Here is a 57,671-nt window from a genome sequence, read left to right as displayed (position 1 = left end):
TCAGCCTCGGCGGTGTCCGTGGGGACGAGCGCGAAGACCGCGTCGCTGATCCGGGGATCGTCGAAGTGCCGCCTCACCGAGGCGAACGCACTGCTGTGCCGTGGATACATCAGGAAATGTCCTCTCTTCGAACTGTGGAAACCTGAGTCCGGAGGTGCTGGAGATACCGAGATGCTGGACGAGGTGGGTCCTGGGTGGGACGCATCGCCTCATATCCGCTTCAAGCGGAGACGAGTCCCACCAGCCTCACTTTGATGCGTGAGCATGCGGTAGTGGTCTTCTCGACCAGGTAACGCCGCCTTTGACCACGAGCGTGTAACAAGTGCGGCGGCCAGGACGCGAGTTCGCCGGTGACGAAGTTCGCGAGGCTGGTGGGTGCCCGTACGGAACGGGCACCCACGAATTGTTGCGCTCAGGTGGTCTCGGAGGACGAGGTGTCCGGCGTCTCGTTGGGCGGGGTCGCCGGGGTGGTGTCCTCGGTCCGGACGGCCGCCCGCCTGCGGCGGCTCGGCGGCCAGTCGGGGGACTGGCGCAGACGGGCTGCCCGGCGGTTGCGCTGACGGCTATTCATCGGATTTGCGTTTCCTCACTGATGAGTCGATGGATGGCTAAGCCGCCGTTTCGTGCTTCTGCGAGCGGCTGGTGCCATCGTGCCTGGGGGTGAAGCAGGGCCGCAGAGCCAAAACTGAGGGATAACTGAGTCCTCGGGGGGCGTGAAGAAGCAAGCGCGTGTGAAGCGGCACAGCGCGGCGCACAGATGAAGGAGCGCCAGCGAGGGGCCGGATCACTGGCTGCGGCGCGGTGAAGGGGAGGGCGATGGACGGGTACGTGCTGGGCCCGGTGCGAGTGGAAGGGGACGGCGGCAGAAGGGTGGTCGAAGGATCGAAGGTGGCAGCCCTGTTCGCCCTCCTGGTCACCTCACCAGGCTGCCGGTGTACCAGGAAGGAGATAGGCAAGGTCCTCTGGGAGGGCGACGAGGATGTCGGCGGCCGGGTGGACCGTGCCGTCTCCGACCTGCGAAGGCAATTGGGCCGGGAGGTCGTGCCCCACGGCGGCAGGTCGGGATACTGCACCCTTCGGGTCCCTGAGAGCGGCGTTGATCTGCTCCGGTTTCGCGACAGGGTGGCGAAGGCGGAGGGGCTGAACCCTCGGGAGCGGTTCGAGCGGCTGGGTGCGGCCCTGGAGGAGTGGGACGGCGACGAGCCTCTGCGCGGGCTGACCGAGAGCGGCTTCCTTCTGCGTCGGGAGGAACTGCGGGCCGAGCTGATGCTCGCCGTGTACTCCCGGCTGGACGCCGCCTGGAAGTCCAGGGAGGAGAAATGGCTCCGCGAGGAGTCGGAGAAATGGTTCGAGCGCGCACCGGAACTGCCCCAGATCTTCCGGTTCTACCTGCTCGCCCACGGCGACCTGCCGGAGCGCCGGCTTGATCGGCTCATCAAGGAGTGGACGAAGCACAACGGAGAGCCGGACGCCGACTTGCAGAGCGCCATCGATCAGGTCCGGGGAGTCGCCCACCGGCCGGGCGGGACGCTCCTGCCTCCCGTACCCAACCAGTTACCCGGCAGCAGCCGCAGGCCGGTCGGGCAGGACGAACTGATCCGCAGCCTCGTCGAGGCCGTGTGCGAGGAACAGAACGCCGGCAACCTGGCGCTGGTCCTCATCAGCGGCATGGCAGGTGTCGGGAAGAGCATGGTGGCCCGCCACCTCGCCCGTCGGCTGCGAGAGCGGTTCCCCGACGGGCTGCTCTACGCCAAACTGAACGGGTTCGCCGACGGAGACGTGAGGCTGGCTGAACCGGACGAGGTCCTGGACGGGTTCCTGGCCGCGCTGCCGCCCTACACCACGGTGACCGGATCGGAGAGCAAGAGCAATGCGTTGCGGTCGGCACTGGCGCACCGCTCGGCACTCATCGTCCTCGACGACGCGCTCAACGCCGAGCAGGTGCTGCCGCTGCTCCCCGGAGACGGAACTTGCGCCGTGATCGTCACCAGCCGCAACGACCTTTTGCGACTGCAGTCCGAGAGAAAGGTGCTGTTCCGCAAGTTGGAACCGCTGCAAGAGGCGGATGCCCTGGAAGTGCTCCAGGAGAAGGTGTCGGCCGAAGACCGAGCGAAGCACGCCCAGGCCTTCAGCGATCTGGTCCGACTCTGCGGCCGACTGCCCCTGGCCCTCACCGTGGTGGCCCAGCTCCTGGGAGTCGGTGCGCGTCCGCTGCGTACTCTGCCCGCCTTGGTGCAAGCGATGGAGGAGGAGCGGGCGAGGCTGGACACCCTGCACCTGCCGGAGAACGAACTGTCAGTCCGTGCAGCGCTGAACTGCTCCGTACGCGTGCTCGGTGAGGAGGCCAGGCTGCTGCTGTGGCAGCTTGCCGTCCACCCTGGGCCCACCGCCTCCTGGGAGGCGGTGATGGACCTAGGGAGGGTGGCAGGCGAAGGGGCACGCACCGACCGGGCTTTGGTGGAGCTCGTGGCGGCGAACCTGGTGGAGCTTCACGGCGAGCGCTACGGGCTGCACGACCTCGTGCGGGCCTTCTCCCGCCAACACCTGCAGCCGGAGATGAATGGAGAGGCGGCGGACATCGAGCGAGTGACCGTACGGCAGGTGCTGGAGCACCAGCTGCACAACGTTCGCGCCTGCGACCGGGTGCTTGACCATGAGCGCACCTTGCCCATAGGCGAGCCCGACGGGGTCACGGTTACCGACCCCGCGGAACCGGGGCAGGCGATGGCGTTACTGGACGAGGAGTATGCCACCGTGCAGCGAGGCATTCGATTAGCTGTCGGGCAGGGCATCGAACGGTACGAATGGCTGCTTCCCATGGCCCTGGTCACCTATCAGTGGCGCCGCCAACTCCTCGACGACGCGCTGAAGAACCTCGGGCACGCCGTCGAGGCAGCGGAATCCGCCGCCTCCCCGGTCGATTGCGCCATGGTCCACCGGATGCTGGCAGGGACAAAGTGGCGGCTCGGCCAGTACGACGCGACCGTGGGGCACCTTCGCCGAGCCGTCCGGCTCAGCAAGGAGGACCCCCGCGAGGAAGGTCGGCTGAGTCTGGCCCGGTCGCTGCACCGGCTGGGGATCACCCTGCGCAAGCAGGGCGACCTCACAGAGGCGGAAGAAATGCTGCTCCAGGCAGTGGAGTTGTGCCGGGAGGTGTCCGACCGGGTCGGGGAGGCGGCCGCCCTGAACGCCCTGGGCGCACTCCACTACGACCGGGGCGATCACGAGCAGGCCCTGCGCCGGTGCGCAGACGCCCTAGGTGTGGTGGAGCGCACGGGGGAGCGCAGCGGCCTGGCCGACGTGCTGTTCACCTTGGCCAAGGTGCACTTGGCCCGCTCCGAGCGGGAAGAGGCCATCTCCCTGTACCGGCAGGCCTGCGACATCTACCGCGAACAGGAGAACTGGCCCAACGAGGACAAGGCGCGGCTGCTCTTCGCAGACGTCCTAGTGTCCGCCGGTAAGACCGACACAGCGGTACGGGAACTGGAGAGAGTCATCGTGCTGCGTGAGCTGATGGGCGGTGAGGGGGTGCGGGAGGTCCGAGAGCGGCTGGAAGGGCTGAGGTGACCCGCCCGGTCGGCGGCCGTCGGCCCACACTCAAAGGCGGGGCGGATGCGTGCGGTAGTACTCGGTCGGGTCCGGGCGCAAGCGTTTCGGTGGCCGTCGCGAGCCGAGCCGGGGCAGATACGGCCGGAGCCGGTCGAACACCTCACGGACGTCCGCCGGGCGCTCCGCCGCCTCCCACCGGACCATCCACAGTGCCAGGGAGGCGAACTCCGGGGGCAGTGCGGCGAGCCGGTCGGCTGGCAGCACCGGGGTACCCGCTTCCGCCAGCTCTTCGAGCCCGCCGTAGGGCAGCCGCATCACGGTCATCTCCAGCAGGATGCAGCCGAGTCCGAAGATGTCGGCCCGTCGTGTCAGCCGCCCTGCCAGGCAGGCGTCGGACTGCTCGGGAGAGGCCCAACCGCGGGTGCCACGTGCCCAATCAGTCTCTTCACCCGCCACGACCGCGAGGCCCATGTCAATGAGCCGGAGGCGACCGTCCGGTTGCACGATGACGTTCTCGGGTTTGAGGTCGCAGTGCACCAGATTCCGGTCGTGGACTTCCGCCAGGATTTCGCACAACTGGCCGATGACGGACGCGATGATCCCTGGATGCTTAACAGGCCGGGCCGCCCACAAGACGTTGTGCAGTTGGCGACCCTCGACGAATTCCATGATCAGGCATCGGCGTCGTCGGTGTGTCCCCATGGCGATGATTTCGGGGATCGCCTGGATTCCCGACAGCATCATCATGTGTGCTCCCTCCTTGACGAGATGCATGCCGGCCGAGCGGAAGGCGCTTTCGGGTCCGAGGTCCCGGGCCTTCTGAAGCTTCAACGCCACCTTCTGCCCGCTGTTGCGATCACGCCCGAGGAAAAGGTCGCCCTGGCCGCCGTCACCGACCATGTCCAGCACTTCGTAGCGCTTCTCCACATCCCCGATCTCCCTCATGGGCATCCACCTTTCATCCGTAAGGAAATGGAGCATGAAATGTCGCAGCCATGGCTGCCCCCCGACGGGGTGACCCGCACCTCCGACGTCATCACGGTATCCGCCGGAATGTTCAAGGGGGGAGAATTCCGATGCCCCGCCGCTGACGCTCTCAAGACCCGCGGTTACCACACCACCGACCCCGTACCGCGCCGCCGTGAGCGGCTGGAGCACTTCACCCTGGGTCCCTTCATGGCTGCCTGCGACATCCGTTCGGGGCCTGCCGGCCGCCCGCCCCGGACACGTACCGGGCCTCTGCACGACGGTCTGCGGACCTGGTCGGAGCACGGCGTGAAGATGTACGAGGCGGCCTTCCCTCTCGACCCGGAACGCCCGCTGCACGAGGTGCCCGAGCCGTGGACGTACCGCTACCGGCCGTCCGGTCCCGACCCGCGCGACGCCCAGGAGTACCGCCTCACCGTGTGGGGCCGCTGCTTGGCCTCCCCCGACGGTGCCTACCGCGAACTTCGTCTGCCCGTTCACCGCCTCCGGGACCTGCCGCCCGACGGGTTCACCGCGGCCGTCGCCCTGGTGCTCGCCGAGGGCGCCCCCGGACCACTGCCGGAGCACGTACGGATCGTGGAGTTCGCGCTCTTCGATGGCCGTACGCGGGAACTCTTCGCGGGAAGCCGGGAAGAGGCGCGCTCCCGGTACCGCGAACACGGCCCCGCTGCCCTGGCCGGCGTGTTGGACGGACGGGAATACCGCCCGGGGTCCGCCTGTGGCGGATGCCCCTACCTGTCGGTGTGCCCGGCCCTGCGCACAGCGTCCGGACTGCTGGGCATCGAGGCGCACGACCGGCCCCGCCGCACCTGGTCGGTCACCAACGGGCGGGCCTTCCGAGCCTGCCCGGCGCGTGACCATATGCGCCGGCTGCACCTGCCCACGGCGGATTCCGTCGAACGCGAGGTGACGGCCGAGCGCGGCCGAGCGCTGCACGCCTACCTCGCCGAACGGCACTCCCACGGATCGCCTCGGCCCTGCACGGTCGAGGTCCCCGAGGAGTGGGTACCAGAGGGATTCGACCTGCCCGCACACGAACGCGCACTCGGCGCCCTGCTGTTGCGGCGGCACGCCGCGGTCTGTCCGCTGCGGTACGTCGGGGACGGTACGGATGTGCGGACCGAGCCCCGGGTGGTGCGGCACGACACCGCCGCCGACGTGGTGGTCCTGGCCGCACCCGACCTGCTCTACCGGGATGCCGGGTCATGGGTGTGGCGCGAGACCAAGACCTCCGTCACCGATCGGCGGTCCGACCGCCCTCTGCTGGAGCGTTATCCGCAGTTGGCCCTGGCTGTCGTGCTGATCGCCCGCGGTGACCTGGGCGGTGATCCGTTCCGCGCCCGGGTCGAGCTGGAGGTGCTGCGCCCCGGCGGCGCCGACCTGGAGATCATCGATCCCTTCGCCCCGGCCAATCGGGTCACCGCCGAGAAGGTACTGCGGGCGATGGTGGCCGACTGGCACGGGGACGACCAGTACGCGGCCCGGCCCGGACGCTCCTGCGAGCGGTGCGAAGTGGCCCGCTGGTGCACGGCGTCGTCCGTCAGCGAGGCCGCGGCATGAGGGCGGGGTCGGCCGGCCGTGCCGATCGGCCGGACGCCGGCGAGGCGCCCGAGGGCGTGGGTAGCGACCTCTTCGGCGAACTCGCCCGCATGGTGGCGGCTCTCTCCGAGGTCCAAGGGCTCCGCTCCTTCACCCTGCCCTATCCCGGCCTCGCCCAGCGGGCGCTGGATCACACGGTGATGCGCTGCCTCGATGCGGGGGAGGCGCCGCCGAGGAGTCTTCCGGAGCTGTGGGAGTGGTGCCGGACCAGGCCGTCCGGCGACCCACTCTTCGCGGTCCCCTCCTCCCTGGTCTCGCCGGGCACCACGCTGGTGCACCGGGTCGGCCGGATGCCGACCCGGTCGTGTCTCGAGGTGGCCTCGCACGGATCGGACGGAGGCGTGGCGGGCCACGCCCGCGCGCTTCTCGGGGACCTGCACGCGCGGAGTGGAACGGAGGAGCGCTACCGGCAGTGCCGGGCGTTCCTGGCGCGTCACCCGGTCATCCACCAGCAGGACCGCTTCGCGCCGGGTTGGAACAGGGCGGTCTGGAGCCGGGTCAAGAGCCTCTATGGTCCGTTGCCCGAGTTCCTGCTCGTCGACGGAGACTTCCTGTATTGCCCCTCGTGCAGGCTCCCCGCGCTGCCCCGGGACAGTGCCGTGCCCGTACCCGGACCGTCCGGCTCCGGCGCGGAAGTCTGGTGCGAGGGGGAGGACTGCCCGCGCGACGCCCCTCCGCGGCTCATCCGTGAGCCGGACCAGGCGTGGATCCTGCAGCGCTCGCTGCGGTGGTACCTCGTACTGCCGCACCGCACCGACGAAGCCGCCCGGGAGGCACTGGAGCGCGCCGGAGTCGCGTACGAACCCCTGCCCGGTCTTCTGTCCGCCTACCGGCTCAGGGACACCGGCCCCCGCATCGTGGACATCCAGGTGTACGACCGCCTGCAGCCGGCGCTCCTCGCAGCCCATCTCACCGACAACACACCCCTCGCGGACCGCACCCTCGTCGTGGTCCCCGACGCGCTCGCCGGACGGGACGGCTACCGGCAGGCCTTCACCGACGCCCTTCCCGCGCTCCTGCGGGACCGGTTGGTGCTCACCACCCCCATGGACCTCGTGCCTGACCTGGGACGGGCCCGGCGAGAGGAGAAGGACGATGCGTAGTATCACCCCGCCCTTGACCGACGTGTTCAACGCGCTTGAAGCATTTCTGGGGTCCTCCGTGCCCCAGCCCGCGCTGGAAGCCCTCTGCCAGGTCGAACTCGGCCTGTACCTCCAGCAGAAGATGATGCCGGGCAGCCCCGCGGGCAGCGCCTGGGTGCTGTTCAGCGGGTACGGGTTCGCCGAGGCGCACCGGGCACCGCTGCCATCCGATGCGGCGAAGACCCTGCGTATCGCCAGGTACTCGCTGTGGACGCTGCGCCGGAGCCGTACCTGGCTCGAGGCGCTGGACACCTACCAGAGGTTCGACCCCAGGGTGCGCGCCTACGACGTACCGGACGCCGAGACACCCGCTGCCCGCCGCGACCTCTCCGTCGCCGGCGACCGCTGCTCCGTCTACGAACAACTGCTGCGTGCCGCACCGCCGCTGGCGGGCAAGCGGCTGCCTGTCGCGGGTCAGGGCCCGCACGCCTTCCCCGTCAGTCGCACCATGGCCGTCGTCGACCTGCCGCCGGTCCCCCACATCCCCCTCGTCGCCCACGACATGGACCTGGAACCGGCCGGTGGAGGCAAGCCCTTGATCTTCACCAGGGAGGACCTGGAACGCACGGCGGCGGAGATGGACGCCCAGCACGCTCGCTCCGGCAAGGGCCGGGCACCACGGTGGCTGGAGCGGCTACGGTCGTTCGACCTGTCCACCAAGGAGAACGGAATCTTCCACAAGGCGAGGAAGGACGAGGACTTCGCCTTCACGGTCGATGGCATCCAGCACCTGCTCGGCATCGTCGGCGCCGGCAAGAGCACACTGCGCGACATCACCGCCGTCCATCTCGCCAAGCTGGGCAAGCGCACCACCATCGTCGTCACCGATGTCGCGGAGGTGCTGAAGCTCGTACGGCTCTACGACCTCTACACCGACGGCGCCGCCGCACCCGTGCTCGGCTCCTCGGGCCGTGAGCGGCACGCCCAGCGGTTGCACCGTCGGCTGGCGGGCCGGGGCGAGCACCGACTGCTCGCCCACGACGACCCCGCCTTCGCCTACCTCGGCACGTCCTGCCTGCTCAACGTCAGACGGCAGGGCGCCACGTCGACGACCGAACCACTCGCCTACGGTGAGGCACCCTGCTCCCGGCTCCGGCCCCCCTCGGTCCTGCGGCGTGACCCGAGCGACGGACGGCACTCCGCGTGGCAGAAGAGGGTGACGAGCTGCCCGTACTGGTCCGCCTGTCCCCGTCACCACGGAGCTCGGACCCTGGTCGACGCCCTGATCTGGGTGGCCACGCCGGCCGGGCTGATCGACGCTTCGCCGCCCCGCGCTCAGAACGGCGAGCGCATCCGCTTCCTCGAACTCGCCTGCCGCCGTAGTGACCTCGTGATCATCGACGAGGCCGACCGTGTCCAGATGCAGCTCGACCGGACTTTCGCACCCGCCGTGGTCCTCGCCAGCGACGAGGACAAGGGCCTCATCGACCATCTGAGCCGGCACAAGATCCGGGAACTCGCGGCCGGCGGACGCACCCAGCTCTCCGAACGGGACGTCGAAACCTTCGCCGCCGCCCTCAACACCGCAGGCGCGGCCACCGACCGGCTGTACGCGATGCTCGTCGCCGGGTACGAGCTGCGCAAGTGGGTGCGGACGGGCTACTTCAGTGCCTGGACGCTCCAACTAGGGCTCCTCGACGAACGCTACGAACTCCCCGACGACAGCGGTCCGGACCACCCTCATCACGCCCCCCGGGAGGCTCTCGGGAAACTGCTCGACGCGTTCCGGGACAACCCCTTCGGTGACCGTCACCGCAGGACGGAGGAGGACTTCAGCCGGCTGACCGCCCTGCTCAACGAACTGCTCCACACCGGAAACCCGGAGAACACCCGGCGCCGCCTCACCGAGGTCATGGACAAGGTCTTCGCCATCGACCCGAAGTACATGGCTGCCCGGCAGCGGAAGTACCAAGAGGCGTACGACAAGTGGCGGCGCGAGGAGGAGGAGCAGGAGAAGAAGCGCGGGCGCCGCAGGAAGCCCAAGCCTCCGCCCCAGACTCCCGAGGAATGGCGGAAGCAACTCGCGGAGCGCTTCGAGTTCACACTGTTGCTCAGCGCCCTGGAACCACGGCTCGCCATGATCAACGCCATGTGGCCCCGCGTCGAGGCCGCCCTCAGCCTGGGATTCAACACGATGTACCGCCGGCCGCTCGACTACGGACCGATGGTGCCCGAGGCCCCGATGGGCAACGTGCTCGGCTTCCAGTTCCGGGTCCCGGGTGAGGACAAGGGCGGAGTCCGCAGTGGCGAACTGACCTTCTTCCGGTGCAGCGGCGTCGGACGTGAGCTGCTGCGCGCCATCCCCGATCTCACCTCCGTCGACGGCAGGCCCGGTGCCCACTTGCTGCTCATGTCGGGCAGCAGCTGGGCGGGCGCGTCCAGCCGCTACCACGTCTGCGTCCCGGTCGGTGTGGTCATCGAACCGCCGGCCGAGGTGACCGAACGCATCGCCAACGAGAGCTCCATGCGCTTCGAGTTCATCGACGACGACGACGAGAAACTGCGCATGTCGGGAACCCATCCGGACGACCGCCCGGAGAAGCTGCGCCGCATCGCGTGCCATCTAGGTGAGGGCGGAGACGAGTACGAGGTCACTGAAGGTGGTCCGCTCCAGCAGGAGTTGCTCTCACTTCCTCCAGGGCGCGACCAGATCCTTCTGCTGGTCGGCAGCTATGCCGAGGCGCGTGTGGTGGCCGACACACTGCACAACCTCAACGTCCGCTGGCGCAACAAGGTGCTGTGCCTGGTGTCGGACGACGAGGAAATCACCGCGGAGGACGAGGCGCCGTCCGCCTACCACGCCCGATCACTGCGCCGGGGCGACGTCGAGCACCTGAAGGACCTCGATGCGGACATCCTGGTGGCGCCCCTGCTCGCGCTGGAACGCGGCCACAACATCCTCAACGAGGACGACGAGGCAGCCATCGGCACGGTCTACTTCCTGGCACGGCCCCATCCGCACCCAGAGGACCTCCACCTGGCCGTCAATGCCATCAATGACTGGGTCGTCCGCGCCGTCACCGGCGGTGACTTCGCCACCCTGGTCCAGGGAAAACCCACCATCGAGGAAGGAGCGGAGGAGTTCCGCCGCCTCGCCCGTTCGTACTGGTACCAGGTACTCGCCCGTTCGATGGCGTGGAGCCGTCTCGACGACGACGTACGGGAACAGGTCACCTGGGACATGCTGGTCCTGTTGTGGCAGGTGATCGGGCGACTGGTACGCGGTGGCGTACCGGCCCGGGTGGTCTTCGTCGACGCCGCGTTCGCCCCCAACCGCGGCGCCGTACCGGCGCGGCCCGACACCCCCGAATCCAGTCTGCTGCACAGCGTCCTCGCCGTCCTGGACCCGTATTTCGACGGCGGCACGACGACCGCGGAGGAGCAGTTCATCGTCCGCGCCCTGTACGCGCCACTGCGCAGCATGCTCACCCGCCTGCTTGCCGCCGTACCCGCCCACCCATAAGTACCGAGCCCCTGTCCCAGGAGGTAATTCCGTGTACCACCACATTCGCGTCGCGGCCTACGAACCCGACCCGCTCCACGGACCCTGGCGGGAGGAGATGAAAGTGCTGCGGCTCGGCGAGGACCTGCACGCCGAGCTCACCGGGATGCATGCCGAGGCGGACAAGAACTCCGTCCACCCCCACCGGCTCCCCGTGCGCAGGCTCAACTCCCTGCTCCAGGCCATGGCGCCAGGCGTCATCGCGACCGGCCGCAACGCCGGGACGGACGGCCGTCTGCCGTGGCTCTACGCGCGGGAAGCCGTCCCGCCGGACGTGCTGGCCCCGGTGGTAGGAGCTTGGGCGGCGGGCATGTACCGGGAGGACGACGACTCGGAGGGCGCCGATCTCGAAGAGAGGCTCCGCTCCGGTGACCCGGCCGAGACGGCACGTCTGCCCCACTGGGAGACGGAACCGGTCGACCTCGCCGAGAGCGTGCTCTCGGCGGGCGGAACCGCCGAACCCGCCGCGCGGCTCTACAGCTTGCTGCCCGAGTGGATCGCCTTCCGGCTGGCCACCCGGACGTTCCGCACGGGCGGCACCCCGCTCCACTTCCGCGTCGAGAGCTCGGGTGACGGCGCGCGACTCGTCTCCTGGCCGCCTCAGCGATACGAGCGCCGTCGGCAGACCTGGTACTACTCGGCCTGCCTCACCATCACCGTCCACACCGTGCCGTTCGCCCCGCGGTTCCGCGTCCATGTGTCCACCCAGGTACGCCGGTGGGCCACCCGACTGGACGTACGCCCCCACCAGCTCGGCGGTACGACCGTCCTGCTCGACGCTCCACTGCCGTGGCCGGAAGGGCCGGACCGGGGCCACCGGCTGATGGTGAACACGCTGGGCTACGACCGGCGGTCGAAGGAACTGGCCTGGCGCCGGCACAGCCCCGCACCGCTCGTGCCCGAGCTGGACATCGTGCGCAACTATCCCCGGCCCGAAGCGCTTTTCTCCGACCCCGAACGCTGGATCAACGGTTCCGGGGACGTGGCCGCCGGCATCGTCTACCACCCGTCGATCGGCCCGCACGAGGTCGGACCCGGGCTGATGCCACGGGAGCGGGCGGATCTGGACGCCTGGGTCGAGGAAGGGCTGCGCCCCCTGCTGACCCGGGTCCCCGACCTCACGCGCGTCTCCCGGAGCAACACACCCTCCCTGCTGCCCCGTTCCGGCGCCGGACGCGGCCCGGGCGTCCGCGACGCCCAGCTGGCTCTGCAACGGCGGGTGGCGCTGACACGCGCACTGAACGGCCGCCCCCTGGAGATCGACGTCTTCTGGCAGTCCCCGGAAACCCGTGCGGCGCTGCTCGCCGAGCTGCCCAAGCTCATTGGTCTTCCCGCCGGGCAGCAAGTGCCGTCGGCCGACGGGGAGACCTGGCAGTGGCAGTGCGAGGGGGTCGACATCCGCGTCCGGGCCCGGCCCGCGGGACCCTTGGCCGACGCCCTGCCGACCACCCGAGCCCGCGGGCGCCTCAGGGCCGTTCGGTTGGCCGAGGCCATCGAAGGGCGCTGCGGGCTCGTGGCGGACCGGGCGGACCCGCTCCTCGGCGGGGCCGGAGTCGTGATCACGGAGATCGCCGGCAAGGCGCGCTTCGCCGCCGTCCCGGACTCCGACCCCAAGCACGCGCTGCGCATCGCCTGGGCACGGCAGGGACGGCTGACCCAGTTCGTGAACTCGCCCGACGACACCGACAGCGCTCTGGAACACCGGGCCAGGTGGACCTGGCTGGACGCCTTCCGGCAGCTGGGCGCGATCAGCCCGCCCGCCCATCGGGTGGGAGCCGGCATTCCGGGCGACCTTCAGTACGCGGCGCTCTGGCTCGTACGCCACACCAGGAAGGGGCCCACGCGATGCCCCGTCCACCGGTTGGTGGCGGTGCGGGTGCGCCCCGGGGACGGATCGGGAGTCATCGAGGGGTGGGACGCAGAACGAGCCGAATGGGTGCCGTATCCGAAGCTGTTGCTGCTGCTCTCCCAGGCACGGGAACCGGCGGCGAGCGGAGGGATGGAGATCGGCACGGGGAAGCTCGTCGATGACTCGGCAGTCCCGGGAGGATCCCGGCCCGCTGCCCGCCCGGGCGTGGAGCAGGACAGGCAGCGGGAGACCGAGCGGCAGATCCGAGCACTGCTCTTCCAGCTCCGCGACCGTCCGACGCTGCTGCTGGCGGACGCCGGCAATCTGCGCCAGTGCTGGCCTGGCCTGCGCAACGGGGCACTGGACCGCGACACGCTCGGCTTCGGGGCCGGACCCGCCCAGCGGCACACGCTCTACGGCCACGACCTGCGGGTGCTGCTCGTACGGGACGCCAACGCCCGGGGTGAAGTGGCGGAGTGGTACGCCCACGACACCGAGGACGGGGTCGGCTTCGCCGAGGGTGTGTGGGGGACGGCGGATACGGAGGGCCGTGTCTTCGCGAGTACGGCCTCGAAGCCGCACACGGTGGCGAAACTGCCGAAGGGGCTCATGAAGCTGGTGCCCACGGCACAGGGCCGGACAGCGCCCGGGAAGACCGCGTGGAACCCCGGGCAACTGGAGATCACTGTGCTCGGCTGTCTGTCGGAGAAGGCGCTGACGGACTCCGGGCGGGCGGGTGACCCGCCCGACCGGCCGGCGGAGTGGGCGACGCTCGCGCACCAGCTGCGTTACCACGACGACTACCCGCCGCTCGCCCGGCCTCTCCCGCTGCACCTGGCGCGTCTCGCCGGTGAGTACGTACTTCCGGTGGCCGGAACGAAGTAAGCGGGGAGTACGTCATCCGCTTCCTGAGCAAGGTGCCGCCTGCATGGGGCGTCCCAAACGATCGACGCTGATGAGGATCAATGCTTCCCTCGTGTGAGGGCCGAAGCCTGAACCTGACCACGGGGACGGCGTCTGGTGCACTCCTTGCTGGGATCACTGGGCGTCCGCCGTGACGCTCGTTTGACGCTCTCAGCGCCTGGTGGCCCCAAGACGGAGACGAGAGACGGACCTGACCTGCGTTTCTTCCATGGCGGCTTCCCGCCGGATGCGCTTCTGACGCGCTGCCTCGATCTCGTCGAGACGTCTGCGTTCGGCGGCTCCCCCCCCCCCGAAGCGTGACCTCCTGCGCGATCTCGGCGAGCTGGTCTTCGAGGGGGCGTCCGGGGGTGTCGGCCCGTTCGCTCGCCCGGTGCGGCAGGCCGCCGCTGCGGACGAAGCGGAGGCGTTCGGACGGGGTGCCGGCTGGAGGTGTGTGCGGTCTGCCCCTTGTGAGCGGTCGCTCGCGCGGCGGCTTGCCGTTCGCCGAACGGCGCCGGGGCCGCTTCATCTGCTCCTGAACGACTGCCAGGCGCTCGGTGACCGGAGTCGGTGACCTTCAGGCTGTCGGAGGCGGTCGCCGTCGGTCCGGGACCTACCGCACGGCGGCGAGGAGTTCTTCCACGTCGTCGAAGTCCAGCGGTACGATGGGCAGTTTGGCGAGCTGGCTGAGCCTCATGTCGGCGATCATCCGGTAGCGGGGGCTGCCTTCCTCCGGGTACGCGTCGCCCATCGTTTCCCGTACCCGCTCCAGGAGACGGTCGACGGCCGGGCCGCCGACCGGGTGCGCACGCCATTCGCTGACGGTCGAATCCGCGTCCGGGGTGTCGGCGTACGGGTCTCCCTCGATCGTGACCGTCGTGGTCAGCCTGATGTCCCGGCTGGAGGCGCCGACGTCGACGCGGTAGGTGAGCCCTTCGACGAGCCAGGCGTCGGCGCCGATGTCGAAGTGGGCGAGGTCCTCGCGGGCGATGCGCAGGGTGATGTCGCGGGTCTCGGCCGGGGCGAGTGGTACTGCGGCGAACGCCCGCAACTCCCTTACTGGGCGGCATACTTGAGATTCGATTGCGCCCACGTATACCTGCACGACCTCGTGTCCGGCACGCGGGCCCGTGTTCGTGACCGCCACGGAGACGTCGAATCCGGCGCCGTCCTGAGTCACCCGCAGGTCCGCGTACGCGAAGGTGGTGTAGGACAGCCCGTGCCCGAAGGGGTAGGAGACCGCCATGTCGCGTGCGTCGTAGTGGCGGTAGCCGACGAAGAGCCCCTCCCCATAGCGCGCGTGCCCCCGCTCCCCGGGCCAGTCGACGTGCGCGGGAGTGTCGGCGAGGCGCAGCGGTACCGTTTCGGTCAGTCGGCCCGACGGGTTGGCGTGGCCAAGGAGCAGGTCGGCGGTGGCGGAGCCACCCGCCTGGCCGAGCAGCCAGCCCTCCAGGACTGCCGGGACTTCGTCGATCCAGCCGGACAGGCGGACGACACTGCCGTTGGCGAGGACCACGACCGTGTTCGGGTTGACGGCCGTCACGGCGGCGAGCAGTTCGGTTTGCTCCACCGGGAGTTCGATGTGATCGCGGTCGTATCCCTCGGATTCGAAGCTCGGCGGGAGGCCGAGGAAGAGGACGGCCACGTCGGCCTCGCGTGCGACCCGTACGGCCTCATCGCGCAGAGCGGCCACATCACCGTCCGGGTCGTCGACAGGGAAGCCGGGCGCGAAGTCGATGCGTGCGTCGGGCGCGGCGGTGGTGAGGGCGGTGAGCGCGTCGTCCAGCCGGGTCGGCGTGACGTGTGAGCTGCCCGCGCCCTGGTAACGGGGCGTACGGGCGAACTCGCCGAGCACCGCGATCCGGCTGCCCGCGGCGGGGTTCAGCGGGAGCAACTCGGACTCGTTCTTGAGGAGTACGGCGCCTCGCACGGCGGCCTCGCGGGCCAGCGCGTGGTGCTCGTCGACGTCGAATCCGGCATCGGCGCTCGCCTGCGCGGTGGCCTTGCGGGCGAGGGCCACGACGCGTGCGACACTGCGGTCCAGTACCTTCTCGTCAAGTTCGCCGGAGTCGACCGCCGCGACGAGCCGGGCAGGGCCCTGGCCCGAAGAGGACGGCATTTCCAGGTCGAGCCCGGCGGCCAGCGCGCGGGCCCGGTCGATGACGGCACCCCAGTCGGAGACGACCACGCCTTCGTAGCCCCACTCGCCGCGCAGTACGTCAGTGAGCAGCCAGTGGTTCTCCGAGGAGTGTGCCCCGTTGATGCGGTTGTAGGCGCACATGACGCTCCAGGGCTTCGCCTCGGTCACCACCCGGCGGAAGGCCGGGAGGTAGAGCTCGCGCAGGGTGCGGGCGTCGATGTCGGCACTGATGGACATCCGGCCGCTCTCCTGGTTGTTCGCGGCGAAGTGCTTGAGGGAGGTGCCGACTCCCTGAGACTGGACGCCGTTCACCCAGGCGGTGCCCAGGATGCCGCTGAGCAGCGGGTCCTCCGAGAAGTACTCGAAGTTGCGTCCACACAGGGGGCTGCGCTTGATGTTGATGCCGGGGCCCAGCAGCACGTGCACGCCGTGCGCGAGTGACTCACGGCCCAGCGCCCGGCCGACGCGTTCGGCGAGCTCGGTGTCCCAACTGCTGGCCAGGGTGACGGCGGGCGGGAAACAGGTTGCCGGGGTGCTGCCGTTGATGCCGAGGTGGTCGGCGCGTTCCTCGCTCTGCAGGCGCAGTCCGTGCGGTCCGTCGGACATCCGGAAGGCGGGGACGCCGGCGTGTGGGAAGGCTTCGGTGGTCCACCAGGTCGCGCCGGTGGCCAGGGTGGCCTTCTCTTCGAGACTGAGCCGGGCCACCCTCTCCTCGGGGGTTCCGGTGGCGGTCGTCGGGTCGGTCACTGTGGGCTCCTTGTGGGTGCGTACCGAAGTTGCGGAACGGAAGTTGCCAATGGGGGGTGAGGGAGAGGGCCTGCCCACCGTCAGTGCTCAACGGACGCCTCGGGCACGCAGGGCCGCGACCGCCCCGAGCACCCCGAAGGCCGCACACGGTGTGGACCTGCACGAACAGCGCGAGGCGCAGGGTGGGCGGGGCGGGGAAGCCCATCAACAGGTCCCTGCGCGGGCGGGGCCTTCTCTCAGCCGGTCACGACGGTGTGCGAGGCCGTGGGCGGTACGGATCATGTGGATGCTGAGAAACAGTACGGCGTACTGTTTTTGTGGGCAAGGGGCGGTAGAGGTCGAAAACGTGCGGCAGATAGGCTGACCCCGTGACAGCGAAGAACTCGTACGTCAAAGGCGTGGCCAAACGGGAGGAGATCCTCCGGACCACCCTGGAGATCTTCGGCCGCGAGGGCGCGCGCAAGACCACACTGCGTACGGTTGCCAAGGAGAGCGGCATCAGCCTCACCGGCCTGATGCACTACTTCGACTCGAAGGACCACCTCCTCGTGGAGGTGCTGCGCGCGAGCGACCGGCGGGCTGAGGTCCGCTTCTACGCGCCGGACACCGTCCGCGACCCGGGCGAGCTGCTCGCCGCAGCACTGACCGCGAACAGTGAGAACGCCTCCCGCGCCCGGCTGTACGTCACCCTCGTCGCCGAGGCCACCGACCCGGTCCACCCGGCGCACGCCTATTTCCAGGAACGCTTTGCCCGCCTGCGCACCGCCATCGCCGACCACCTGGCGGCCGAGGAGCGCGCGGGCCGCGTCCGCCCCGGCGTCGACCCGGACTTCACCGCGTCGGCGATCGTCGCCGTCTCCGACGGGATCATGCACCAGTGGCTGAGCGAGCCCGGCATCGACATGGCCGGGCATGTGCGCCGCGTGTGGCGGATGCTCACGGCCTGACCTCGGGGGGGTCCGCCCCGCCGTCCCGGTCTTCACCGCTCGACCGTCCTGAATCCGCAGTTCCCGCTGCTGGAAGCGGGGGTGTTGGCCGAGCGGGCGGCCACCCGGTAGCGGTGGCAGTAGGAGTGGTGGCACAGGTAGGACCCACCGCGCATCACCCGCCGGTCGCCCTCTTGCGGCCCTTGGGGATCGTCCGTGGGTGATTGCGCGTAGTAGTCGGACGAGAACCGGTCGGCGCACCATTCCCACACGTTCCCGGCGACTTCGTACAGGCCGAAGCCGTTGGGCGGGTAGGTCCGCACGGGCGCAGTCGCGAGGTGCCCGTCGGCGCCGGTGTTCTCGTACGGGAAGCGGCCCTGCCAGATGTTGCACACCCACCGGCCGCCGGGATTCAGCTCGTCGCCCCACGCGAAGCGGCGCCCGTCGAGGCCGCCGCGCGCCGCGTACTCCCACTCGGCCTCGGTCGGCAGCCGCCGGCCCGCCCATGCGCAGTACGCCACCGTGTCGTCCCAGGCCACGTGCGCCACGGGATGGTCGGGCTCGGCCTCGGACAGCGGGCCGTGCGGGTGGCGCCAGTCGGCTCCCCGTACGTCGAGCCACCACGGAACGAGGGGGTCGGCCGCGGCGATGTCGGCCCGTTCGGCGGCGACCGTGAGGTGGAAGACCGCCGAACTTCCCTCCCGCTCGGCCACGGTCGCGTACCCGCTCTCCTCGACGAAGGCCCGGAACATCGCGACGGTCACGGCCGTGACGTCGATGGCGAACGGAGCGAGGCGCACCGTGTGCACAGGTTGTTCACCGTCTGCCGGATAGCCCTCGCCGAAGGCATCACCCATCGCGAATTCACCGCCTTCCAGAGCCACTTGGTTGTGCGTGGGCGCTTGTGTGGCCGGCGCGGGAAGCGGGCGCGAGGCAGCGGCCCGGGCAGTCGATGTGCAGCAATCCGTTGACGTCTCCATGAAACCGAGTATATGAATTCGCACATAGGTGAAGATGCACATAGGGAGTCGACCGCGTGAAGTTCGAGCACGTCCTGCTGGGTCTGCTGGCGCGCCGCCCGTACAGCGGCTACGACCTGCGCAAGTGGTTGGAGACGGAAGGCCGGTTCGTGTGGGCGAAGGCCCACCACAGCCAGATCTACCGAAAGCTCGCCCAGATGGAGGCCGACGGCTGGGTATGGCACGAGGTCGACTCCCGCGAGGGCCGCCCCGACGCCAAGGTGTACCGGCTCACCGAGCGTGGACGCGACGTCTTGCTGGAGTGGGTGCGTGCGCCGTACGAGCCGCTGACCCGTTTCCAGGACACGGACTTCACGGCCCGCCTCGGTGTGGCGGCACCCCTCGACAGGAACGCGGCGATCGAACTCGTCAGGACGGAACTCGCACACCGCCGCGCCCAGATCACCAAGAACCGCAACCGGGACCGCTCCCTGCACTACGAGGACCCGCTGCCGGGTCTCGACCGGGAAATCGACGCGTACGTCCACGATTCGCTCCACCTGCTCGGAGCGCGCGCGATGGACCAATGGGTCGCCTGGCTGGAGCAGACCCTGCTCCGCCTGACGGCCGGGAGCGACAGAAAAGACTGACGCGCAGAAACTACTGACGCACAGAATCGAGACGGCACCACACCATGACCGAGCTCAGTAAAAGACCTCCGACGCCCTCAACGGACCTCCCCGCGACAGCTGTTCAGGTCAAGGGCCGCAATCGGCAGCTCGCCCTGCTCGGCGGCACCATGCTGGTCGACAACACCGAGGCCAGCCTAGTCAGCAGCCTGTTCCCGCTCATCAAGCAGTCCCTTGGCGTCTCGCTCGGCGCCCTGGGCATCCTCACGGCGGCCAGCAAACTCGTGGGTGTGTTCGCCGGTCCCTTCTGGGTGTGGGCGGCCCAGCGCTACTCACGCAAGAACGTCCTGGTCGTGGCCACCGGCCTGTGGGGCGTCTGGGGCGTGTCCGCCGGATTCTCCCAGAACTTCACCCAACTCCTGATCCTCTACACGATATTGGCCGCGGGTTACGCCGCCGCGGGCCCCCTCATCACCGAGGTCATCGGCGACCTCTTCGGCGGCTCGTCCCGAGGCCGTGCCGTCGGCATCGTGTACGGGACGGTATCGCTGGTCAGTGCGGTGATCGGGCCGCTCAAGGGGCAGCTCGCGGGGGTGGACGAGGGCTGGCGCTGGGGGCTGTGGGGCATCGGCGGGTTCAACGTCCTGCTCGGTCTCGCCCTGCTGATCTGGTTCCGCGACCCGGGTCGGGGTGCCGCCGAGAAGCAGCTCGCCGACCTCGACAGGGCCACCCGTGAAGCCCAATCGACGCTCACCTGGGCCAAGGCGTTCTCGCTCCTCAAGATCCGCAGCCTGCTCATCCTGATCGTCTCGCGGCTGCTGTCCGGACACCTGCTGGTGATCACGTTCGGCGTGGTGTTCCTGGTGGACGTGCACGGCTTCAGCACCCAGAAGGCCGCGTTCGTCACCCTGCCCTTCGGCGTCGGCTACTTCCTCGGAACCCTCCTGGGCGGCGCCGCCAACGACTGGTCGTCCCGGCGCAGCCCCCGCTACGGGCCGGTCGCGGTTCTCCAGGCGGCACAGGTCGCCTTCGCCGTCTTCGCCTTCTTCGGCAGCCAGTTCCACTTCGACAGCATCCTCGTGTACGGCGTCTTCTTCGCCCTGCTCGGCGCGTCACAGGGGATCAATCCGAGCGTCAACCGGCCGATGATCATGGCCATCACTCCGCCCGAACTGCGTGGCGCCGCCTTCGCGTTGTACCTCTCCATCGCCGAGGCCATCGCCTGGGCGGGCTACAGCCTCGGCGCCGGCTTCCTCGCCGACGCCTTCGGACTCCAGGTCGTCTTCCCGTGGGTCCTGGTGATCCTGATGCTGGTGAACGGCCTCTTCCTCACCCTGCTCTACCGCCCGTACGCCGCCGACGCGGCCCGTGTCCAGCAAGACCTGGACTCTCGCCGCAGGGACGCCCTGGCTTCTCCCGAAGCCTGACGCCTGACGTGCGCAGGCCTCCTGCCCATCCCGACATCCGAAGAGAGAAGCACCTCATGACGGACGCACGCCGACTGCCCGACGACTTCCTCTGGGGCACCTCCACCGCCGCCCACCAGATCGAGGGCAACAACACCAACAGCGACTGGTGGTTCTTCGAACACCAGGAGAACCCCTACGTCAAGGAGCCCAGCGGAGACGCCTGCGACAGCTATCACCGCTGGCCCGAGGACATGGACCTGCTGGCCGAACTCGGTTTCACCGACTACCGGTTCAGCATCGAGTGGGCGCGCATCGAGCCCGCCCCCGGCGAGTTCTCGAACGCCGCGATCGCCCACTACCGGCGCATGGTCGAGGGGGCTCTCGCACGAGGACTGCGCCCCATGGTGACGCTGCACCACTTCACCACCCCTCGGTGGTTCCTGGAGCGTGGCGGCTGGGCCGCCGCAGGTTCGGACGAGCTGTTCGCCCGCTACCTCACGGCGGCCGAACCCGTCTACGCCACCGACGTGGCGCACGTGTGCACGATCAACGAGCCCAACATGGTCGCCTCCATGGCCACCGCGTACGAGTCCGTGATCTCCGGGCGGCCGCTGCCGACGACCGGGCTTCCGGCGCCGGACAGGGCGACCACGGACGCGCTGATCCGGGCGCACCACCGTGCCACCGAAACGGTCAAGTCCCTCGCACCACACGTCAAGGCGGGCTGGTCCGTCGCCAACCTGGTGTGCCGGGCCCTGCCCGGGGCCGAGGACGTCGCCGCGGCGTACCGGCGTCCGCGCGTGGACGTCTTCCTGGAGGCCGCCCGCGGCGACGACTGGCTCGGCGTCCAGTCGTACACCCGGACCCTCATCGGCCCGGACGGTCCCCTGCCCGTACCGGAAGATGCCGAACGCACCCTCACCGGCTGGGAGTACTACCCCGACGCCTTGGGGTACGCCCTTCGGCACAGTGCCGCCACCGCCCCCGGCGTCCCGCTGATCGTCACCGAGAACGGCCTCGCCACCGCCGACGACGCCCGCCGCATCGACTACACCGCCGGTGCCCTGGAGGCGCTCGCCGACGCCATGGACGACGGCATCGACGTCCGCGGCTACTACCACTGGAGCGCGCTCGACAACTACGAGTGGGGCCGCTACGCACCCACCTTCGGCCTGATCGCCGTCGACCGCGAGACCTTCGTCCGTACGCCCAAGCCGTCCGCCGCCTGGCTGGGCGAGGCCGGCCGCACCCGTGTCCTGCCCACCACCGCCTGACCCTTCCCCGACGCCGCTTCCCCCGTCGAAAGGAGTATCCCCGTCATGAAGGCGATCATGGTGATGTTCGACAGCCTCAACCGACACATGCTGCCCCCGTACGGCGGTGACTGGACCCACGCCCCCAACTTCGCCCGGCTCGCCGCGCGCACGGTGTCCTTCGATAGCGCGTACGCGGGCTCGATGCCCTGCATGCCTGCCCGCAGCGAGATACACACCGGCCGCTACAACTTCCTGCATCGCAGCTGGGGCCCCCTGGAGCCGTTCGACGACTCGATGCCCGAACTGCTCAAGCAGAACGGCGTGTACACCCACCTGGTCAGCGACCACCCGCACTACTGGGAGGACGGCGGCGCGACGTACCACGGCCGTTACCACACCTGGGAGTTCTTCCGAGGTCAGGAGGGCGACCCGTGGAAGGGACACGTCGCGGACCCGCCGATGCCGGAGAGCCTGAAGAAGCTCCGCACGGAGGGCTTCCGGCAGGACTGGGTGAACCGCCCGTACATGGAGTCCGAGGAGAAGCACCCGCAGACCCTCACCTTCGACGCGGGCCTGGAGTTCATCCGCACCAACAGGGCCGACGACCGCTGGTTCGTACAGATCGAGACCTTCGACCCGCACGAGCCGTTCTTCAGCCCCCAGCAGTACAAGGACCTCTACCCGCACGACTATGAGGGCCCGCACTTCGACTGGCCCGACTACGCCCGGGTCACCGAGACCGACGACCAGATCGAGCACGCCCGCTACGAGTACGCGGCCCTGCTGTCGATGTGCGACCGCTCCCTGGGACGCGTTCTGGACACCATGGGCGAACTCGGCCTGTGGGACGACACCCTGCTCATCGTCAACACCGACCACGGCCTGCTGCTCGGCGAGAAGGGCTGGTGGGGCAAGAGCGTCCAGCCCTGGTACAACGAGCTGGTCAGGCTCCCACTGTTCGTGTGGGACCCCCGGGCGCGGGCCGCCGCGGGCGAGCACCGGCAGGCCCTGGTCCAGACGATCGACCTCGCACCGACGCTGCTCGACTACTTCCAGATCGACGTCCCCGACGACATGCAGGGCGTACCGCTGCCGGTCGCCGACGACACGCCCGTACGCGAGGCCGGACTCTTCGGCATCCACGGCGGACACGTCAACATCACCGACGGCCGGTACGTCTACATGCGGGCGCCCGCCTCGCCCGACAACTCACCGTTGTACGAGCACACCCTGATGCCCACCCACATGCGCGGCAGGTTCTCCCCCGCCGAGTTGGCCGGCGCCGAACTCACAGAACCCTTCTCCTTCACCAAAGGCGTGCCCACCCTGCGCACCCGGGGCCGGACCTTCTTCAACCCGTACCGGCACGGCACGCTCCTCTTCGACCTGGAGGCCGATCCTGGCCAGCGCACCCCGCTCGTCGACGACGCCGCCGAGCTGAGGATGGCCACCCTCATGGTGGAGCTGATGCGTGCCACGGACGCACCGCCCAGCCAGTACGAACGGCTCGGGCTGCCCGCCGAGGGGCCGGTGGGCGTGGAACACTTGCTCGCCCATGCCCAGGCCGCCCTTGCGGGCGAAGCGGCTGAGCCGCTGCCCCGCGCCGCCGACTACCCTGCCGGCCGCCTGTCACTGGGCTCTCCCGTCAAGGCACTGATGTCCGACCCGGTCGCGTTGGAGGTGCTGCGCCGTCACATGCCGGAACTCGTCGACTCCGAACTCCTCCAGGTCGTCGGGGCAACCCCGCTCATCGACCTGGTCGCGCTCGCGGGTGGGATGTTTCCTCCGTCGGGTCTGCGGAGGGTGGCGGAGGAACTGGCCGCGCTCTGAGCCTGTCCGGCAATCCGTCCGGCAATCTGGTTCTGCCGACGATCTCGTGATCCGGACGGTTGAGTGGCGGCCGGCGCGGGCCTGCTGGGGTGTGCCGGAGCCGTGGTGATCACCCGAGTCATGCACCCCACTGCGTCAGGCGCCTGAACTCCCCTCATTCTTTCCTGCGTTGGCGAGGGGGGTACGCGGGGGGTGCGGGTCGTGTGGGCCCGCACGAGAGGGCGTAGCTCAGGCCTTCTCGGCGGTCACACTCGGTGGTCGGTGGTGAGTATGGCCATGTCCTCGATGTCTGGAGTCAGGATGGTGATGTGGCCTTGGTGGGCGAGAGCGGTGGCTCAGACCATGGCGTCGATCGCGCATGTGTGGCCGTGCAGCCCGGCCGCGTGCGGGAGAGTCGCCGCCAACCGGGCGGTGGCGTGGGTAACAGGCTCGACCCGCAGTCGGGACACGAAGGCGCCATCCAGTGGATATCGAGGGTCGTCCCTAGATTCGGATGAAGTCGCGCTCGCCCATGCTGCGGCGCTTGCCTCTGCCCGCGGGATGGGATCGCAGACGGTGGCACAGCCGGGCACGGGAGCCGGGCCGCATGGCGATCAGCCCGGCCACCGACAGACGTCCCGAGCGCCGGCCGCTGACCGTCACGACAGGGGTGCGGCCCCGTCGGCCCCAGGTGGGTCCTTTGGGCGGCCGGCGGGTGAAGCCTGCCTCGTCCTCGAAGCAGATGTAGCCCCCGCAGGCCGCCCGCGCTCAGCGACCTTCCGCGCGGTGACCTGCGGGCTGAAGCCGAGCCGGTGCATCAGCCTCGTGGCGCCCGAGACGCTGTAGGAGACGTGGAACTTCCGGCTGACCAGCGTGGCCACCCGCGCCGCGGTCCACACCTGGTCCTCCACCCAACCGTGTTCTGCTGGGCCCTGTTCCAGGTACACGGCCAGTTTCTCCAGGCAGCGCGGGCACAGACGGCATCGAGATCCGCTCGGGCCGCGCGAGGCCAGTGCCCCGGCCCCACCCTCCCGCCACAATTGGTGCCACTGGTAGGCCGACTTCGGGCTCACCCGCAGTCGTCGCGCGACCTCCGGTGCCTTGACTCCCCGCTCGAACAGCTCGGCCGCCTGGATCCGTACCACTTCCCGGCGCTCACGGCCGCGGCGGTCAGCCCGCCCCCATCCGCATATCTCACACACCACCGGGTACAGCCACCGCTCCAGACCCATCAGGGCCTTCGCGAAGGTTCACCCTGACGAGCCGAAGTCAGGTAGTCAATCGTGATGGTTCGGGAACGGGGGCGGAGCGGTGTGGCCGGCGGGGAGGCTCCCGTTGAACATGAACTCCTCCAGGGCCGTCACGAGCGCGGTCCGGCTCCTGGTGGTCCAGGTGCCGAGAGGGGTGGGCTCGCGGGTGCTCCGTCCCTTCCGTCCGAATCCGGCGAGCCGGAGGAAGTCGACGCCGTAGGCCCCCTTGGGATCGCCCTCCGGCTCCCAGCGCGCGTCGAAGCAGAGCCCGTCGTGCACCCGGTGGCCGCTCACCAGCGCGGAGCCGTAGAACCACTCGATGGTCTCCGGTGAAGGGTCCACGGCGTAGAGGCTGTTGAGGTCGATCCGCCAGCCGGGTGCGACGCGCAGGGGCTGCAGCCCTCGCCAGACCTCGCTCATGCCGTCCGCCGTCCGTTCGTCCGTCCGGCGGCGCGTTCGCGGACGTCCGCCGTGATCGTCCCGTCCACGGGGACCACCCTCGCATGGTAGGCCGACCTCGGGCTCACCCGCAGTCGTCGCGCGACCTCCGGTACCTTGACCTTCCGCTCGAACAACTCGGCCGCCTGCCGCCGTACGGCCTCCCGACGCTGCCGCCCCTCAGCGGTCAGCCCACCCCCATCCGCATATCTCACACAACACGAGATACAGCCCGCACCCCAGGCCCATCAGGCACATCGACAAAGATCACCCTGACCAGCCGAAGTCAGTAACGGGGCTCAGTCGCCCTTCTTCGTGCGTGGCGCGGACGCGGCTACGTGCTCGTGGGCGAGCTACGGCAGCCGAAGGCCGTTACCTGGGCTCCAAGCTTGCGTCCGATATACCCGTGCGGCTTGAGGTCGATGGGACGGGAGCCGTGACGTACGGACTCGGTCGCCTCCACCATGACGAGCTCACCGAAGTCGTCCTCGACGAGCGTACGGACGGTGACCTCCAGCCAGGGACCGTGCCAGGCGGTGGACACCGGCAGACTGACGCAGAGGCCGCCCATGAGATGGGCGGCGCCCATCCCCTCGACGGGTTCGCCCGCGTACTCGTACTCCACCTCGCCGGGTGCCGTGCCCTGGGGGAGGACCTCGGCGAACGGGGCCCGGTTACGCAGGGCCTTGATGTACTGCCGCTGGTTGCGACGCCGGTTGTCGGCGGCCCACTGCTGGTAGGAGTACCCCCGGGCCAGCTCGGACCGAGCCAGCGGGGTCCGGGTGACGAGGGCGACGTCGCGCCACGACCGGACCTCCCGCAGGACGCTGATCAGCCCGTCCATACCCTTGGCCACCTCTGCCGGCGAGGCTTCGGACATGCGGGACCGCTCGTTGAGGAACAGCAGAAGTGGCACGCCCGCCCCCAGTGTGATGATCGTGAATGGTCCAGCTCCCGCGGTGCTCAGTCGAGCAGTTGGTCGAGGGAGTTCTCCCACTCGTCGAAGAACCCTCGCGGCCATTCGGACAGCATGCCGTCGTCCCCCATCCGGGGACTGACCACCTCCCCGCTCTGCCCGCTGCGACGGAAGAAGTGCACGGCTGTCGCGGACGCCGGGATGCGGTCGCTCTTGACGGAGATCCGCAGGCCGTTGAGGACGTGGTCGGAGTGCGTCTCCACGACGAGCTGCGCGCCGGCGGCGACGGCGGCCGTCGCGAGATAGGCCAGCGAGGTCTGCCCCTGCGGGTGGAGGTGCGCCTCCGGGTTCTCCAGCAGGATGAGCGAGCCCGGCCGGGCGGTGAGGCAGGCGACGACGATGGGCAGCGCGTAGGTCAGGCCGAAGCCGACGCTGGTGGGCCGGTACCGGTTGGAGGCGTTCACGCCCGAACCGAAGCCGTAGCTGAGCCGCACGGTGTCCGTACCGTCGATCCCGATGGCCTGGAGATTCACCCCCGGGCAGAGCTGCTGCATCCACGCGTCGGTCTGCGCCAGCAGCGTGCCGGAGGCCGTTGACTGGTGCCGCAGCGCCGTCCCTACGGGTTCGTCCTGGTGGACGCGCAGATAGTTGGCCGTGTGCTCGCCCCGGGCACCCAGAAACCCGCGCCGTACGACGGCGGGGTGCGAGCGCGGGTAGCTGATGCCGGGGACGATGCGGTCGGCCTTGAGGTACTGGAAGCCCTGACCGAAGAGCCCGGGCACTGCGCGGACCAGGTCCGTCCCTGCCGGCGGCGCCGCGACCAGCTTGAGCAGGTCGTCCTCCGGGCCGTACGCGGCCCGCCAGGTGAGAGGCCCGTCGGGGAGGCCTGCCGGGAGGACGGTCAGGCCGATGTCGGGGTCGTCCTTCGGATACGCCTCGTGCCGTACGTCCTGTCCGGTGCCCAGCTGGACGAACTCGCCGCTGACCTGCTGTTTTTGCGGGCCGTGCGGAGGTGATGGAAGCGCCTCCTCGGTTCAGGTTCGCGCGGCGGCGGGTCGGCTTGACACTCAGGCGACGCTCGTTCTGGCGGCCTGTCAGTGATGTGGCAGCCGAACGAGAAGAGCATGCCGCTCAGCGGGCGGCCCAAGGTGCGTCGCACCGATGATCCGGCATTCTGGGGTGGCGGTCGCCGAAGTCGGACCTTCGCCATGTCGAGCGAAATCAAGGGCAAGTCGGCCGAGGCGGGCCTCGAATGGGAGCGGAGCTTCCTGCAGGCAACGACGAGCTGGTCCTCACCCCTGACCAGGGGGGGTGCTCAAGGGTGAGGGCACCGAGTACCCGGAGGGCGTTTCCCTGGCTCATCGACGTGGCCGATGTCGACGCCTTCTGCGAGGGGCTGCTCCAGAAGCGAGGGGCGCTCGTCGTCCCCGGATCGTGCCTCGGCGGTTCTCAGCACATCCGGGTGGGCTTCGCTGGCCGGACTCATAGCTGACCGAGGGCCCGGACCGTCTGGCGGACGCCCCGAAGGAGGCTCGTTGCTGAGCCGTGGCCAGCCCGGCTCCCTCGCGCGAGCGATGCCCCTGTCCCTCGTGTGAGGGAGTGCCTGGTCGTTGTCTGGAGGGACGGCTGCGCAGGGGGCCGACTGCCATAATGACCGGCGTGAACCGTGCGACCGCCTGGCGTGACAGCTGGACCGGAATGTTGCGGCGGGCCTCGTCACTTCCGCGCAACACCGTGTTCGTCTCGACACTGTGCGTGCTCGCGATCGCCGAATCGCTCGCCGAGCTGGTCGCCGTCCGCGGGTCGATCCCCCGGACGTTCGCAGACACGTCCCAGAACGGAAGCGTCGGCGGTGTTCAACTCGCCATGATCATGGGGCTGTTGTGCCTGTGCACCGGGCTGCCCTTGGTTCTTCTCCGGCCTGTCCTCGCCGGATTCACGGTGACCGCTGCGAGCTTCGGCTCGCTCACGATCTTCCATACGCTGACATTGGCGGGCTTCGCCGCTCAGCTGATCGCCCAGTACCGGCTCGGCCGCTGTGGAAACGTCTTGGCGGCGATGCTCTTCACCGCACCGTTCCTCGCGCTGGAGCTCGCAGGATCCACGGACACCGACTACCGGGTACGCGCGGTGCTCCTCGCCTCGCTGGCCCCGATGGCCGCTTTCGCCGGCCTCGCCCGACGCGCAAGACAACGGGACCGGGAACACGATGCCATACGCGAAGTCATGGCCGACAGCCAGTGGGAGAACGCCGCCCGCGAGGAGCGCGCCCGTATCGTCCGAGAACTGCACGACGTCGTCGGCCACCACGTCTCCATGATCGCCGTGCAGGCCGAGACGGCCCGCGTGGCCACTCCCGGCATGCCCGCCGCAGGCGGTGAGCGGCTGCTCGGCATCGGCGACACCGCCCGCGCGGCCCTCACGGAGATGCGTCGCCTGCTCGGCGTACTGCGCGACGAGAACGAGCCCGCCACCGGCGGCGAGCGGAGGCCGCAACCGGACCTCACCCAGCTCAACGACCTGCTCGACGAGGCCCGCAAAGTCTCCACGGCCACGATCCGCCTCATCCTCAGCGGTATCCCGCGCCCCATGGGTCCAGGAATCGAGCTGGCCGCCTACCGCATCGTCCAGGAGTCCCTCACCAACGCCCGCAAGCACGCCATGGGCGCACCGGTCGACGTGGAACTGCACTACGCCCACGAAGCCCTGCACCTCAGCATCCGCGACAACGGCCCCGGAGCGCCGTCGGCGACTCCGGACGGTGGCTACGGCCTGCCCGGTATGCGGGAACGGGTCGCCGCGGTCGGAGGGCTGATCCGCACAGGTCCGGCGGACTTCGGTGGATTCATCGTCGAAGCCCGTTTCCCCGCCACGCCAGAACGGACCACATGAGCTCCCCTCCGATACCGATCCGCGTCGTCATCGCGGACGACCACCTGGTCGTCCGCACCGGATTCGCCGCACTCCTCGACTCCCAGCCGGAATTCACCATCGTCGAGACCGCCACCACCGGCGTCGGCGCTGTCCGTGTCTGCCGTGAGGTGTCCCCGGACGTCGTCCTCATGGATATCCGTATGCCCGAGATGGACGGCATAGAGGCCACCCGGCAGCTACTCGGCGACGCGCCCGACGGAGCGAAGGTGCCACGCGTCCTCATCCTGACGACGTTCGACCTGGACGAGTACGTCTTCGACGCCCTGCGCGCCGGAGCCAGCGGCTTTCTGCTCAAGGACGCCACCGCCGAGCGGCTCTTCGACGCCGTGCGCGTCGTCGCCGCCGGAGAGGCCCTGCTCGACCCCGGGGTCACCCGCCGGCTGATCACCGAATTCACACAACTGCCCGCCAGGGCCCCGGCCCAGCCGCCGCCGGGCCTCAGGATGCTCACGGCGCGGGAAACCGAGGTACTGCTGCTCGTCGCCGAAGGCATGTCCAACGGGGAGATCGCCGCCCGCCTCTTCGTCACGGAGGAGACGGTGAAGTCACATGTCAGCCGCACACTGACGAAACTGGGTCTGCGGGACCGCACCCAGGCGGTGATCGCGGCGTACGAAACGGGACTTGTCGTCCCGGGACTCCGCAAGCCTGACTAGTGTCCCGTGTCCCGGTTCGTGTCACCGGCGAGGTGCTCGGCGCGGCGAGCCGAACCGGAACGGCGCGCGAAGAACCCTCACGATCCTGGGTGTCATCCTCGGGTAGGAGACCGCCCCTCCCTCGCACGAGGGAGGGGCGGTCTGCATCGTCCCTCAGGCGAGCACCGTGGACCTTCGCTCCTTGCCGTGACGACCCGTGTCCCTCCTTTCCCTAGCCTTCTTCCATGGAGAAGACGATCGATGGGTCACCAGCTGTGATCGAGGTCAGGGACGTCTACAAGCGCTTCGGCAGCACTCAGGTGCTGGACGGCATGTCGTTCTCCGTCAGGCCGGGGCAGATCACCGGCTTCGTCGGTCCGAACGGCGCCGGGAAGTCCACGACGATGCGTGTCATCCTCGGCCTGGACAAGCCGGACAAGGGGAGCGCGCTGGTCGGCGGGCGCCCGTACCGGACGCTGCGCACTCCCCTCGAACACGTCGGCGCGCTGCTCGACGCGGCTGCTGTACAGCCGAGCCGGACTGCCCGCCATCACCTGCTGTGGCTGGCCCACTCGCAAGGGCTCGGCACCGCCGCGGTGGACGAGGTGATCCGCAGGGTCGGCCTCCAGGACGTGGCAGGCCGCAGGGCGGGCGGCTTCTCCCTGGGGATGCGGCAGCGGCTGGGCATCGCAGCCGCGCTGCTCGGCGACCCGCCGATGCTCATGCTGGACGAGCCGTTCAACGGCCTGGACCCCGAAGGCTTCATGTGGATACGGGCCTTCCTGGCGTCGCTCGCCGAACAGGGCCGCGCCGTGCTGGTGTCCAGTCACCTGATGAGTGAACTTCAGGACTCCGCCGATCATGTGATCGTCGTCGGGCGCGGCAAGGTCGTCGCCGACATGAGCGTGCGCGACCTGCTCGCCTCGGTGTCCGAGGGACGCGTCACCCTGCGTACGTCGGCTCTTACGCAGGCGATGGCAGTGCTCGCGCGGGCCGGTGCGACGGTGAGCTCCACGGGTGGCGACACGATCAGCATCATCGGCCTGGCGCCCGCGGACGTCGTGGCCGTGCTCGGCGCGAACGCGGTGCCGTTCTCCGAAGTGTCCTCGCACCGCGCGTCCCTGGAAGAGGCGTACATGGAACTCACCCGGGACTCCGTGCAATACCGCGGGGTCGTCACCAAGGAGGCCGGACGATGACCACGACGCTCTCGCCGCCCCCCGCCACCGACAACCGGCCGGAGCGGGGCGGCTTCGGACGTGTACTGCACGCGGAGTGGACCAAGTTCCGGACCGTGCGCGGCTGGGTGCTCGGCACGGTCGGCGCGCTGGTGGTCATCTGCCTGGTCGGTCTGCTCGCGACGGCCCAGAGCAACGACGGGGGCCGCGACGCGTCGAAGCTGCCCGTCGGTCCCTCCGGTGAAGCGGTCAACGACGCCTTCTACTTCATGCACCAGCCGCTGAAGGGCGACGGCAGCATCACGGTGTCCGTGTCCTCGCTGACCGGTCAGGTCGCGGCGACACCCACGGAGAACAAGCCCGGTCTCGCGCCCTGGGCCAAGGCCGGGGTCATCGTGAAGGACTCCCTCGAACCGGGGTCGTCGTACGCGGCGATGATGGTCACCGGCGACCACGGCGTGCGGATGCAGTACGACTACACGCACGACACGGCGGGGCTGCCCGGCGCGGTGCCGACCGACGCTCCGCGCTGGCTCCGGCTGGAGCGCTCTGGCGACACCGTCACCGGCTATCAGTCGGCGGACGGCAGCACGTGGGACGAGGTGGGCACCGCCCGCCTCTCCGGACTCTCGGAGTCGCCGCAGGTCGGACTGTTCGTGACCTCGCCGTCAGCCACGGAGGAGACCGGTACGGGAACAGGGTTCAACCCCGCCGTCGCCACCGGTACGTTCAGCGCCCCCGTCCTGAGCGGCGGGTGGAGCGGCCATGCCTGGCAGGACCGGCAGGTCAGCGACGGGGCCGGTACGAACGGCAGCTACAGCCAGTCGACGAAGGGCCAGGCGATTCCGTCCGGCACGGGCTACAGCATCACCGGGGCCGGTGATATCGCGCCGGTGGTCGGCGGACCTGCCGCGAGCGGCGTGCGTATCGTCTCGAACTTCCTCGTCGGCGCGTTCGCAGGACTGATCATGATGGTCGTCGTGGCCGCGGGGTACGTGACCGTCGAGTACCGGCGAGGACTGATCGGCGTCACCTTCGCGGCCAGTCCGCGCAGAGGCCGCGTGCTGGCGACGAAGGCCCTCGTGGTGGGCTGCGCGGCCTTCCTCGCCGGAACGATCGCAGCCGCTGTCATGGTGCCCTTCGGTGGAGCACGCTCTCTCGCGAACGGCTTTCCGGTCCTGACAGTGCCGGCATCGACCGAGCTGCGGGTCATCGTCGGAACGGGTCTGCTGCTCGCGGCCGCCAGCGTGTTCGCCCTGGCCGTCGGAGCGATCCTGCGGCGCAGTGCCGTGACCGTCACCGTGGTCGTCGTCGGCATGGTGCTGCCCTATCTGCTCGCCACCGCGTCCGTCCTGCCCCCGGTGGCCTCGGACTGGCTCCTGAAGGTCACACCGGCCGCCGGGTTCGCCATCCAGCAGACCGTCACCCACTACGACCAGGTCGTCACCGTCTATTCGCCGATGCACGGCTACTTCCCGCTGGCACCGTGGGAGGGCCTCGCCGTCCTGTGCGCCTACGCCGCGGTCGCCTTCGGCGCCGCACTGGTCCTGATCCGCCGGAGGGACGCATGAGGTACGCGGCACGCTCGGAGTGGACGAAGCTGCGGACGGACCCCGGCAACGGCTGGCTGCTGCTCGGCGTCGTGGCCCTGACCCTGGTGGTCGGCGCCGCGGTGGCGATGACCGCCCGGTGTGATGCCATGGGCTGCGGAGAGGATGCCACGAAGCTCAGCCTCACCGGTGTCATGGTCGGTCAGGTCGTCGTCGCGATCGTCGCGGTGCTGATGGCCGGCAACGAGTACAGCACCGGCATGATGCACACCACGGTCGCCGCGGTACCGCGCAGGCTGACCGTCCTCTTCTCGAAGGTCGCCGTCCTCAGCGCGGTGATGCTGATGGCGGGTGCCATCGGTGTCTTCGGGTCGCTGCTGGTCGGCGGGTTGGTGCAGCCGGGCCGGGGCTTCACAGAGGAGCACGGGTACGAGGCGATGTCGCTGGCCGACTCGGAGACGCTGCGTGCCGCCGTGGGATCCGTCCTCTACCTCGCTCTGATCGGGCTGCTCGGCCTCGGCATCGCACTGATCGTGCGGAGCTCGGCGACGGCGATCGGGATCGTCCTGGGGCTGCTCTTCTTCTTCCCGATCCTCACCCAGGTGATCACGAACCCGGACTGGCAGCGGCTCCTCCAGCAGATCGCCCCCATGACGGCCGGCCTCTCCGTCCAGACGACGATCGGCGTCGACCAGCTCCCGATCGGTCCCTGGGAAGGTCTCGGCGTGGTGGCCCTGTGGGCGGCCGGCGCGTTGGCCGTCGGCGGCGCGATGCTGCGCTCGCGAGACGTATGAGCGGACCGGACTCCCCGCTCACCTCGGGTCTTCACGAGGTGCCCCGTCCGACAGGCGGTCAAGAACGCGAGAGGTGGACGTTCCCGGGGCGCGGTGCGAAGCGACCGCGGAGTCCACCCGGACCGCGTCTCGGACCTCTTGAGCGCCTTCCGCCCCCTCGCGACCGCCCCTCCCGTCGTTGCCCACGTCGACCTCGGCGCGGAAGGCCTGCTCTGGAGCCACGCCCCGCGGGTTTCTGGCCCACCCCCTGCGGGACGGCCGCTGCGCCGTCCGCGAACGCGAGGTCCCGGACACGTGCGCAGGGCTCGGCAGGTTCACGGCCGCTGACGCGGACGCCTGGCATCGCATGTACGACACCTGGCGCATGGTGGAGCCCGATCTGATCCGGCCCTCTTCACCCCCTTCCCGCCCGTCAGGGCCGGGCTACGCCTGCCGGCCAAGCTCCGGACCGCCGGTGCGCTACGGCCGGCCCGGAACCCGGCGCTGCCCGTTCAGCGCTCGGGCGAGGAGGCGTTCCGGGGTGAAGGCGGGCCGCCCACGCCCTGGCCGGATACAGACCCGCAGGCGATCGAGAAACGCACGCCCTTCTCCGGCTTCGTCTGCCCTCCCGAGTCGATCAAGGCGGCGTGAATCAGCCAGGTACTTCAGTCTCTTTCCGTGACCGCCGTGCCCCGGGGACAATGGTGCGCGATGACCGTCACCGCCCCCCGTGCCTCCACCGGCCCGCTTCCCGAGCCGTCGGGCTTCGGCCCCTTCGCTCACCTCACCGTGCCGAACACTCCGCTCTACCGCCACGTGATGCGGGCGTTCCTGACGGCCAAGGAACGGTTCGCGGTGCACCTACGGCCCGAGGACGTGCACACCGCACTGCCGGCGGACATCCGTCCCGCCGGGCCGGATGCCGTCGCCGGAGCGCTCGACAAGCTCGTCGGCTGGGGCAATCTGCGGGCGGACCCCGACACCGCCCGGGTGACCGCGGTCGAGGACTTCTACCGGAAGCGCTTCATCTACCAGCTCACGCGGGAGGGAGAGGCCGCCGAGGAGGCGCTGTCCGCCTATGACGAGGCGCTCGGGCGCCGCGGCGCCCTCCAGGCCGTGGCCCTGCACGACATCGTCACCCAGCTTCGCGCCCTTCTCGTCCTCGCTGCCGAGGAGGAGCCGGATCCGGCGAAGACGCATCTGGCGCTCGACGCGCTGGCCAGCCGGTTCGCCGCGCTCGCCGACAACGCCCGGGCCTTCATGGGATCGCTCCAGCGGACCATCGACCTGCACGATGTCGAAGAGGAGGTCTTCCTCGCGTACAAGGACCGGCTCATCCAGTACCTGGAGCGGTTCATCCAGGATCTGATCACGCTGGGTGGGCGGATCGCGCGGCTGATCCTGGAGCTGGAGGAGGACGGGAGGGTGGAGCCCCTGCTTCGGGCAGCCGCCGGGCGGGAGGCCGCCGACGCCTCGCCGGACGAGGCGGCGAACGCGGAGCGTGAGGTGTACGAGCGGTGGGCGGCCCGCTGGTCAGGGCTCGGCGCGTGGTTCATCAGCAGGGACGGGCGCGAGTCGCAGGCCAGGCTTCTGCGTGGGCGGGCACTTGGCGCGATTCCCCAGCTTCTCGCCGTCGTACGCGCGCTGAACGAGCGCCGGGCCGGCCGCTCCGACCGGTCGGCCGACTTCCGCACGCTCGCGCGCTGGTTCGCCGAGGCACCCGATGACGACGCCCGGCACCGGCTGTGGCGGGCCGCCTTCGGCCTCTATCCGGCCCGGCACCTCACCGTCGACGCCGACACCCTCGCCGTCCGAGCGGCGCGGCCCGTACCGGCCGCCACCCCGTGGGCCGAGGCCGAGCCGTTGCGCATCAGCCCACAGTTGCGCCGCACGGGCAGCTACGAGCGGCGCGGCAAGCCCCGCAAGGTCGAGGACCGTGAGGAGCGACGGCGCCTGCTCGCCGAGACCGCCACCAAGCAGGCCGCCGAAACAGCCGCGGCCCGCGCTCGGCTCGTCACCCATGGCGTCACGCGTCTGTCCGGTCTCGGCGAGCTCGACCCGGCCTCCTTCGGGCTGTTCCTCCAGCTGCTCGGGGACGCCCTGGCCACATGGCGGCCCGGTATGCGGCGCACCACGGCCACCAGCAACGACGGCTCCATGGAGATCAGACTCACCGCGCTCGCCGACGGCACGACCGCCGAGGTCTGTACCTCCGGCGGAGTCTTCAGCGGCCCGGACCACCTCATCGAGATCGTCGACCTGATGGACGGAGACGGTCTGACGGGCGGAGACGGCCTCACGGACGGAGAACCCGGCCGATGACCACACCACTCGCCGAGGTGCTGGACGGCCAGCACGCCGCCGAGCTGCGCAAAGCGGCCCGCGCCCTGCTCAAGCAGCCGCTCCTGCTCGCGCGCGGCCGGTACGCCGACGAGTTCCGCCTCGCCCGCCGGCACGCGTCGGAACTACGGGAGTGGTTCGACCGCAACACCGGCTGGGCACTCCAGGTGGACACCGAAGTCGCCCGGCTGCGCAAGAGTCCCGGTGTCCTCACCGACCCCACCCATCCCGCGCGGGACACGACGCGCGGCGCCACCCCCTTCACCCGCCGCCGCTACGTCCTGCTCTGTCTCGCGCTCGCCGCCCTCGAACGCGGCGAGGCCCAGATCGCTCTCGGGCGCCTCGCCGACCAGATCGTCCTCGACGCCGCCGACCCCCGACTCGTCGCGACGGGTGTCGAGTTCGCCCTGGAACGCCGCGATGAGCGCCTCGACCTCGCCGCCGTCGTACGGCTGCTGCTCGACCTCGGCGTGCTGCGTCGGGTCGCGGGAGAGGAGGAGGCCTACGTCAGCGGGGCGGGGGACGTCCTGTACGACGTCGAACGCCGCGTCCTCGCCGGACTTCTGGCCTCCCGCCGCGGCCCCTCCACCGTCCACGCGGAAAACCTCGACGACCGCCTCGCCGAACTCGTCGCCGAAACCGCCCTGGACAGCGACGAACTGCGCTTCCGCGCCATGCGCCGCTCACTCACCCGCAGGCTGCTCGACGACCCGGTGCTCTATTACGACGACCTGACCGACGCCGAGCTCGGCTACCTCACCCGGCAGCGCGGCTTCCTCACCGCTCGGATCACCGAGCTGACCGGACTGGTCGCCGAGGTGCGGGCCGAGGGGATCGCCATGGTCGACCCCGAAGACGACCTCACCGACGTCCGCATGCCCGAACAGGGCACCCACGGCCACGTCACCCTGCTGCTCGCCGAGCACCTGGCCGCCGCCGGCGGCCCCGTCGATCTCGACGAGCTGGCCCTCCGAGTCCGTGAACTGGCCTCCCAGCACGGCGGCTTCTGGTCGAAGTCCGCCCGGGAGCCGGGCATGGAGACCGAGCTGGTGGAACAGGCCGTCGCCCGGCTCACCGCGCTCGGCCTGGTCTCCCGTACTCCGCACGGGGTCGTGGTGCGACCCGCCCTCGCCCGGTACGCGGTAGGCGAGACCGTCATCCGCGAACCCGGCTCCACCCCCGTGCCTCCGCCGCGAAAGGCCACCTCGTGACCCGCCTCCCCACCCCGCGACGCACCCGCTGGCAGCCCCTGCGCGTCGGGCTGGTCGACCTGTTCCACTACGACGTGGACGAGTTCCACTTCCGGGACGGGCGCCTGTTGCTGCGCGGCAACAACGGCACCGGCAAATCCAAGGTGCTCGCCCTGACCCTGCCCTTCCTGCTCGACGGAGACCTCAGCCCGCGCCGCGTCGAGCCCGACGGTGACCCGGGCAAACGGATGGAGTGGAACCTGCTCCTCGGCGGCGAGCACCCGCATTCCGAACGGCTCGGCTACACGTGGGTCGAGTTCGGCAGGCTCGACGACACGACCGGCGAGCAGCACTTCCGTACGCTGCTGTGCGGACTCAAAGCGGTCAGCGGTCGGGGCATCGCCAGGCACTGGTACGCCGTCACCCGACAGCGCGTCGACCACGGCTCCACCGAACGCACGGGGGAGACCTTCCGGCTCATCGACGCCACCGGCACGGCCCTGTCCCGGGACCGCCTCGCCGAGGCCGTCGCCGGGTACGGCATGGTGTACGACCAGGCCAAGGCGTACCGCAGGGCCGTCGACGAAGCCCTCTTCGGCCTCGGAGAGCAGCGGTACGCCGCCCTCGTCGACCTGCTCATCCAGCTGCGCCAGCCCCAGCTCTCCAAGCGACCCAACGAAGCGGCCCTCTCCCGCGCCCTCACCGAGGCCCTGCCGCCCATGGACCAGGCCGTCGTCGCCGACGTGGCCGAGGCGTTCCGCTCCCTGGACGAGGAGAAGGACGAGCTCGCCGCCGCCTCCGCCGCCGAGCGAGCCGCCTCCGCCTTCCTGGAGCACTACAGGCGGTACGCCCGGATCGCCACCCGACGCCGCGCCCGGCTTCCGCGCGCCGAGCACTCCCGCTACGAACGCGTGCAGCGAGATCTGGCAGAGGCGCAGGAGCGGCGCACCCGCGCGGAGGAGAAGCGAGCGGCAGCCGAAGAGGAGATCGGCTGCCTGGCCGAGACCAGGGAACGTTTGCGGGCCCAGGAGAACACGCTGCGCGAGGCGCCCGAGATGCGCGACGCCCGAGAGCTGGAGCACGCCGCGCGGGCCGTGACGCGGACGACGCAGGAGGCGGACCGGGCGCGGGGTGACCGGGACCAGGCGGACGCCCTTCACACCAAGGCGCTCGGTCGGCTCGGCGCCGCCGAGAACCGGCTGCGTGCCACGCGGCTCCGGGTGGAGGAGACCTTCGCTCACGTGCGGGAACAGGCAGCCGCAGCGCGCGTAGCCCTGCCGGAGGGCGGCCTGCTGCCCGAGCCCGAATCGCGGCGTGCCGTCGAGGACACCACGTCCCGCGCCGAGCGGGCACTCGTCCACGTCGAGGGCCTCCTCGAAGCCTCCGAGCAGGCCGCCGACGCGCACCGCCGGGCGTCGGGACGCCTCGACGAAGCCGAGACCGACCTCGCGCTGGCCGCCGAGACGCACGGTGAGGCGGAGGAGGGTGCGGCGCGGGCAGGCCGGACGCTCCTGGACGACGTACGCGAACGCGCCCGCGCCTGGCGGGAACTGGCGTTCTCGGACGAGACCGGCCTCCTGGACGAACTCCAGCAATGGACCCACCACCTCGACGGCCCCTACCCGGCGCGCGTCCATGCCACCCGGGCCCACACCGCGCGCTCGGCGGACCTTGCCGACCAGGCGGCCGAAGCCGCCCGCGGAGCCGCGGAGCTGGCGGCGCGCACCGACGAGACGCGGCGGGAGCTCACCGCGCTGCAAGCCGGCGGCGGACGCGCACCCCAGCCCCCGTCGACGCGCACCCCCGGCCTGCGCGAAACGTCGCCGGGCGCGCCGCTCTGGCGCCTGGTCGACTTCCGTGACGAACTGCCCGAAGCGGACCGCGCCGGGCTCGAAGCGGCACTCGAAGCCTCCGGTCTCCTCGACGCCTGGGTGCTGCCCGACGGCTCCGCCCTCGCGGTGGACGGACACGACGTCCTGTGCTCCCCGTCGAACGGACCGGTGAGCGGCTCCTCGCTGGCAGACGTACTGTGCCCGGCCGTGGACCACGGCGATCGACAGGCCGCCGCTGTGGACGAGGCGACGGTGACCCGACTGCTCGCCGCCGTCGGCCTCGACGGCGGGGGAGGAGCCGAGACATGGGTGGCACCCGACGGACGTTTCAGGGTCGGTGCGCTCACCGGCACGTGGGCCAAGCCCGCCGCCACGTACATCGGCGACGGCGCGCGCGAGGCGGCACGCCGGGCCCGCGTCGTCCTGCTCGGCATCGAACTCGTCGCCCTGCGCGAGGAGTCGGAGACGCTCACCGCTCGGTCCGAGGCCATCACGGCACGTCGTCGCACACTTGACTCCGAGTTCGCCGACGTCCCCGACGAGTCGTCGCTCACCAGGGCACACGCGCTCGTGAGCGCCGCCGCCGAGACCGTACGCACGGCCCGCGCACGCTATGAGGGGCGTGCCGCCGAGGTCACCGAGGCAGCCGGGCACGCCGAGAGCGCAGCCGCCGAACTCGACGAGGTCGCCGTTGATCTGGGGCTGCCCACCGACCGGGCCGGACTCACCGGCGTGCGTCACGCCATCGGTTCCCTCGCCACCGTGCTGGCCGCCTTCTGGCCCGCGGTGCGAGAGCAGGGGGAAGCCGTACGACAGGTGGACGAGGAAGGAGCCGATGCGGCCGAGGCAGAGGAGCGGGTCATGGACCTCGCCCGGCGGGCACAGGACGCGGTGCGCGACGCGGCGGCGGCCGACGAACGCCACCGGACCCTGCGCTCCACGGTCGGCGCCGCCGTCGCCGAACTCGAACGGCGCCTTGCCGAGACCGCCGAGGCACAGTTGATCTGTGACACCGACCAGAAGAACGCCCGGCAGCGTCATGCCCAGGCGGACCGGGAGGCGAGCCGGGCCGAGGGGCGGATCGAGCAGTTGGAGACGGATCTCGCCGAAGCTGTCGACGCACGTGCGGGGGCCATCGCCGCGCTCCGGCGTTTCACGGCCACCGGCCTGGTCGCGGTCGCGCTGCCCGAGCTCACCGTCCCCGCCTCGGAGGACGGCCCCTGGATCGCGACGCCGGCCATCGCGTTCGCCCGCGCCATCGACTCCGGCCTGTCGGCCACCGACGACACGGACGCCGCCTGGGAACGCGTACAACGTCGTCTCAGCGAGGAACTGAAGACCCTCCAGGACACCCTGTCCCGGCACGGACACAGCGCCTCCGCCCGCATGGTCGAGGACGGCGTGATCATCGACATCGTCTACCAGGGTCGCGAGCGGGCCGTGCCCGAACTCGCCGACGCGCTCGCCACGGAGGTCGGCGAACTCACCCGCATCCTGTCCGCCCACGAACGCGAGATCCTCGAAACTCACCTGATCAGCGAAGTCGCCGGCACCCTCCAGGAACTCATCGGCGCCGCCGAACGGCAGGTGCGGGACATGAACACCGAACTGGAGGACCGCCCCACTTCCACCGGGATGAAGCTCCGCCTGGTGTGGCGGGCCTCGCGTAAAGCCCCTCCCGGACTCGCTCGGGCCCGTGACCGGCTGCGCCAGTCGGCCGACGCCTGGACGGCCGAGGACCGCACGGCGGTGGGCGAGTTCCTCCAGGCCCAGATCGCCCGCCAGCACTCCGACGACGGTTCGGGCAGTCGGCTCGAACAGCTCACAGCGGCGCTCGACTACCGCTCCTGGCACGAGTTCGGCATCGAACGACACCAGCACGGGCGCTGGGTCCCGGCCACCGGCCCGGCCTCCGGCGGCGAGCGCGTCCTCGCCGTGTCCGTACCGCTGTTCGCCGCCGCCTCCTCGCACTACGCGAGCGCGGGCAGCTCGTACGCGCCCCGTCTGGTGACTCTCGACGAGGCGTTCGCCGGAGTGGACGACGACTCCCGGGCCAAGTGCCTCGGCCTTCTGAGCGCCTTCGACCTCGATGTGGTCATGACCAGCGAACGTGAATGGGCCTGCTACCCGCAGGTGCCCGGCATCGCGATCGCCCAGCTGTCCCGGATCGACGAGGTGGCCGCGGTCCTCGTCACCCGCTGGGAGTGGGACGGCACGAGACGGCAGCGTCGCGAGGATCCCGTACGGCACGCTCCTCAGGACCCGCCCGGCGTGGAGGAGCCCGAACCGCTGTGGAACTGAATCACGAGCCCGGGACCGGAGCGGTCGACGGCCCGAGGCTCGCTCGGCTGTTCGGTGCACCTGACCTCGCATGGCTCGTCGAGCGTGCGCGCCGACGTCTGGTGACCGGACAGTCCCTGACCGGTTCCGTGTCTCTGCACGACCCCACTCCGGCCCAGCGGGCGGCGGCCGAACGACTTCTCGCCCGAGCTCCCGGTGGCGGCAGGTCCCTGACGGTACGGCTGGACGCGGTCGACGCCGTACTACGCCGTTCGGGCGCAAGCCCGCACGGCCTCGCCGCCGCGGTCGAAGCGCTCACCGGGCCTGTCGCGTCGCTCGCTCAGTGCCGTCGGGAGGAGGAGGGCGCCTGGAAGCGGGCGCACGCGCCGCTCGACGAGCTCGTCGCTACGGTCCCCGCGCTCACTGAGTGGGCGGCCCGGATGCGCGCCGACGGCCTCGCGCGACGCCTGGGGCGTACTCCAGACGTCACCTTCGGACTGCTCACCGGGGTGTGCGCCGCGCTGCGCGCGCTCCCCGCCGTCCCGGTCGTCTCGCTACCCGCCTTCGCCGCCAGGGTCCTCGGCTCGGCCCACGCCCTTGATGACGGCACACCGCTGGCCACCCTCACCCTGTCCGGCGCCCGTGCGCTGACCGGCTTCCACGACGGCCAGGGCACCGAATGGCGACGCGAGGCGTGGGCCTCGGCCGGGCTGCTCCGGGACGAGCTGTCCTCGACCGTCCTGACCCTGAACCTGCGCGGCACCCCCGCCCTGGACCGCCTGGCCGAAGACGGCGAACCCTGTGTGCTCACCCTTCGCCAGCTCACCCGCAGGCCTCCGGTCGTCGCCGCTCCCGTGGTGCGGATCTGCGAGAATCCGACGGTCCTCGCGGCGGCGGCCGACACCCTCGGCCATGCCTGTCCGCCCCTCGTCTGTCTCCAGGGCCAGCCTTCAGCCGCCGCCCTCACGCTGCTCCGGGGGCTGCGCGACCACGGAGCGGTCCTTTACTACCACGGGGACTTCGACTGGGGAGGGCTCCGGATCGCCGGCGTCCTTCACCGCCGCGCCCCGTGGCGGCCCTGGCGGTACACGGCCGCGGACTACCGCGCCGCCGTGCTCCGTGGCGATTCACCTCCGTTGTCACCGCTCGGCGGCACCCCGGCGGAGACCCCCTGGGAGCCCGCACTCGCTGCGGCCGTCGCCGAACTCGGTGTTCGTGTCGAGGAGGAGAGGGAGCTGGAGATGCTGTTGTCCGATCTCGTGTGAGGATCGTGACACGGCCCGGCTGGGCGAGGGGCCCGGGTGCGGGCTCCACCCGCAGTCGGGAGAGCGTCCGCTTCGGCGTGGCGGCACTGAACCGGGGTGATCACCTCGGCGAGCACGGCGGCCGGTCAGGAGCCCCAGTTCTGCCGTGTGTCACTCATCGTGAAGCGCAGCTTGCCGCCCTTCAGGAGGTCGGCGTGGCTCAGCACGGGCCGGCTGACGCTCTTGCCGTTCAGGGACAGCGAGGTGACGTACGGGTTGTTTGCCGCCCCCTCGGCGGTGATCACCAACGGGCTTGACGCAGCGGGCAGTTCGAGTTCAGCCCGGTCGAAGAACGGGCTGCCCACCGCGTACTTCGCCGATGCCGGATTGACCGGATAGATGCCCAGCGAGGACAGCACGTACCAGGCGGACATCTGCCCGCAGTCCTCGTTGCCGCTGAGGCCGTCCGTGCGGTTCGCGTAGTTCGCCGCGGCGATCTCACGCACCCTCTCCTGCGTCTTCCACGGCTTGCCCGCTTCGTTGTACAGGTACGCGGTGTGGTGTCCCGGCTCGTTGCTGTGGTCGTTGTGGCCACCGGCGAAGTAGCCGTCCAGCCACGACGCGAACTTCTCCTTGCCGCCCATCAGGTCGATCAGACCCGGTACGTCGTGCAGGGCGTCCAGGGTGTAGACCCACTTGTCGCCCTCGGTCCAGGCGTAGGTCTCGTCGCCCCAGGAGCCGTCGAAGTCGCGGGGCCGCATGAAACCGGTGGCCGGGTCGTAGAGCTTCTTGTAGTTGGAGCTGCGCCTGAGGAACATCTTCGCGTCGTCGGTCTTGCCGACCGCCTTGGCGACCTGGGCGACCGCCCAGTCCTCGTACGCGTAGTCCAGCGTGCGGGACGCGGATTCGGCGGTGCGGTCCGCGGCGACCCAGCCGTTCTGCTTGTACGTGGTCAGACCCGCCCGCGCCTCCACCGGAGTGCCCTCCTGGCGGTCGTGGTAGACCAGTTCGGTGTCCTTGTCCGGCGGAGTCATCGCGTTCTTGTACACCGCCTCGTACGCGAGCTCCCGGTCGAAGCCCTTGAAGCCCTTGGCGATGACCTCGGCGATCACCGAGTCGGCGTTGGTGCCGACCATGATGTTGGTCTCGTTGAGGTTCTTCCACATGGGCAGCCAGCCGCCCTCGCGGTAGTCCTGCAGCATCGACGTCATCATGCCGTCGATCCGTTCGGGGGCGAAGAGAGTGAGGAACGCGTTCCCGGCGCGGAAGGTGTCCCACAGCGAGTAGCCGGTGTAGCTCGTGCCGGAGTGGACCTTGTCGTCGTACGCGCTGTAGTAGCGGCCGTGTTCGGAGTTCTCCGACGGGTACTGCAGGGCGTGGTACATCGACGTGTAGAAGATCGCCCGCTGGTCAGCGGTCGCGCCTCGCAGCTTGACCTGGTTCAGTTTGCGGCTCCACTGCGCCCGGGTCCTCGCGGCGGTCCGCTCGAAGGACTGGTCGTCCGGGGCTTCGGCGGCCAGATTGGCGCGTGCCTGGTCCAGGGAGATGAACGACGTCGCGATGCGCACCTGGACGGTCCGGGTGCCGGAAGGGAAGCGCACGTACGCGGACAGGTCGCCGTCGGTGCGTTCGTTCTGGCCCTCGTGCAGCGTCGCGCCGGTGGCGGTGCCGTAGCTGTCGAAGGCGGTGTCGAAGCGGGCGACGAAGTAGCCCTTGAAGTGGGAGGCCTTGAACGGGCCGAGCTTGCTGTCCTGACGGTCGGGGTTGTAGCCGGAGATCTCTCGGGCTGCGGGGTCCACGTGCACCTGGCCGGTGATGCCCGAACGGGTCGCCTGCAGCACGAAGTGGGTGTCCGTGCCCTCCGGGTACGTCGTACGCAACAGGCCCACGCGCGACGTCCCGGTCATCTCCGTCTTCAGCGTCCGGCCCGAGCCGGCCTGCATCCGGACCGAGTAGCGGTCGGCGGCGGCCTTCTCGTCGGCGTGGCTGAACGGCAGCGCCCGGTCGTCGGCCGCCGTCTTCACCGTCCCGATGCCGGGCATTCCCGTCACATAGCCGGAGTCGCCCATCCAGATCGCCGGCTGGTGGGTGCCGATGAAGCCGCTGATCTTCTTGTCGTCGTGGTGGTACGGGGTGCGGCTGACGTAGTTCTGCCGGGTCATCGGCGACCAGCGGGTCATGGCGAACGGCGGGGCGGTGCTCGGGATCATCCCGCCGTACTCGGCGTCCTTCTTGCCCGAGGTGCCGATGAACGGGTTGACCAGGTCCACGTTGGCCCGGCTGGTGTCCGCCCGGTCGGCGGCGGAGGAGGACGCGGGCGGCGGCGGGGCGAACGCCACCACCAGCGCCGTCGCGAGAACCAGGGCCCTCGCAAGGAGGGCTGGGGATCTTCCGTTGCGCATCAGGACTTCCTCCACTGAGGTGACATCGTTGTCAGCGTGTCGCGCCCGGGGCGAGGCCGAGGACGCGGTCGAGGTAGGGATTGGCGAAGAGCCCGGTCGGGTCGAGGGCGTCGCGCAGGGCCGCGAAGTCGTCGAAGTGGGGGTAGCGACGGCGCAGGGACGCGGCGTCGAGGGCATGCATCTTGCCCCAGTGGGGGCGGCCTTCGTAGGAGCCGAGGATGTCCTCGCACGCTTGGAAGTATCGGCGGTACGCCATGCGGTGGTACTGGTGGAAGGCGATGTAGCAGGTCTCGCGCCCCTGCGCCGTGGAGAGCCAGATGTCGTCGGCTGCGGCGAACCGGACCTCCAGCGGGAAGGACACCCGCTCGTCGTGAGTGCGGATCCAGCGCCCGATCTCCCTGAGCGCCTCGACGGCCCGCTCGCGGGGAATGGCGAACTCACCCTCGTGGAAGCGGACGTCGCGAGGCGACGCGAAGACGCTAGGGGAGAGGTCGGTCCACTCCCGGGTGGACATCGCCCGTGCGGCGAGCCGGGTGATCGGCGGCACCAAGGAAGGGAACCTGGTGCCGAGTCGGCACAGCACCTCGAAGCCGAGGTTGCTGACGGTGGTGTCGAGGCGCCGGCTCAGGTCGCCGATCGGCTTCAGCGGAGTGTCGCCCGGCATCCGGTGGAAGCTGCGGGTCAGTGTGGTGTCGCTGTGCGGGAACCAGAAGAACTCGAAGTGGTCGTTGAGTTCGGTGAGTTCATCGAGACGGGCGAGCGTTTCGGTGACCGGCATCGCGGCGTCCCTGGCCTGGAGGGCGAATCGGGGGACGCACTGCAGGGTGACTTCGGTGATGATCCCGAGCGCGCCGATGCCGACGCGTGCGGCCCGGAACAACTCGGGCCGCTCGTCGGCGGAGCAGTCGACCACCGACCCGTCCGCGAGGACCAGGCGCAACTCCCTGACCTGCGTGGCGATACCGCCGAACCGCAGGCCCGAGCCGTGCGTCCCGGTAGAGATCGCCCCGGAGACGGTCTGCCGGTCGATGTCCCCCATGATCTCCAGGGCGAGGCCGTGCTCGGCGAGGAGCGGGCCGAGCTTCCACAGCGGCATTCCGGCCTCGACGGTGACCAGGCCGCTCGCCCGGTCGACGGCGCACAGGCCGTCCATGCGGTCGAGGCGCAGTTGGACACCGGGAGCCACGGCGACGGGACTGAAGGAGTGCCCGGCACCCACCGCCTTGACCCGCTGCCCGTCCAGGGCCGCGTCCCGGACGGCTTGAGCCACCTCGGCCGAGTTCCCCGGCCGGCGGACGCGCGCGGGCCGGACCTCCTCGTTGCCTGCCCAGTTGCGCCATGTCTCGGTCATTGCGGGAAGTCCCCTCGTTCGCGTCGGCGGCTCAGCCGCGCTGAGCACGGATGAGGTCGCGGTACCACGCGAAGGACGCCTTCGGGGTGCGGACCTGGGTGTCGTGGTCGACGTGGACGAGGCCGAAGCGCTGGTGGAAGCCCTCGGCCCATTCGAAGTTGTCGATCAAGGTCCAGGTGAAGTAGCCGCGGACGTCCACGCCTTGGGCCACGGCGGCGTCGACGGCCTGGAGGTGGGTGTCCAGGTAGTCGATGCGGTCGTGGTCGAGGACGGCGCCGTCCGCGTCGACGACGTCCTCGACCGAGCAGCCGTTCTCGGTGATGTAGACGGGCGGGAGTGCCGGGTAGCGCTCCTTGAGGCCGACGAGCAGTTCCCGTAGACCGTCGGGGACGACGGGCCAGTCGAAGGCGGTGCGACGGAAGCCCTCGATGGGAGCTTCCTCGAAGGGCAGCCCTTCGGACGTCGGTGCCTGGATGCGGGTCGGGTTGTAGTAGTTGATGCCGAGCGCGTCCAGCGGGGCCGAGATCAGTTCCAGGTCACCGTCCTGGACGGAGCCGCCGAGGGTGGCGTCCGCACCGAAGGCGGACAGGTCGGGGTAGGTGCCCGTGAAGATCGGGTCGTTGAACAGGCGGTTGTGCAGGGCGTCGTAGGCGCCCGCGGCGGCGATGTCGGCGGCAGCGTCCGATGCGGGCCAGACCGGGGTGCAGTTGTTGGCGATCATCACCTGGAGACCGCGCGCCCTCAGTTCTCCCGACGCCAGTCCATGGGCCAGTAGTTGGTGGTGGGCGGCGGGGAGGCAGTCCAGGAAGAGGGCGCGGCCCGGCGCATGGGTCCCGAGGCCATAGCCCCAGACCGTGTGGATGAACGGCTCGTTGAGCGTGATCCATTTCTGGACGCGGTCGCCGAGCCGGTCGGCCATGACCGCGGTGTAATCGGCGAAGCGGTACGCGGTGTCGCGGTTCAGCCAGCCGCCTTCGTCCTCAAGGCCCTGGGGGAGGTCCCAGTGGTAGAGGGTCGGGACGGGTTCGACACCGTGTGCGAGCAGGCCGTCGACCAGCCGGTCGTAGAAGTCCAGGCCCTGGAGGTTGACCCCGCCCGTGCCGGTCGGCCGGATCCTGGACCAGGCGATGGAGAAGCGGTAGCCGGTGAGGCCGGCCTCGGCCATCAGCGCGAGGTCCTCCTCGTACCGGTGGTAGTGGTCGCAGGCCACGTCACCGGTGTGCCCGTCGCGGACCGTGCCGGGGCGGGCGGTGAAGGTGTCCCAGATCGACGGCCCGCGGCCGTCCTCCTTGGTGGCGCCCTCGATCTGGTACGACGCCGTCGAGGTGCCCCAGATGAAGTCGGCGGGGAGATGGTTCAGCGTCACGACTAACCTCCTAAAACATGAGCTGGACTCACGTTAGCTGTTTCGATGGGATGATGGAAGCGTGAATCAAGACCGCAATGCAGGGACGCTGCGCAGGCTGCCGGTCCAGAAGCGCAGCGCCGAACGCTTCGAACGGCTGCTTGACGCCTGCGCCGAACTTCTGGACGAGGTCGGTTATGCCGCGCTGACCACCAAGGAGGTGGCCCGCAGGGCCGACGTGCCCATCGGCACCTACTACCAGTTCTTCTCCGACAAGGAGGGGCTGATCGGTGCGCTCGCCGTCCGCAACCTGGAGTCCTTCATGGCGCGGGTCGCGGGCCGCATCGAGCGCGAGGAGCCCGAAGGCATCCCGGGCATCGTGGAGGTGACCGTCGACGAGTTCGTCGTCATGCGCCGGACGATCGCCGGGTTCGGCGTGGTCGACTTCGGCGCGGTGGGACAGGACCACGTCCTGGAGCCGACCCTGGACAACAACACCGCGGTGGCCGGCAGGCTGCGCTCACTCACCGCCTCCTTGGCCGGGGGGCAGGACGACGCCGAACTCGACTTCGCTGTGCGGGTGGCGCTCGAATGCGCGGACAGCGTGCTGAAACTCGCGTTCGCCACCGATCCGCAGGGCGACGCCCGGCTGATCGCCGAGTGCAAACGCGTACTCAACAGCTATCTCAACGACCGGCTCCGATGACACCCGCCGACGGAGCCCAGCGGGTGCTCCCGGCTCAGCGGACACTCCTGACCCTCCAGACCAGGGCCGCGCCCAGTACGGACATGCCCGCGGAACAGAAGAACAGCGAGCGGTAGCCGCCCAGACTGCCGAGCACGACCGAGGCGATGGGGGGAACCAGGACGTACGGCAGGGAGGTCATCAGGTTGGCCAGCGCCATGTCCTTGCTGCGGTCCGCCGAGGCGGGCAGCACCTCGGTGATCAGGGCGGTGTCGACGGACAGGTACACGCCGTAGCCCAGGCCCAGGATGACGGCCGCGACCAGCGTCATGGTCCACGTGGGCGACAGCGCGAGAGGGATCGCGGCGACGGCCATCGTGAGGCCGCCGAGGAAGACCGGCATCCGTCGCCTGCCCAGCCTGTCGGAGAGCCAGCCGCCGAGCACGACCGTCGAGACCGTGGCCACGGAGTTGACGCCGATCACGATGAGCAGGCCGTCGTCGGTCGACCGGCCGGGGAACAACTCCTCGTAGTGCAGTACGTCATCCAGGAAGTACGGCAGGTAGAGCGTGCCGAGGCCATAGCCGAGCCCCATGGCGAACCGGGAGCTCATCGCCCAGATGAAGTCGGGGTGCTCGCGCGGGCTGATCCGATAGCCGTCCAGGAAGGTGCGCAGCGAGAACGGCTCGCGCTGCCGTACGGGAAGCGGCGGGTCCTTCACGGTGGCCGCGAACAGCAGGATCAGCAGCGGAAACGCGGCGAGTAGCAGGTACTGCGCGGAGAAGCCCGCGACCAGGCCGATCAGCAGTCCGCCCACGATCAGGCCGCCGGCCTGCGGGGCCGTGGCCCAGCCGAGGACCACACCGCGCTGACCGGCCGGGACCTGGTCGGGCACCACCGGGGAGAGTCCGGCACCGATGAGCATGCAGGCGGCGGACAGCGCGAAGGAGCCGATCGCGACGCCGCCGACCGTCGTCTGGAGACCGAGGAAGACCAGCACCGCCATGTAGATCAGGGCGCCGACGACCATCCACGGTCGGCGCCGGCCGAACCGGCTGGTGGTGCGGTCGCTGAGGGCGCCGGCCAGTGGCGCGAGGACGATTCCCGAGATCGCGCCCATCACGCTGACCCAGGCGTAACTGCCGACCTTTCCCGCCGGATCGATCTCGGCGATCTGCTCGGGCATCAGGAGCGTGGTCGGCACCAGCATCGGGATGAACAAGCCGACGTTGCCCAGGACGTACAGGGTGATCCAGCCGCGGCCGACCGGGCGGACGGGCTCGGCGAGGGAATCGGACCGCTCGGGTTGCTCGGGCCGCTCGGGCCGCTCGGGGGCGAGGCTCATCGGGGCACTCTCCTGAGATGGACGAGCTCGCTCGTCCAGTCGAAGGGCAGCAACGGCGGCAGGCCGTGGCCGAGCAGGACGGCGCCCGAGTGGACGGCGCCGGTGGCCTCGTCCCGGTAGTGGGCATCGGGGTCGAGACCCTTCAACCGGGTACGGGCGACCGACCGCGCGGACGCGGACGGCTGGAACTGGAAGACGACGACTTCGTCCTCGGTGGCGTACTGCACCGCGTCGTGCTCAAGCCGGTACTGGACGCCCCCGTGCACCACGGGCCGGATCCGCTTGTACTCCTCCACGAGCAGCCGGGCCCAGCCGCGATCCTCCTCGCTCCACTTCCTGAGGTCGCCGCCGATGCCCATCGCCCCGGCCATCGAGACATGGAAGCGGTACCGGATCGGGGTCGCGCGGGCGGTGAAGGCGTGCGGGCTGTCGGTGACCCAGGCGCCCATGGTCCGGGCGGGCAGCAGCTGACCGTGGCCGTGCTGGATGGCGATCCGGTCGACAGCGTCGGTGTTGTCCGACGTCCAGACCTGGTCGGCGCGGGCCAGCACACCGAGGTCGGCCCGGCCTCCGCCGCCCGCGCACGACTCCAGGTACAGGCCGGGGCGGGCGACGCGCAACCGGTCCATCACCTCGTAGACCCCGAGGGTGTGCTCGATCCAGACCCGGTCGGGGTCGGCGGCCCCGGGCTGCCCAGCCTCGCTGAAGGGCCGGTTCATGTCCCATTTGAGGAAGGCCACGTCCAGCTCGGTGACGGTCCTGACCAGCCATTCCACCGCCCATTCCCGGACGTCGCGGCGGGCGAAGTTCAGCACGTGCTGGTTGCGGCGCTGCGTACGGGTCCGGCCTTCCTGGTGGAGGATCCAGTCGGGGTGCGTACGGAAGAGGTCGCTGTCGGGGTTGACCGCCTCGGGCTCCACCCACAGGCCGAATCCCATGCCGAGCGTTCGGACGTGATCGGCGAGTGGGCCCAGACCGTCCGGGAAGCGGTCGGGATGGGGCCACCAGTCGCCGAGCCCGGCCTGGTCGCTGGTGCGGGCGCCGAACCAGGCGTCGTCCACGACGAAGACCTCGACGCCGACGCCCGCGGCGAGCTCGGCCAGTTCCCGCTGCTGCTTCTCGCTGATGTCGAATTCGGTCGCCTCCCATGAGTTGAAGATGAGAGGCCGTTCGGCGGGACGGGCGGGGAGCACCTGACGCTCGATGTAGGCGTGCCAGCGGCGGCTGGTACCGCCGAAGCCGTCGGGGGCGTACAGCCCGGTGAAGACGGGGGTCTCCAGACGCTCACCGGCGCCGAGCTTCCAGACCAGTCCCTCGTGCCCGAATCCGCCGGTCCAGGAGGCACGGCCGTAGGGGTCGCGGCGCAGGGTGATGCGGCGGCTGCCGCTCCAGGCCAGGGCAGTGCTCCAGACCTCGCCGTGCTCCTCGGTGGCGTCCTGCGCGTCGAGCATCAGCCAGGGTCCGGCGTGCGGTCCCGTGATGCCGAGTCGGCTGGTGAACACGGTCTCGCCGACGGGCACCCGGTCACGCCGGAGTTGGAACTCCCGGGCCCATTCGCCCATCACATGGCTGACCCGGTAGTCGTCGCGGGCGGGCAGCGTCCAGGCGGCGGAGTCGAACCGCAGGACGTCCACCGGCTCCCCCGCGGTGAGGACGGCCCAGCGCTCGATCTGGTCATGGTCGTCCCGGACCCGGTAGTTGAGGTCGAGGTCGAGGGAGCGGACCCGGTCGGTGAAGGAGAGCGTGAGCAGGTCGTCGTCGACGGTGTGCGAGACGAACCGCCATGCGAAGCCGCGCACACCGTCGCTGAACCGGACGGTCAGCGACGGCACGCCGAACCGCAGGCCCCCCTCCACCACGTACTCCTCACCGCCGGGATCGTCGCCGCCGGGGTCCTCGGCGGGCAGGTCGGCCGCGACCGAGACGGCCTGTTCCAGGCTCAGCGGCCGGCCCCAGTGCGCGTGCCGGGGGACGTCGTCGGCGTCCAACCGGAAGGCGTACGAGGTACCGGGCGTGCTCAGAAGCCAGAGGCGGGCTTCGGAGTGATGAGTGATCACGTAGTCCCTCAAATATGAGTTTGGCTCATGTTCTGCTCGTACGGTAGGCAGTCGAGTCGGCGCTGCCAAGCCCCTGGCGGCAGAAAGGGTCCCACCACTCCGACGTGGAAGCCGACGCGGTCGCGCCCGAGGCCAGGTTCACCCCCGGCTGCTTCAGCGGGTTCGGGGTGGGTGTGGGATCGTCGACCGTCGGCGATGTCGGCCCATCCGGAGCGGTGGAGGGTGGTGCGGGCGAGGGGCGCAGGACGCTCATGGCGGCGGGTGTGCGGTGGCGGCAGATCCGGCCGGCGTCTTCGGCGAAGGTGCCTGGTGGGCCGCGAGGTCCGTGACGTGAACGGTCTCGGTCCGACCCTTTCGATATGCCGATTCGGCGGCGCCTGCGGTGAAGGCGACGAGCACGGGGGCCTTACCGGGGCTGAACTGGTGGCCCGCCGGTGCGCCGAGTTCCCTTGGTCACGAAGATGCGCTCGTGCCAGGTGGACGCGGACCGGATCCTGGCGCACGTCTCCCTCGTCACCGCCACCACGCTCGCCGCCGTGTCCGCGGTCACCGCCGGTGCGAACACCACCTACGACAACCGCCTCGCGCTGGACACCTGGACCATCGATCGTGTCATCCGGCTCGCCGGCGGAGGCGCGGGCCTCCGGGAACGTGTCCAGGTCCAGGCGGACGCCCTGTGCGCCCACGCCGGGGCGACGCTGAGCAAGACCGAACTCGACACACCGGTCCCCACCCCGCTCCTCTCCACGACACGGCCCCCGTCGACCGGCTCGTACCGCTCGGGGACCTGCTCTCCGGCCTCACCGAAGGAGAGCTGCCGGGCCACACCCGGCAGCTCCTGGCGCTGGTACCGCGGACCGGCACCCGGGGCGAACCCCCGCACGCTGACCCCGCCGGTACCGCGGACCGGCACCCGGGCGAACCCCCTCACGCTGATCCCGTCGGTGCCGCGACCGGGCTTCGCCGCCCTCAGCCGACGTGGACGCGGGGGCGGCGGGAGCGGTCGGGTTCCGCCTCGCGCAGCACCTCCCGGGTGACCGGCGCGACCTCGCCCTGGCCCAGGAGGAAGAAGCGGAGGAAGTTGGCGAAGGGGTTGCCCTCGGTCCACTCGAAGTAGATGTGGGGGCGGGTGCCGGTGAGGTCGCGGGCGTGGAGGAGCAGGGCCGCGAGGGCGTTGGGGACGGAGGAGCCCTCGACGGTGAGGACGCGGTAGCGGTCGTGGAGGACCTCGCCCTTCACCGTGAGTCCGGCTTCGAACTCGGAGGGGTCGGTGACGGTCACCTCGACGAAGACGAAGTCCTCGCTGGTCGGGAGGTCGTTGTCGGAGCGGATCTGCTCGATCTTCTCGCGGTACTCGGTGATGTCACGGCTGCCGGGTTCGTTGGCGATGAACCGGGCCGTCCGGCGCGAGATGTCCTGGATGTAGCGTTCCGCCATCTCGTCGAGATCGACATGGGTGACGCGGAGTTCGAAGGCGCGGCCCAGGCGGGAGAGGAGGGAGATGAGGATGATGCCGGCGATGAAGCAGGCACCGATCTTGACGCCGTCCGGGCGTTCGATGACGTTGACGACCGTCGTGTAGAGGAAGACGACCGAGATGATACCGAAGCCGATCGTCCAGCCGCGCTGGCCGGCCTTGCGCGCTGCGATGGTCACGGCGATGGCGGCGGAGGAGATGAGGACGAGGACGCCGGTGGCGTACGCGCCGCCCTGGGCGTCGACGTCGGCGTCGAAGATCCAGGTCACCAGGAAGGCGACCAGGGTGAAGACGATGACCATGGGGCGCACGGCACGGGCCCAGTGCGGGGCCATGCCGTACTTGGGCAGGTAGCGCGGCATCAGGTTGAGCAGTCCGGCCATCGCCGACGCGCCGGCGAACCAGAGGATGGCGATGGTCGAGACGTCGTAGACCGTGCCGAAGGTGTTGCCCAGGTATTCGTGGGCGAGGAAGGCGAGCGCGCGGCCGTTGGCCTGGCCGCCGGACTCGAACTCCTTCGCCGGGATGAGCACGGTGGTGATGAAGCTGGTGCAGATCAGGAAGACGCTCATGATCACAGCGGCCGTGGTGAGGAGCTTCTTCGTGTCCCGGATACGGCCGGTGGGCCGTTCCTCGGTGTCGTCGGGGTCGCCCTTGACGTGGGGCATGACGGCGACGCCGGTCTCGAACCCGGACAGTCCGAGCGCGAGCTTGGGGAAGACGAGCAGGGCGACGCCGACCATCGCGAAGACGTTTCCGTGCTGGGCGGTCAGGGCCGAGGCCCAGTCCGTGACGACATGGCCCTCGGTGAGGACGTGCCAGAGGCCGGTGATCACGACGACCACGTTGAGCGTCAGATACAGGCCCACGAGGGCGACGGCGACACCGATGGCTTCCAGGAAGCCCTTGAGGAACACCGCGCCGAGCAGGGCGATCAGCACCAGAGTGATGATCATCTGCTTGTTGTGGAGGGCCTCCGCGAGGTGGGGGTTCTCGACGAGGTGGGTCGAGGCGTCGGCGGCCGACAGGGTGATGGTGATGAGGAAGTCGGTCGCCGCGAAGCCCAGCAGGGTGAGGACGAACAGCTTGCCCTTCCAGAAGGACAGCAGCCGCGACAGCATCGCGATCGAGCCCTCGCCGCGGGGGCTCTCCTCGGCCACCCGCCGGTACACCGGCAGCGCACCCGCGAGGGTGACGACGACCAGCACGATCGTCGCGACGGGGGAGAGCAGGCCGGCCGCGAGGGCCGCGATGCCCGGCTGGTAGCCGAGGGTCGAGAAGTAGTCGACACCCGTCAGGCACATCACCCGCCACCAGCGCTGACCCCTGTGCCCGGCGTCCGGGGCCGGTTCCGCGGGACGGGAGGGCTTGCCCTTGCCCATGTCGGAAAGACCCTCCAGCATCCACGCCCGCAGCCTGCCGGTGCGCGTCTCGTTCGTGCCGGCCATCGGGCTGCTCCTGGGCGTGGGGGGAGGAATTCGGCCGTCGGACGGACAGCCGAGTCAGCCTAAGCAGCCAGGGACGCCCTGATCCGGCCATGGGCGTATGGGAAGCGTCAAGATCCCTCGCTTGGGCGTTGTGTGTCTCACATGCGTGTACGCGCCTGTGAACAGGCGCCGAGCCGTACGGCCCGTGTCAAGGACGAGTGAAGACGGCGGCGCCCGGCGACAAGAACCCGCCAAAGACCGCCGACGGCCGGCCCGGTCGGGTGGTGGCGCGCGCCGGTATCCGGAGGCTCCTCTGTGGCGTACGGTCCCGAGGCCATCGTCCTGGTCCTCACGGCGGCCGGCGCCCCCCCGGCTCGGCTTCGCCCTGCCGGTCACGCTCGCCATCGCCGGGCTGCTCGCGGTCCTCGTCGCCTCGTACCCGCCAGGTCATCGCGGTCTTCCCGGACGGCGGCGGTTCGTACGCCGTCGCCACCGTGCGCCTCGGGCGCCGGACCAGCCTGGTGACCGCCGGCTCCCTGCTCCTGGACCACCTCCTGAGCGTGGCCGTCGCCGTCACCGCCGGAGCCGCCGCCCTCACCTCCCTTCCCCGGCCTCTACGGGGACTGGCTTCGCTTCCGGTGCTGATGGGTCGGGGGCCACGTCATGCTGACGCCCGCGGTCGGCTTCGTACCGCCGCCGCGCTGGACGACGACGTGGTCAGTGCGGGCCGGAGACCCTGAATGCCGAGTGGGCCGTGTCCCCTTCGAACCGACGGGCGAGGCGGGCGAGGGCCGTCCGCCTCGTCGGCTGTCTGGTGGCCGCACCGGCGGGCAGCGCGAGCCGTGACGTCCACCGGCGTCGGGCATTGCCTTCGTCGTCATTCATTGCAACGAAGCGTTGCGTTCGGTCGCAGCATCATTGCATCAATTACTCGCCTCTGAGCTGGAGTTACGTGAATCTGTGATTGACGGAGCTTCCGGAAGCGCCGTAGCTTTCAAGTTGTGTAAACGTGCACTGACGCGAAGTGAGGAATGGCCATGAGTGAGTCCCCGTACACCGTCACGGCGCTGCCGACGGAGCGTCGGCCCGGCTGCCCCTTCGACCCGCCGGCGGAGCTGGTCGAAGCCCGCAGTCACGGCCCCATCAGCCGCTACACCCACCCCGGCGGGAAGCCCGGCTGGCTGATCACTGGATACGACCTGGTCAGGTCGGTCCTGGCCGACTCGCGGTTCAGTTCGCGCAAGGACCTGATGAACGTGGTCGACTTCGAGCTTCCGCCGGCGCCGCCCGGCGAGTTCCTGCTCATGGACGAGCCGCAGCACAGTCGCTACCGCAAGCCGCTGGTGGGCAAGTTCACCGCACGCCGGATGCGACTGCTCACCGAGCGGGTCGAGCAGATCACCGCCGAGTGCCTGGACGCCATGGAGCAGGCGGGGCCGTCGGCGGACCTGGTGACCGCGTTCGCCAAGCCCATCCCCACGATCATCATCTGTGAGCTGCTGGGCGTCCCCTACGAGGACCGGGACTCGTTCCAGGAACAGATCGACAAGTTCATGGGCGGCGCGACGAGCGACGAGGAGCTGATCGCGGCCTACACCGCGACCCAGGAGTACCTCGCCCAGCTGGTGGCCGCCAAGCGCGCGAACCCCACCGACGACGTACTCAGCGAACTCACCGACAGCGATCTGACCGACGAGGAACTGAAGGGGATCAGCCTCATCCTGCTGGCGGCCGGGTTCGACACCACCGCGAACATGCTGTCCCTCGGCACCTTCGCGCTCCTGCGGAACCCGGAGCAGCTGGCCGCGCTGCGCGCCGATCCCGAGCTCATCGACCCGGCCGTGGAGGAGCTGCTGCGGTATCTCAGCGTCGCCAAGTCGTTCATGAGGACGGCGCTGGAGGACGTCGAGGTGGGCGGGCAGAGCATCGCGGCCGGCACGACGGTCGTCCTCTCGTACCACATGGCCGACCACGACCCCGAGCGCTTCACCGACCCCCATGTGCTCGACCTCCAGCGGCAGGGCGGCGGACACCTGGCCTTCGGCCACGGCATCCACCTGTGTCTGGGCCACCAACTGGCCCGCGTCGAGATGCGGGTCGCCTTCGCCGCGCTGCTCGACCGCTTCCCCACGCTGCGCCTGGCCGTACCGGCCGAGGAGGTCGTCCTGCGCCCGGAGACCGCGGACATCTACGGGGTGAAGAGCCTCCCGGTCACCTGGGACGCGTGACCACGAACCGGTGAACGAGCGAGGTCGCCCGGGGGCGCCGCCCCTCTCCGCGGGGCGGGGCGGCGAAGGGACCCGGGCTCGCGGGTCCGTCACCCCTGGAGGTGGGTGCCGACCTGGAGGAACGCCTGTACCGGCGGTGCCTGGGGGACGGCCGGGGAGACGACCCGGGAGGCGTAGCGGACGATCACCAGGTCGAGTGCGGAGGAGATGAACAGGCGCCGGCCGTGGATGCCGCCGGCCATGAAGGAACCGTAGGGGTCGTTCGGGATCCACCACAGGTCGTGGTACGAGAGCGGAGCGGAACTCGGTGCCGGGCTCGCCGGTCGCCCGTGCGGTGGCGCGGTGGCGCGGTGGCGCGGTGGCGCGGTGTTCGCGGATCGTGACGGGCCCGGCGTACCCGTAGGGGCGCAGTTGGGGCGCGAGGGCGGCGAAGTACCGCTGCGCTTCGAGCGCCTTGTCGTACGGGCGGACGCCGGACTGTCGGCCACCGACCCGATGCCGAGGCCGTCCTCGGCGGCGACGCCCGCCGCCTGGCCTGGACGGCGCACCGAAGGACGGAACGCACTGAGCCGCCGGCCTTCAGGAACGGTCGGCAACTCCTGATAACGGGCCACCCCGCCAAGCGAATTCCCCCTCGCCCTACATCATCACGCGCCGAGAATTCCAATGCCCCGACAAAACCACCCACTCGTGCGGACTCCCCGCGATTCCCTCAGTGAAATGCGTGCTTTGCGTGGGCGCTTGACGGGGTGTCATGCCCGTGAATAAGAATCTCCCCCGCCGTCAGTGGTGCACCTTTCGCCAGGCCGTCTCCATGTTTCGGAGGTGGCCCGGTTTGGCGTGTCCTGGGGTGTTTTCGCTGGTGGTTCGGTGCGTTCGGGTCGGTGAGGGGGGTCCCTTGCCGGTGCGTCGGCGCGCTTCCGTTCGCGTGTGTGCGCGAGGGCTTCCTGGAAGGGATTCGAGTGAGATTCAGATACGGGCGGGCGATAGCCTGCCTCGTGGTTTCGGCAATAGCCGGGACCATGTTGCCACAAGCCGCTTATGCCGCACCGGTTTCCGCCGATGACGGCGAGGGTATTGTCGACGCCCTCTCCGGGTGGTTCTCGGACGGCGACGACAAGGCCGACGCGCCCGTCGCGCCGGCGCAGCCCGGCACCGGTGGGACTCCGGTGCTGCCCAGCCGGGAGCGGCTGCCGAAGGGCAAGGCGGCGGCCAAGCCGAAGCGGGTCGCGGAGCTGACGGGACGGCGCACGCCGACCGCCCGTTACTGGCAGCTGTCCGACGGCCGGGTGCAGGCCGAGGTGTCGGCCGTGCCGACCGCGTACCGGACGGGGAAGTCCTGGAAGGGCATCGACCCGACGGTCGTACGGACCGGCGGCGGTGACTTC

General features: G+C 70.1%; 38 protein-coding genes and 4 pseudogenes (2 of these 42 running past the window's edge). 25 read left to right on the top strand and 17 right to left on the bottom strand.

The genetic code is table 11. From position 1 onward, the window contains the following. On the bottom strand, nt 1-110 hold the beginning of the coding sequence (locus ABT154_RS12845; RefSeq protein WP_351856415.1) for a hypothetical protein. It extends 658 nt beyond the left edge of the window; 110 of the gene's 768 nt are visible here — the first part of the coding sequence; the start codon lies at nt 108-110; the stop codon falls past the left edge of the window. A gap of 302 nt (nt 111-412) precedes the next feature. Then, on the bottom strand, nt 413-571 hold the full coding sequence (locus tag ABT154_RS12840; protein WP_351856413.1) for a hypothetical protein: 159 nt from the start codon (nt 569-571) through the stop codon (nt 413-415). A gap of 317 nt (nt 572-888) precedes the next feature. Here ABT154_RS12840 and ABT154_RS12835 point away from each other — a divergent pair, with 317 nt between their 5' ends. Continuing rightward, on the top strand, nt 889-3,567 hold the full coding sequence (locus ABT154_RS12835) for an AfsR/SARP family transcriptional regulator (protein WP_351856411.1): 2,679 nt from the start codon (nt 889-891) through the stop codon (nt 3,565-3,567). A gap of 30 nt (nt 3,568-3,597) precedes the next feature. Here the strand turns inward: ABT154_RS12835 and ABT154_RS12830 are convergent, their stop codons facing one another. Continuing rightward, nucleotides 3,598-4,494 (bottom strand): serine/threonine-protein kinase, encoded by an 897-nt coding sequence (locus ABT154_RS12830; protein ID WP_351856409.1) that lies wholly within the window; start codon nt 4,492-4,494, stop codon nt 3,598-3,600. A 39-nt stretch (nt 4,495-4,533) separates the two neighbouring features. Here ABT154_RS12830 and ABT154_RS12825 point away from each other — a divergent pair, with 39 nt between their 5' ends. Genes ABT154_RS12825 through ABT154_RS12810 form a run of 4 tightly spaced genes read left to right on the top strand, consistent with a single transcriptional unit; the run spans nt 4,534 to nt 13,513 of the window. After that, nucleotides 4,534-6,096 (top strand): PD-(D/E)XK nuclease family protein, encoded by a 1,563-nt coding sequence (locus tag ABT154_RS12825; protein WP_351856407.1) that lies wholly within the window; start codon nt 4,534-4,536, stop codon nt 6,094-6,096. Between the two features lie 56 nt (nt 6,097-6,152). After that, nucleotides 6,153-7,238 (top strand): pPIWI_RE_Y domain-containing protein, encoded by a 1,086-nt coding sequence (locus ABT154_RS12820; protein WP_351856405.1) that lies wholly within the window; start codon nt 6,153-6,155, stop codon nt 7,236-7,238. Continuing rightward, complete coding sequence (locus ABT154_RS12815) at nt 7,231-10,740, top strand: pPIWI_RE_Z domain-containing protein (RefSeq protein WP_351856403.1); 3,510 nt, start codon at nt 7,231-7,233, stop codon at nt 10,738-10,740. The genes ABT154_RS12820 and ABT154_RS12815 overlap by 8 nt, the downstream gene beginning before the upstream one ends. 31 nt (nt 10,741-10,771) lie before the next feature. Further along, complete coding sequence (locus ABT154_RS12810) at nt 10,772-13,513, top strand: pPIWI_RE module domain-containing protein (protein ID WP_351856401.1); 2,742 nt, start codon at nt 10,772-10,774, stop codon at nt 13,511-13,513. A gap of 631 nt (nt 13,514-14,144) precedes the next feature. Here the strand turns inward: ABT154_RS12810 and ABT154_RS12805 are convergent. After that, entirely contained in the window at nt 14,145-16,418 is a 2,274-nt protein-coding gene (locus tag ABT154_RS12805) for a beta-glucosidase (protein WP_351856399.1), read from the bottom strand. Nucleotides 16,419-16,786: 368 nt separating this feature from the next. On the opposite strand from ABT154_RS12805, the gene ABT154_RS12800 reads away from it, so the two are divergent. Beyond that, the gene (locus tag ABT154_RS12800; protein ID WP_351856398.1) at nt 16,787-17,365 is read left to right on the top strand and encodes a TetR/AcrR family transcriptional regulator; all 579 of its coding nucleotides are present in this window, start codon (nt 16,787-16,789) and stop codon (nt 17,363-17,365) included. Between the two features lie 32 nt (nt 17,366-17,397). Here ABT154_RS12800 and ABT154_RS12795 read toward each other — a convergent pair whose 3' ends face one another. Then, the gene (locus ABT154_RS12795) at nt 17,398-18,324 is read right to left on the bottom strand and encodes a formylglycine-generating enzyme family protein (protein ID WP_351856434.1); all 927 of its coding nucleotides are present in this window, start codon (nt 18,322-18,324) and stop codon (nt 17,398-17,400) included. Nucleotides 18,325-18,380: 56 nt separating this feature from the next. Here ABT154_RS12795 and ABT154_RS12790 point away from each other — a divergent pair, with 56 nt between their 5' ends. The 4 genes from ABT154_RS12790 to ABT154_RS12775 are packed head-to-tail and all read left to right on the top strand — an operon-like array spanning nt 18,381 to nt 23,427. After that, the gene (locus tag ABT154_RS12790; RefSeq protein WP_351856396.1) at nt 18,381-18,953 is read left to right on the top strand and encodes a PadR family transcriptional regulator; all 573 of its coding nucleotides are present in this window, start codon (nt 18,381-18,383) and stop codon (nt 18,951-18,953) included. Nucleotides 18,954-18,997: 44 nt separating this feature from the next. Further along, nucleotides 18,998-20,359, top strand: coding sequence for an MFS transporter (locus ABT154_RS12785; RefSeq protein WP_351856394.1), 1,362 nt, complete (start codon nt 18,998-19,000; stop codon nt 20,357-20,359). A gap of 56 nt (nt 20,360-20,415) precedes the next feature. After that, nucleotides 20,416-21,615, top strand: coding sequence for a glycoside hydrolase family 1 protein (locus ABT154_RS12780; RefSeq protein WP_351856393.1), 1,200 nt, complete (start codon nt 20,416-20,418; stop codon nt 21,613-21,615). A 45-nt stretch (nt 21,616-21,660) separates the two neighbouring features. Further along, nucleotides 21,661-23,427 (top strand): sulfatase, encoded by a 1,767-nt coding sequence (locus tag ABT154_RS12775; RefSeq protein ID WP_351856391.1) that lies wholly within the window; start codon nt 21,661-21,663, stop codon nt 23,425-23,427. Between the two features lie 486 nt (nt 23,428-23,913). Here ABT154_RS12775 and ABT154_RS12765 read toward each other — a convergent pair. The 5 genes and pseudogenes from ABT154_RS12765 to ABT154_RS12750 form a co-directional block, all read right to left on the bottom strand. Next, nucleotides 23,914-24,604: pseudogene (locus ABT154_RS12765) on the bottom strand (helix-turn-helix domain-containing protein); the annotation flags it as partial. Nucleotides 24,605-24,683: 79 nt separating this feature from the next. Continuing rightward, the gene (locus ABT154_RS12760; protein ID WP_351856387.1) at nt 24,684-25,076 is read right to left on the bottom strand and encodes a hypothetical protein; all 393 of its coding nucleotides are present in this window, start codon (nt 25,074-25,076) and stop codon (nt 24,684-24,686) included. 77 nt (nt 25,077-25,153) lie between these two features. Continuing rightward, nucleotides 25,154-25,309, bottom strand: a pseudogene (locus tag ABT154_RS33940) (helix-turn-helix domain-containing protein); the annotation flags it as partial. A gap of 119 nt (nt 25,310-25,428) precedes the next feature. Beyond that, nucleotides 25,429-25,974 (bottom strand): hypothetical protein, encoded by a 546-nt coding sequence (locus tag ABT154_RS12755; RefSeq protein WP_351856385.1) that lies wholly within the window; start codon nt 25,972-25,974, stop codon nt 25,429-25,431. An 83-nt stretch (nt 25,975-26,057) separates the two neighbouring features. Further along, entirely contained in the window at nt 26,058-26,792 is a 735-nt protein-coding gene (locus ABT154_RS12750) for an AAA family ATPase (RefSeq protein WP_351856383.1), read from the bottom strand. 877 nt (nt 26,793-27,669) lie between these two features. Here ABT154_RS12750 and ABT154_RS12745 point away from each other — a divergent pair. From ABT154_RS12745 to ABT154_RS12700, 10 genes and pseudogenes are all read left to right on the top strand, one after another. After that, nucleotides 27,670-28,902 carry a sensor histidine kinase gene (locus tag ABT154_RS12745; RefSeq protein WP_351856381.1) on the top strand — a complete coding sequence of 411 codons (1,233 nt, stop codon included), beginning with the start codon at nt 27,670-27,672 and terminating at the stop codon, nt 28,900-28,902. After that, nucleotides 28,899-29,600 carry a response regulator transcription factor gene (locus ABT154_RS12740; RefSeq protein WP_351856379.1) on the top strand — a complete coding sequence of 234 codons (702 nt, stop codon included), beginning with the start codon at nt 28,899-28,901 and terminating at the stop codon, nt 29,598-29,600. Before ABT154_RS12745 ends, ABT154_RS12740 begins: the two co-directional genes overlap by 4 nt. A 224-nt stretch (nt 29,601-29,824) precedes the next feature. Further along, on the top strand, nt 29,825-30,778 hold the full coding sequence (locus tag ABT154_RS12735) for an ATP-binding cassette domain-containing protein (RefSeq protein ID WP_351856377.1): 954 nt from the start codon (nt 29,825-29,827) through the stop codon (nt 30,776-30,778). Then, a complete protein-coding gene (locus tag ABT154_RS12730; protein ID WP_351856375.1) occupies nt 30,775-32,328 on the top strand; it encodes a DUF1349 domain-containing protein in 1,554 nt (517 codons plus the stop codon). Before ABT154_RS12735 ends, ABT154_RS12730 begins: the two co-directional genes overlap by 4 nt. Next, nucleotides 32,325-33,101, top strand: a complete 777-nt coding sequence (locus tag ABT154_RS12725; protein ID WP_351856373.1) for an ABC transporter permease — start codon at nt 32,325-32,327, stop codon at nt 33,099-33,101. The genes ABT154_RS12730 and ABT154_RS12725 overlap by 4 nt, the downstream gene beginning before the upstream one ends. 87 nt (nt 33,102-33,188) lie before the next feature. After that, nucleotides 33,189-33,632 (top strand): annotated as a pseudogene (locus ABT154_RS12720) (NAD(P)/FAD-dependent oxidoreductase); the annotation flags it as partial. Between the two features lie 159 nt (nt 33,633-33,791). Beyond that, nucleotides 33,792-35,402: a TIGR02677 family protein gene (locus ABT154_RS12715; RefSeq protein ID WP_351856371.1), complete on the top strand. Its 1,611-nt coding sequence runs from the start codon at nt 33,792-33,794 to the stop codon at nt 35,400-35,402. After that, on the top strand, nt 35,399-36,631 hold the full coding sequence (locus ABT154_RS12710) for a TIGR02678 family protein (RefSeq protein ID WP_351856369.1): 1,233 nt from the start codon (nt 35,399-35,401) through the stop codon (nt 36,629-36,631). The genes ABT154_RS12715 and ABT154_RS12710 overlap by 4 nt, the downstream gene beginning before the upstream one ends. Beyond that, nucleotides 36,628-40,743 (top strand): TIGR02680 family protein, encoded by a 4,116-nt coding sequence (locus tag ABT154_RS12705; RefSeq protein ID WP_351856367.1) that lies wholly within the window; start codon nt 36,628-36,630, stop codon nt 40,741-40,743. Before ABT154_RS12710 ends, ABT154_RS12705 begins: the two co-directional genes overlap by 4 nt. Then, nucleotides 40,647-41,987, top strand: a complete 1,341-nt coding sequence (locus ABT154_RS12700) for a TIGR02679 family protein (RefSeq protein WP_502969491.1) — start codon at nt 40,647-40,649, stop codon at nt 41,985-41,987. The genes ABT154_RS12705 and ABT154_RS12700 overlap by 97 nt, the downstream gene beginning before the upstream one ends. 125 nt (nt 41,988-42,112) lie before the next feature. On the opposite strand, the gene ABT154_RS12695 is transcribed toward ABT154_RS12700, so the two are convergent. Genes ABT154_RS12695 through ABT154_RS12685 form a run of 3 tightly spaced genes read right to left on the bottom strand, consistent with a single transcriptional unit; the run spans nt 42,113 to nt 47,085 of the window. Then, nucleotides 42,113-44,368, bottom strand: a complete 2,256-nt coding sequence (locus ABT154_RS12695) for a GH92 family glycosyl hydrolase (RefSeq protein WP_351856364.1) — start codon at nt 44,366-44,368, stop codon at nt 42,113-42,115. Between the two features lie 31 nt (nt 44,369-44,399). Continuing rightward, the gene (locus ABT154_RS12690) at nt 44,400-45,719 is read right to left on the bottom strand and encodes a D-arabinono-1,4-lactone oxidase (RefSeq protein ID WP_351856362.1); all 1,320 of its coding nucleotides are present in this window, start codon (nt 45,717-45,719) and stop codon (nt 44,400-44,402) included. Between the two features lie 31 nt (nt 45,720-45,750). Then, a complete protein-coding gene (locus tag ABT154_RS12685) occupies nt 45,751-47,085 on the bottom strand; it encodes a GH1 family beta-glucosidase (protein WP_351856360.1) in 1,335 nt (444 codons plus the stop codon). Between the two features lie 61 nt (nt 47,086-47,146). Here ABT154_RS12685 and ABT154_RS12680 point away from each other — a divergent pair, with 61 nt between their 5' ends. Beyond that, nucleotides 47,147-47,770: a TetR/AcrR family transcriptional regulator gene (locus ABT154_RS12680; protein ID WP_351856358.1), complete on the top strand. Its 624-nt coding sequence runs from the start codon at nt 47,147-47,149 to the stop codon at nt 47,768-47,770. 34 nt (nt 47,771-47,804) lie between these two features. Here ABT154_RS12680 and ABT154_RS12675 read toward each other — a convergent pair whose 3' ends face one another. Further along, nucleotides 47,805-49,094: an MFS transporter gene (locus tag ABT154_RS12675; RefSeq protein ID WP_351856356.1), complete on the bottom strand. Its 1,290-nt coding sequence runs from the start codon at nt 49,092-49,094 to the stop codon at nt 47,805-47,807. After that, nucleotides 49,091-51,151 (bottom strand): alpha-galactosidase, encoded by a 2,061-nt coding sequence (locus ABT154_RS12670; protein WP_351856354.1) that lies wholly within the window; start codon nt 51,149-51,151, stop codon nt 49,091-49,093. The genes ABT154_RS12675 and ABT154_RS12670 overlap by 4 nt, the downstream gene beginning before the upstream one ends. 461 nt (nt 51,152-51,612) lie before the next feature. Here ABT154_RS12670 and ABT154_RS12665 point away from each other — a divergent pair, with 461 nt between their 5' ends. Next, nucleotides 51,613-52,188, top strand: a complete 576-nt coding sequence (locus tag ABT154_RS12665; RefSeq protein ID WP_351856352.1) for a hypothetical protein — start codon at nt 51,613-51,615, stop codon at nt 52,186-52,188. On the opposite strand, the gene ABT154_RS12660 is transcribed toward ABT154_RS12665, so the two are convergent. Beyond that, the gene (locus tag ABT154_RS12660; RefSeq protein ID WP_351856350.1) at nt 52,121-54,076 is read right to left on the bottom strand and encodes an APC family permease; all 1,956 of its coding nucleotides are present in this window, start codon (nt 54,074-54,076) and stop codon (nt 52,121-52,123) included. The genes ABT154_RS12665 and ABT154_RS12660 overlap by 68 nt on opposite strands. A 288-nt stretch (nt 54,077-54,364) precedes the next feature. On the opposite strand from ABT154_RS12660, the pseudogene ABT154_RS12655 reads away from it, so the two are divergent. After that, nucleotides 54,365-54,685: pseudogene (locus tag ABT154_RS12655) on the top strand (amino acid permease); the annotation flags it as partial. A gap of 407 nt (nt 54,686-55,092) precedes the next feature. Next, the gene (locus ABT154_RS12650) at nt 55,093-56,283 is read left to right on the top strand and encodes a cytochrome P450 (protein ID WP_351856348.1); all 1,191 of its coding nucleotides are present in this window, start codon (nt 55,093-55,095) and stop codon (nt 56,281-56,283) included. 89 nt (nt 56,284-56,372) lie between these two features. Here ABT154_RS12650 and ABT154_RS12645 read toward each other — a convergent pair whose 3' ends face one another. Next, nucleotides 56,373-56,525 (bottom strand): hypothetical protein, encoded by a 153-nt coding sequence (locus tag ABT154_RS12645; RefSeq protein ID WP_351856346.1) that lies wholly within the window; start codon nt 56,523-56,525, stop codon nt 56,373-56,375. 780 nt (nt 56,526-57,305) lie between these two features. On the opposite strand from ABT154_RS12645, the gene ABT154_RS12640 reads away from it, so the two are divergent. Then, nucleotides 57,306-57,671, top strand: partial view of a golvesin C-terminal-like domain-containing protein gene (locus ABT154_RS12640; protein WP_351856344.1) — the start only. It continues 8,214 nt past the right edge of the window; the window shows 366 of its 8,580 coding nt (coding positions 1-366); its start codon is at nt 57,306-57,308; the stop codon falls past the right edge of the window.

Source organism: Streptomyces sp. NPDC001728 (assembly GCF_040297565.1).
In the GTDB taxonomy this organism is placed as follows: domain Bacteria; phylum Actinomycetota; class Actinomycetes; order Streptomycetales; family Streptomycetaceae; genus Streptomyces.
The sequence above is the reverse complement of the archived record's forward strand: the minus strand, read 5'-3'. Positions and strand labels throughout refer to the sequence as shown.

What these genes read in the sequence shown, in the direction of transcription:
- ABT154_RS12840 (WP_351856413.1), bottom strand. Translation starts at nt 571, where the DNA reads ATGAATAGCCGTCAGCGCAACCGCCGGGCAGCCCGTCTGCGCCAGTCC.
- ABT154_RS12830 (WP_351856409.1), bottom strand. Translation starts at nt 4,494, where the DNA reads ATGAGGGAGATCGGGGATGTGGAGAAGCGCTACGAAGTGCTGGACATG.
- ABT154_RS12825 (WP_351856407.1), top strand. Translation starts at nt 4,534, where the DNA reads ATGTCGCAGCCATGGCTGCCCCCCGACGGGGTGACCCGCACCTCCGAC.
- ABT154_RS12815 (WP_351856403.1), top strand. Translation starts at nt 7,231, where the DNA reads ATGCGTAGTATCACCCCGCCCTTGACCGACGTGTTCAACGCGCTTGAA.
- ABT154_RS12795 (WP_351856434.1), bottom strand. Translation starts at nt 18,324, where the DNA reads ATGGAGACGTCAACGGATTGCTGCACATCGACTGCCCGGGCCGCTGCC.
- ABT154_RS12785 (WP_351856394.1), top strand. Translation starts at nt 18,998, where the DNA reads ATGACCGAGCTCAGTAAAAGACCTCCGACGCCCTCAACGGACCTCCCC.
- ABT154_RS12780 (WP_351856393.1), top strand. Translation starts at nt 20,416, where the DNA reads ATGACGGACGCACGCCGACTGCCCGACGACTTCCTCTGGGGCACCTCC.
- ABT154_RS12775 (WP_351856391.1), top strand. Translation starts at nt 21,661, where the DNA reads ATGAAGGCGATCATGGTGATGTTCGACAGCCTCAACCGACACATGCTG.
- ABT154_RS12760 (WP_351856387.1), bottom strand. Translation starts at nt 25,076, where the DNA reads ATGAGCGAGGTCTGGCGAGGGCTGCAGCCCCTGCGCGTCGCACCCGGC.
- ABT154_RS12755 (WP_351856385.1), bottom strand. Translation starts at nt 25,974, where the DNA reads ATGTCCGAAGCCTCGCCGGCAGAGGTGGCCAAGGGTATGGACGGGCTG.
- ABT154_RS12740 (WP_351856379.1), top strand. Translation starts at nt 28,899, where the DNA reads ATGAGCTCCCCTCCGATACCGATCCGCGTCGTCATCGCGGACGACCAC.
- ABT154_RS12735 (WP_351856377.1), top strand. Translation starts at nt 29,825, where the DNA reads ATGGAGAAGACGATCGATGGGTCACCAGCTGTGATCGAGGTCAGGGAC.
- ABT154_RS12730 (WP_351856375.1), top strand. Translation starts at nt 30,775, where the DNA reads ATGACCACGACGCTCTCGCCGCCCCCCGCCACCGACAACCGGCCGGAG.
- ABT154_RS12725 (WP_351856373.1), top strand. Translation starts at nt 32,325, where the DNA reads ATGAGGTACGCGGCACGCTCGGAGTGGACGAAGCTGCGGACGGACCCC.
- ABT154_RS12715 (WP_351856371.1), top strand. Translation starts at nt 33,792, where the DNA reads ATGACCGTCACCGCCCCCCGTGCCTCCACCGGCCCGCTTCCCGAGCCG.
- ABT154_RS12710 (WP_351856369.1), top strand. Translation starts at nt 35,399, where the DNA reads ATGACCACACCACTCGCCGAGGTGCTGGACGGCCAGCACGCCGCCGAG.
- ABT154_RS12695 (WP_351856364.1), bottom strand. Translation starts at nt 44,368, where the DNA reads ATGCGCAACGGAAGATCCCCAGCCCTCCTTGCGAGGGCCCTGGTTCTC.
- ABT154_RS12690 (WP_351856362.1), bottom strand. Translation starts at nt 45,719, where the DNA reads ATGACCGAGACATGGCGCAACTGGGCAGGCAACGAGGAGGTCCGGCCC.
- ABT154_RS12675 (WP_351856356.1), bottom strand. Translation starts at nt 49,094, where the DNA reads ATGAGCCTCGCCCCCGAGCGGCCCGAGCGGCCCGAGCAACCCGAGCGG.
- ABT154_RS12665 (WP_351856352.1), top strand. Translation starts at nt 51,613, where the DNA reads ATGCGCTCGTGCCAGGTGGACGCGGACCGGATCCTGGCGCACGTCTCC.
- ABT154_RS12660 (WP_351856350.1), bottom strand. Translation starts at nt 54,076, where the DNA reads ATGGCCGGCACGAACGAGACGCGCACCGGCAGGCTGCGGGCGTGGATG.
- ABT154_RS12650 (WP_351856348.1), top strand. Translation starts at nt 55,093, where the DNA reads ATGAGTGAGTCCCCGTACACCGTCACGGCGCTGCCGACGGAGCGTCGG.
- ABT154_RS12645 (WP_351856346.1), bottom strand. Translation starts at nt 56,525, where the DNA reads ATGGCCGGCGGCATCCACGGCCGGCGCCTGTTCATCTCCTCCGCACTC.